Source organism: Pseudonocardia kujensis (assembly GCF_021283305.1).
GTDB classification, from domain to species: Bacteria; Actinomycetota; Actinomycetes; order Mycobacteriales; family Pseudonocardiaceae; genus Pseudonocardia; species Pseudonocardia kujensis.
In genome coordinates this window covers 1-48,107 of record NZ_JAJSOK010000062.1, presented here as the reverse complement: position 1 = coordinate 48,107, position 48,107 = coordinate 1, and the positions used below count along the sequence as shown (strand labels likewise).

Below are 48,107 nucleotides of genomic sequence, written 5' to 3'. Positions count from 1 at the left end.
GGCGCGCCGTTCGAGGTGGAGTACCGGCTGCGGGGCGGCGACGGCCGGTTCCGCTGGGTGCTCGACCGCGGCGCCCCGGTCGGCGCGGCCGCCGGCTCGGACGGCGGGCCGGCCGGGCGCCGGGTCGGCTACGTCGGCGGCTGCCTCGACATCGACGCCCGGCACACCGAGCAGCGCCGCCACCAGCTCTACGCCACGGTCGGCGACGCCCTCGACCGGGAGATCAGCCAGTCCGCGCGGCTCGAGGCGTTCGCCCGGACCGTGGTCGACGAGGGCCTGGGCGACATCGTGCGCGTCTTCACCGACGACGGCGCGGGCCCGGCCCTGCGGATCGTCGCGGCCACCGACCCGGACGTCGAGCGGGGGCTCCGCACGGTCCCCGGCCTGCCGGTGCTGTGGGAGCTCGCCGACCTCGAGGAGCCGGTCCTGCTCCCGCCCGAGAAGCTCGCGGCCGCGTTCGCCGCGACCCCGCCCGAGGCACAGGAGGTGTGGCGGCGGTCGGGGGCACACTCGGCGTTGTTCGTCCCGCTGCGCGCCCGCGGCGGCATGCTGGGCATGTTCGCCGTCGCGCGCACGGGCGCCTCGCCGGTGCTCGACGAGTCCGACGTCGCGCTGTTCACCGAGATTGCGCGGCGGGCGGCGGTCGCGGTGGACAACGCGCGGCTGCTCGAGCAGGAGCGGGCGAGCAGCACCCGCCTGGGTCTGCTGCACCGCGCGACCGCCGAGATGTCGGCGGCCGCGACCCCCGCCGAGGTCGCCCGGACGGCCACCAGCCACCTGGTGGCTCTCCTCGGGTCCGCGGTGGCCGGCGTGTGGCAGAACCGCGGCGAGGACCTGCAGCTCCTGGCGCTGCAGGGCTGGGAGGGCGAACCGCCTGCGGAGCTCACCACCGTCGCCGTCGCGGGCGACCATCCGGCGCGGACGGCGTTGCGTTCCCGCCAGGCCCTGTGGTTCGAGGACGCCGCGGGCCTGCACGACGAGCACGCCCCCGCCGCGGAGTGGCTGGCCGCCTTCGGGATCGAGGCCGCCTTCTGGGTGCCGCTCGTGGCGGGCGACCGGGACCTGGGCATGATCGCCGTCGGGTTCACGGGGCCGCGGGCCCTCACGGCCGACGACCGGGAGGCGACGCTCGCCGTCGCGGAGCTGGCGGCGCAGGCGTTGGACCGTTCCCTGCTGCTGGTCGCCGAGACCGAGGGCCGCCGGCTGGCCGAGCGGCTCGGGGCCGTGGCCACCGCGCTGTCCCGGGCGACCGACCTGGAGTCGGTGGCCGACGTGATCCTCGCCCACGCGCGCTCGGCGATCGGCGCCGAGGCCGTCGTCGTGCTGCTGGTCGACGACGAGGGTCTGCTGCACACCCTCGCCGCCGAGGGCTGGTCGGCCGACGGCCGGATCGTCGAGCACGGCCTGCGCGTGACCTCCGACCACCCGCTCGGCCAGGTGGTCCGCTCCGCCGAGCCGATCTGGGCCGCCGAGGGCCCGCCCGGTCCGTACCCGGTGCGGACCGCCGTCCCGCTGCTGGTCGCGGGCCGGGCGATCGGGGTGATCGGGCTCGGCTTCGGCCGGGACCCGGCGTTCGGGCCGGACGAGCGCGGGCTCGTGCTCACCCTGGCCAGCCAGTGCGCGCAGGCCGTGCAGCGGGCGCGGCTGCACCAGGCCGAGCACGAGGTCGCGGTGACCCTGCAGCGCAGCCTGCTGCCGCAGGAGCTGCCGCAGCTCGACCGGCTCGCCGTCGCCACCCGGTACAACCCCGGGACCGAGGGCACCGAGGCCGGCGGCGACTGGTTCGACGTGCTCGACCTCGCCGACGGGCGGGTGGCGCTGGTGGTCGGCGACGTCGTCGGGCGCGGCCCGTCCGCGGCCGCCGTGATGGGCCAGCTGCGCAGCGCGCTCGCCGCGAACCTGGTCAACGGCCAGCCCCCGGCCACCGCGCTGGAGCAGCTCGACCTCTTCGCCCGTCGGGTCACCGGGGCACGGGCCAGCACCGTCGCCTGCGCGGTCGTGGACACGGCCTCGGGTGTGCTGCGCTACGCGTGTGCGGGGCACCCCGCGCCGCTGGTCGCCGGGCCGGACGGGGTCCGCCTGCTCGGCGGCGGCCGGGGCACGCCGCTCGGCGTCGCGGGTCGCCCGCCGTTCGCGGAGGCCGAGGGCCGGATCGAGCCGGGTGAGACGATCCTGCTCTGCTCGGACGGGCTCTTCGAGCGCCGCACCGAGGTGATCGACGACGGCATGGACCGGCTGGCCGAGACGTTCGGCTCGCTCGCCGCCCACCGGCCGTCGGACATGGTCGACGTGCTCCTCGAGCGGATGCTCGACGCGGAGGGAGCCCCGGACGACACGGTGGTGGTGCTCGCCCGCCGGGTGCCCGAGCCGCTGACCCGGTCGATGCCGGCCGACGCCGAGTGCCTGGCCCCGATGCGCCGGGCGATCGGGGAGTGGGCCGCGTGCTGCGGACTCGGCGAGGACGGCACCACCGACCTGCAGCTCGCCGTCGGGGAGGCGGTGACCAACGCCGTCGAGCACGCCTACACCGACGGCGAGGCGCCGGGTGCCGACGCGGTCGGGCTCACCCTGGAGCTGCAGCCCGAGGGCTCGGTCGCGGTCCGGGTCGTCGACCACGGGCTCTGGCGGCCGCCGCCCGCCGACCCGGGCTACCGGGGGCGGGGGCTCGCGCTGATCCGCGAGCTGGCCGAGGACGTCGAGGTCCTCCCGACCGACGACGGCACCGAGGTCCGGTTCCGGCTGCCGGCGCTGCCCGTGGAGGTGGTCCCCCGGCTGCCCGGCGGCGCGGCCGACCGGCCCGCCGGGCCGGCCCGGGCCGGCGGGGGCCCGTCCGTCACCCGGCTGCGCCGCTGGGCGGACCGGCACACGGTGCGCGTGCACGTGGAGGGCGACCTCGACCTCGCCGGCGTCGCGGCGGTGCGCTCGGACCTGCTGGCCGAGCTGGACCGCGGCGGGCCGCTCACGCTCACCCTGGCCGCGGACTCGTACGTCTCCAGCTCGGGGATCGCGCTGCTGTCCGAGCTCGCCCAGCGTGCGCGGGCCGGCGGTACGGAGTTGAGCGTGGTCACACCCTCGGACAGCCCGGCGCGCCGGATCCTGGTCCTCGCCGGGCTGGACACCCTGATCGGCGTGGTCCCGGACCCCTGAGCAGGGCGTGACCGGACATTCGGTCCGCGGGTCCGGCCGCTGGGAGCGATTTCCGTCCGGGCCCGCGGTGTGCTGGAATCGCGGGCGTGATGCCCGCGTGGAACCTCGGCCCGATCTGGGAGAGCCGCCGCGGGTACGTGTTCGACGAGTGCTGTCAGGGACCTCGCAGCTCGAGCTGACCCACGTCCCCCTCGCGTCGTCCGTCCCTGGAGTGCCCCGTGCTCGCGCACGCCCCTGCCGCTCGTCCCCGTGCCCTGCGTCCCACCGCTCCGACCCCGCTCGACCTGTCCGATCTCACCGCGTTGACCCGCCGGTACGCCGAGGAGGTCCGCCTCGGACGGCACGCGGTGCACGTCGATCCCGTGCACCGCTGGTCGCGCCGCCTGCACTCCGACGACGTCGTGGACGTCTGGCTGATCAGCTGGGCCCAGGAGCAGATCGCGGAGCTGCACGACCACGCCGGCTCGCTCGGCGCGCTCACCGTGGTCTCCGGTGGCCTCGTCGAGCAGCGCTGGGTCGCCGGTGAGGGGCTGCGTGCCCGTACGCTGCGGGCGGGGCGCGGCGCCGCCTTCCCGCTCGGCCACGTGCACGACGTCGCCAACCACCTCGAGACGCCCGCGGTCAGCGTGCACGCCTACTCGCCGCCGCTGACCGCGATGAGCTACTACGAGGTGGCGTCCGGCCCGGGCGGGGAGTTCCTGCGCCGCACCCGCACCGAGCTGACGGACGAACCGGAGAAGGTGGGGGCATGAGCCGCTCGATCGCCGACGTGCTGGCCGAGGCGCGGGCCCGGCTGCACCGCGTGGGGCCGCAGGAGGCCGCCACGCTGCTGGAGCGGGGCGCGCGCCTGGTCGACACCCGCCCGCAGTGGCAGCGCGACGAGGAGGGCTCCTTCGCCGACGCCCTGGTCATCGAGCGCAACCACCTGGAGTGGCGGCTCGACCCGGCCTCCGACGCCCGCATCCCCGAGGCCGTCGACCACGACGTGACCTGGATCGTGGCCTGCTCGGAGGGCTACAGCTCCAGCCTCGCCGCCGCCTCCCTGCAGGACCTGGGCCTGCACAACGCCACCGACCTCGACGGCGGGTTCCGGGCCTGGAAGGCGGCGGGCCTCCCCACCGGCTGACGCCCGAGGGCTGCCGCAGCGGTCAGTCGGCGAGGGCGGCGTAGGTGTCGCGGAGCTCCCGCTTGAGGATCTTGCCGCTGGGGTTCTTGGGCAGCTCGTCGACGACCACCACGTACTTGGGCGCCTTGAACCCCGCAAGGCGCTCGCGGGTGTGCGCGACGATCTCCGCCGGCTCCGCGGAGGCGCCCTCCCGGAGCACGACCGCGGCGGCGACGGCCTCGATCCACTCCGGGTGCTTCACCCCGAACACCGCGACCTCGCTGACCGCCGGGTGCTCGTAGATGGCGTCCTCGACCTCGCGGCTCGCGACGTTCTCGCCGCCGGTGATGATGATGTCCTTCTTGCGGTCGACGATCGTGAGGTAGCCGTCGGCGTCCATCACCCCGAGGTCGCCGCTGTGGAACCAGCCGTTCCGGAAGGCCTCGGCGGTCGCCTCCGGCTTGCCCCAGTACCCGCGCATGGCGTGCGGGGTGCGGTGCACGATCTCGCCCACCTGTCCGACGGGAACGGGGTCGTCCTCGTCGTCGTGCAGCCGGGTCTCGACGTTCAGGCTCGCCCGCCCCGCCGTGCCCGCCTTCGTGATCTGCTCCTCCGGGAACAGCACGGTGGCGTTGGGCGCCAGCTCGGTCTGGCCGTAGTAGTTGAACAGGCGGATCGCGGGCAGCCGTTCGCCCAGCTCCTTGAGTACGGCCACGGGCATGATCGCCGCGCCGTAGTAGCCCTTCCGCAGCGAGCTCAGGTCGTACCGGTCGAAGTCGGGGGAGCGCAGCAGCCGGATCCAGACCGTGGGCGGGCAGAACATCTTGGTGATCTTCTCGGCCTCGACCGTGCGCAGGATCGTCCCCGGGTCCGGCGAGTCGACGACCACACTGGTCGCGCCGAGGTAGACGTCCGGGGTGAGGAAGTCGTGCAGGGCCGCGCAGTGGTAGAGCGGCAGGGCGTGCAGCTCGACGTCGTCGCGATGGTACTCGCCGTCGACGATGTCCGAGACGTACTGGGCGATGAGGTTCCGGCTGGTCATGATCGCGCCCTTGGGTGCGGACGTGGTGCCGCTGGTGTAGAGCAGCTGGACCGGGTCGTCGTCGCCGATCTCGACGTCCGGCTCGGTCGCGTCGGGGTGCGCGAGCAGCTCGTCGAAGGGCACCCAGCCCTCCCGCGCGCCGACCACGACCCGCAGCTCGACCGGGACGCCTGCCTCCTCGAACGTCGGCGCGAGCCGCTCCGAGACGATCGCCGCCCGGGCCCCGCTGTCCTCCAGCGCGTAGCGCACCTCGCCCGGGGTGAAGTTGAAGTTGACCGGGACGGAGATCGCGCCGATCCGGGCCAGCGCGAAGTAGGCGACGACGAAGGCGTACGAGTTGTGCGACAGGATCGCCACCCGGCGGTTCCGCCGCACCCCCTGTGCCACCAGGGCGTTCGCCACCCGGTTGGCGTCGGCGTCGAGCTCGGCGAAGGTGCGCCGGGTGGCGCGGTGGACCACGGCGAGCTTGCTCGGGTATTTCTTCGCCGTACGGGCCAGGAGTGCACCGATGCTCTGCCACCGTGCCCGGGCGATCTCCGCGGTGTACGGCGGCAGATAGCCGTCCAGGTCGTCGGCGCTGTCGTCGTCGGTCATGTGCGGGGGCCTCCTCGTCGAGCCGGTCGGAGATCAGTAGACCGCGGTGCCGGCCCCGCCGTCGAGGCTCCGGAGAAGGATCAGGAGAACGCCCCGATCCCCGTGATCTCCTTGCCGACGATCAGTGTCTGCATGGTCTCGGTGCCCTCGAAGGTGTGCACCGCCTCGATGTCCGCCCAGTGCCGGGCGACGTGGTGCTCGAGCAGGATCCCGTTGCCGCCCAAGAGGTCCCGGGCGGTGCCGAGGATCCGCCGGGCGGCCTGGGTGTTGTTCCGCTTGGCCAGCCCGGCGACCGTCGGGGACAGCCGCCCGACCTCGGCGAGCCGGCCGATCTGCATGCAGTACAGCTGCATGCCGGTGAGGTCGGCGAGCATGCCGACGAGTTTCTCCTGCACGATCTGGAACGCGGCCAGGGGCTTGCCGAACTGGGTGCGCTCCTTCGCGTACCGGAGGGCGGCGTCGTAGCCCGCGGTCGCGTGGCCGAGCGCCATCCAGGCGCAGAGCCCCCGGGTGCTCGCCAGGACCTCGGCGAAGTCGGCGAAGGTCCGCGCCCCGGTCAGCCGGTTCTCCTCGGGCACGCGCACTCCCGTGAGCGTGAGGTCGGCCTGCCAGACGGCGCGCACCGACACCTTGCCGCCGATCACCGTGGCCTCGTAGCCCTCGGCCGGGGTCTCCACGACGAAGCCCTTCACCTCGCCGTCGGCCACGTCCCGGGCCCACACGACGACGAGGTCGGCGATCGTGCCGTTGCCGATCCAGCGCTTGCGGCCGTCGAGCACCCAGTGGTCGCCCTCGCGGCGGGCGGTGGTCTCCAGCGCGACCGAGTCCGAGCCGTGGTCCGGCTCGGTGAGCGCGAAGGCACCCAGCCGCTGCATCGTGGACATCGACGGCAGCCAGCGCTGCTTCTGCTCCTCGCTGCCGCACATCGCGATCGACTGCATCGCCAGCCCGGCGTGCACGCCCAGGAAGGTGCCCAGTGACCCGTCGCCCCGGTGCAGTTCCATGTGCACGAGCCCGCAGGCCAGCGGGCTCATGCCGGCCGCGCCGTAGCCGGTGATCGTCTCGCCCACGATGCCCAGCTCGGGGAGCCTGCGGATCAGGTGCCACGGCAGCTCGCCGCGCTCCCAGTACCCGCCGATCTCCGGCAGCACCTCGGCGTCGACGAACTTGCGGACGGTGGCGAACCGCTCCCACTGCTCGTCCGTGAACTGCTCGCGGACCGAGAAGAAGTCCGTCCCCAGCGCCTCGCCGAGGTGGGCGTACTGCGGCTCCATGGGATCACCTTGCCCTGTGCCGGCCCGGCCGGCACGTCGAACCGTTACAGCTCGTCCAGCGCCTTCTGGATCCGCTTGATCGAGACCGGGTGGCGGGTCCTCATCGGGTGCGCGTAGAGGCTCACCCGCAGCTCCTCGATCATCCAGCGCACCTCGACCAGGCCCGCCGGGGGATCGACGCCGTCGGGCAGCGCGGCGACCTCGTCGGCGTACTCGTCGGCGACGACGCGGATCTGCGCGGTCCACTCGGCGTCCCGGGCCGGGTCGGTGCGGAGCTTGTCGATCCGGATCCCGACGGCCTGGAGGTAGCGCGCGACGTCGGCCAGCCGGTTCGCCCCGGCGGCGGTGGCGAAGCCCGGGCCGACCAGCGCCGCGAGCTGGGCGCGGATGTCCGCCACGCCCTCCCGGGTGGTGGGGGAGCGCAGGTCGGCCAGCGCCGCCTGCACCGGGTGCCAGCGGTCCAGGACCGCACGGACGGCCTGCAGGACCTGCATCGTCGTGCCGCCCAGGTGCTGGGCGAACACGCCCTTGAGCCGCTCGTAGCCGGCGGCGTCCCAGCACGGGCCGCCGGCCCGGGCGAGGAGATGGTCGGCCGCGCACGTCACGCAGTCCTCGAGCAGCGCGTCGACGCTGCCGTGCGGGTTGCGCGAGAGCGTCAGCCTCGCCCTGTTGTCCAGCCCGCGCTGCACCTGCCTGGCCGGCGAGGGCGTGGCGAGCAGCAGCAGCCGCCGGACGCCGCGGCGGTGCGCGGCGTCCCGCTCGGCGGCCGTGGCGAACACCCGGACGTCGACGGAGCTGCCCCGGTCGAGCAGGCCCGGGAACCCGGTCACGACGTGCGTACCGCGCCGGATGGGCAGCTCGCGGGGGAGCTCCTCGAGGTCCCAGGTGGTGAGCCCCGTCCGCTCGACGTCCCGGCCCGCGGCCGCGATCTCCTGCCGGACCTGCGGGGCGAGCTGTTCGCGCAGCGCCTCGAGGTCGGTGCCGCGGGCCAGCTCGTGGCCCTTCTCGTCGAGCACCCGGAAGGTCACGACGAGGTGCTCGGGCAGCCGGTCCAGCTCCCAGTCGTCGCGCCCGATCCGGACGTTGCGCATCCGCCCGAGCTCGCGCTCCAGCGCGTCGAGCAGGGGCTCGTCCCCGGCGCGCACCCGGGCGAGCACGGCCCTGGCGTGGTCGGGGGCGGGCGAGAAGTTGCGGCGCAGGGTCTTCGGCAGCGTCTTGATCAAGGCCGTGACGAGCTCCTCGCGCAGGCCCGGGACCTGCCAGGTGAACGGCGTCGGGTCGACCTGGTGCAGCGCGGCCACCGGCACGTCGACGGTCACGCCGTCCGTGTGGTGCCCGGGCTCGAACGCGTACGACAGCGGCAGGGTCAGCCCGCCGGCGGCGACGTGGTCCGGGTACGCGGCGCGGTCGACCCCGCGCGCGGCCTCGGTCTCCAGCATCTCGAGGGTGAAGTCGAGCAGGTCCGGGCTCCGCCGCGACTCCTTCTTCCACCAGGAGTCGAAGTGCCGTCCGGACACCACGGACGCCGGCACCCGCCGGTCGTAGAAGTCGAAGAGGGTGTCCTCGTCGACCACGAGGTCACGGCGCCGGGCGCGGTGCTCGAGCTCCTCGGCGTCGTCGAGCAGCTCCCGGTTGGCGTGGAAGAACCGGTGCCGGGTCTCCCAGTCGCCCTCCACGAGGGCGTGCCGCAGGAACAGGTCGCGGGACACCTCGGGGTCGATGCGGCCGAACTCCACGGTCCGGTCGGCGATCACGGGGATGCCGTGCAGCGTCACCCGCTCGGTCGCGACCGCGCTCGCGCGCTTGCGGGACCAGTGCGGCTCCGAATACGTCTTCTTGACGAGATGTCCGGCGAGCGGCTCGATCCACTCCGGCTCGATGCGCGCGACGGTCCGCGCCCACAGCCGGGACGTCTCGACGAGCTCGGCCGCCATCACCCAGCGCGGCGGCTTCTTCGCCAGCGCCGAGCCGGGCCAGATCGCGAACCTCGCGTTGCGGGCCCCGAGGTACTCCCGCGCGCCGGGCCGATCCTTCCTGGGGCGCTCCTTCACGTCCTTGCGCTTGTCCGTCTCCTCCAGCAGGCCCACCTGGGACAGCAGCCCGGAGAGCAACGCCTGGTGGATCCGGTCGGGGTCGGCGGGCGCGTCGTTGGCGGTCATCCCGGCCGACCGCGCGGCCTGGCAGAGCTGGCCGTGCAGGTCCCACCACTCGCGGATGCGCAGGTAGTGCAGGAACTCCTCGCGCAGCGTACGGCGGAACCGGTTGCCGGACAGCGCCGCCCGCTGCTCGGCCAGGTACTGCCAGAGCGTGACGAACGCCAGGAAGTCCGAGCCCTCCACGCGGAAGCGGTTGTGCTTCTCGTCGGCGGCCTGGCGCTGTTCGGTCGGGCGCTCGCGCGGGTCCTGCACCGACAGCGCCGCGGCGATCACCAGCACCTCGGTGAGGCAGCCGGTCCGGTTGGCCTCCACCAGCATCCGGCCCAGCCGGGGGTCGACGGGCAGCCGGGCGAGGGCCTGGCCCACCCCGGTCAGCGCGCCGTTGTCGACCGCGCCCAGCTCGTGCAGCAGGGCGAGGCCGTCGGCGACGTCGCGCTTGTCCGGCGGCTCCACGAACGGGAACGCGGAGATCTCGCCCAGGTCCAGCGCGATCATCTGCAGCACGACCGACGCCAGGTTGGTGCGCAGGATCTCCGGGTCGGTGAACTCGGGCCGCGCGTCGAAGTCGTCCTCGGCGTAGAGCCGGATGCAGATGCCGTCCGACGTGCGGCCACAGCGGCCGGCGCGCTGGTTGGCGCTGGCCTGCGACACCTTCTCGATCGGCAGCCGCTGCACCTTGAGCCGCCGGGAGTAGCGCGAGATGCGGGCGGTGCCCGTGTCGATCACGTACTTGATGCCGGGGACCGTCAGCGAGGTCTCGGCCACGTTGGTGGCCAGCACGATCCGGTTGCCGGGGTGCGGGGCGAAGACGCGCTGCTGCTCGGCGGTGGTCAGCCGGGCGTAGAGCGGCAGGATCTCGGTGTTGCGGAGGTTCCGGCGCGTCAACGCGTCCGCCGTGTCGCGGATCTCCCGCTCGCCGGGCAGGAACACGAGGATGTCGCCGGGGCCCTCGCGCTGCAGCTCGGTGACGGCGTCGCCGATCGCGTCGATCTCCTCGCGGTCCGGGTCGGCGTCGGGGTCGTCGGGGTCGACGACGGGCCGGTAGCGCACCTCGACGGGATAGGAGCGGCCGGAGACCTCGACGATCGGGGCGGGCTGCCCGGCCGTGCCGAAGTGCCGCGCGAACCGCTCGGGGTCGATCGTCGCCGAGGTGATGATCACCTTGAGGTCGGGGCGCCGGGGCAGCAGCTGCGTGAGGTAGCCCAGGATGAAGTCGATGTTGAGGCTGCGCTCGTGCGCCTCGTCGATGATGAGCGTGTCGTACTGCAGCAGGTCCCGGTCGCCGGTGAGCTCGGCGAGCAGGATGCCGTCCGTCATCAGCTTGACCATCGTGCGGTCGCCCACCTGGTCGGTGAAGCGGACCTTCCAGCCGACGAGGTCGCCCAGCTCGGTGCCGAGCTCCTCGGCGATACGGGCGGCGACGGTGCGGGCGGCGAGCCGCCGCGGCTGGGTGTGGCCGATCATTCCGGTGACGCCGCGGCCCAGCTCGAGGCAGATCTTGGGCAGCTGCGTGGTCTTCCCGGAGCCCGTCTCACCGGCGACGATCACGACCTGGTTGTCGCGGATCGCGGCGGCGATGTCCTCGCGGCGCGCGCTGACGGGCAGCGCGGCCGGGTAGGCGATCCGGGGCAGCGCGGTGCGCCGGCGCTCGAGGCGGTGCTCGGCCGCGGCGACGGCGTCGGCCACGGCCTGCTGGGCGGTGCCGTCGCCGGAGCGACGCGCGCCGCGGAACCGGCGGGTCAGGCGGGCCGCGTCCTGCGGGCCCAGCCGGGCGATGCGGCGTTCGAGGTCGGCGAGGACCTCCGCGGGCAGCGACGGGGCGGACGGCCCGGCGGGTTCGGTGCGCTCGGGACGCGGGCCACGGCGACGGCCGTTCCCGGACTCACGGCGCTCCTCGGCGGGGCGGCCGTCGGGAGAGGCGCTGGCGGGGCCGGGCGCGTTCCCCCGCCTCTCGGCGGGTGCGCTCCGGCCCCGGGACCCGCGCCGGCGGGGTGGACGGCGGCGGGTCCGGTCGCCGCTCTCCGGGGCCGCAGCGCTGCCGTTCTGGGGCGCTGCCGCGGCCTGCGGGGCGGCGGGTCCGGTCGCGGTGGTGGGATGCGGACCGGACGGGAGGGGAACGTCGGTGCGTGCAGAGGGATCGCCCGTGCGCGCAGCCGTGTTCCCGGTGGTTCGGATGGAGGTCATCGTTCGTCAAGTCTGCCTGTCGGGGGCGAGGACCGCGCCCGGCGGGCACGTCGTCCAACGGCCCGGCCGGAGGATCTGTTCCGGCGGGCGGTGTGGATCACACCGTGGAGCACGCCCGCGCCGGCTCAGTCTGGTCGGCGGAGCGGTGCGGCGCGACGGGTTTGCGGCCCGTCAGGCCGAGCGGAGGGACCGGGTGATCTCCTCGGCCACCGGCTCGTCGGCGGCCGGGTGCTCGACGAGCGCGATCACGCGGCCGGCCAGGAAACGGGCGGTGCGCACGGCCGTGCCCCCGCGGGTGACCTCGCTGACCTCGACGGTCCCGCGGGTCTGCGCGATGTCGACCCGGCGCCCGGCGCGGGTCGCCTCGACCTCGTAGGTCTTGGTGGTGCCGCTGCCGGCGTCGACCACGATCTCGACGCGGTCGCCCTTCATGGCGTGCTCCTCGAGCGAAGTAGGGGTGGGAAGGCCCGGACGGACGGCCGGTCGCCTCTCGGCGCGTGGCCGCTCGCAGCGGCAGGGGGTGAGACCCGGGGACACGGAGTCCGCCCGATCCGGACGCTTCCTTCAACCCACGCGGCCGGGGAGAAATTCCCTGGTCGACGATGGGGTCCGAGCCGGACGCAGGTCGCCTCGCGGCGAGTGGCACACCGCGGCTCCAGCCGTACGGTATTCCGCGGTGGCGTTTATCTGTTGCGGCCCGGGGACACTGCTCGCCCGGCTCGGACATGTGCTCCAACGGGTGGGACCCGCGGATGATTCCCGGTTCGGGAGGGTGTCGTGGGTCACGTTCCGGATCCGCCCGCCTACGGGCTGCTCACAGGGCGTCTCACAGGGCGTCGACGATCCCGTCGTTGTACGGCGTCCAGGCCTCGACGGCCCACTCGCCGAACTTCCGGTCGGTGAGCACCACGCAGGCGGCGCCCGCGTCGGGGTCGACCCACAGGAAGGTCCCGGACTGGCCGAAGTGCCCGAAGGTGCGCGGCGAGTTGCGGGTGCCGGTCCAGTGCGGGCTCTTGCCGCCGCGGATCTCGAAGCCGAGGCCCCAGTCGTTGGGGCGCTGCGAGCCGTAGCCGGGCAGCACGCCGTTGAGGCCCGGGAAGACGACCCCGGTGGCCTCGGCGAAGGTCGCCGGCGCGACGAGCGTGGGCGCCAGCAGCTCGGCGGCGAACCGCGTCATGTCCGCCGCCGTGGAGAACGCACCGGAGCCCGCGGGGCCGCGCAGCTCGGTCGCGTCGAGCCCGAGCGGGGCGAGGACCGCCTCGCGCAGGTACTCCGGGAACGCGATGCCGCTGGCCTTGGCGATCGCGTCGCCGAGCACCGTGAACCCGGCGTTCGAGTAGATCCGCCGGGTGCCCGGCTTCGCCTGGACGTCGTCGGAGTCGAAGGCGAGGCCGGAGGTGTGTGCGGCGAGGTGCCGGATCGTGGAGCCCTCGGGGCCGGCCGGGTCGTCCCACTCGATCGCGCCCTCCTCGACCGCGACGAGCACGGCGTACGCGGAGAGCAGCTTGGTCACCGAGGCGAGGCGGAACTCCCGGTCGAGGTCCCCCGCCGTCGCGCGGACCTCGCCGTCGGTTCCCACCACCGCGGCGGCGACGTGGTCGACGGGCCAGTCCAGGACGGCGCGCGTGGCGCGGGCGAGATCCACGGGTCGAGCGTAGTTGGCGGCGGTGCCCGATGTTCGCTCCGCAGGCCCCGCTCAGTGCCGATGTTCGCTCCACAAGCTTCGCTCAGTGCCGATGTTCGCTCCGCAAGCTTCGCTCAGTGCCGATGTTCGCTCCGCAAGCTCCGCTCAGTCGAAATAGTGCGGCACGTCGACCGCCCCGCCCTGCGCCTCGAACTCGGCGTGCACGGCCTCGCGCAGCGCCGGGTCGGCGAGGTAGTCCAGGGCCGTGAGGGCGAGGCCGAGGGCGCCGTCGCGGACCCCCGCGTCGCCGCCCGGTCCGCCCGCCGCCTCGGCGAACTCGACGGTGTGCAGCGAGTCCGTGGGCCCCGAGATCGCGAGCATCGGGTGGATGGCGGGCATCCGGTAGCTCAGGTTCCCCAGGTCGGTGGAGCCGGTGAGGAACTCGGGGACGACACCGGGGGCGAGCGGCGTCCGGCCGCACTCGCGCTGGTTGACGGCCCACCGCCCGGCCAGCGCCCGGTTGTGCCGGATCGGCAGGTAGGCGGGCTTCTCGTCCCAGGTGAGCTCGACACCGCAACCGTGCATCAGCGCTGCGCCCTCGGCGATCGCCGTGACGCGCGCCGCCAGGTCCCGCAGGGTGTCCGGCTCCGTCGAGCGGACGTAGAACAGCAGCGCCGCCCGGTCCGGGACGACGTTGGGGCGCGACCCGCCGTCGGTGAACACCCCGTGCAGCCGGTCGCCCGGCGGGAGGTGCTGGCGCAGCGCCGCGACCCCGGTGTAGGCGGCCACGGCGGCGTCGAGGGCGTTGCGGCCCATGAACGGCTGTGCCGCGGCGTGCGCCGCCACCCCGCGGAACACCATCTCCACCTGCCGGCGGCCGAGGAACGGGTGCATGGCGACGTCGTGGGAGAAGGGGTGGAGCATCACGACGGCGTCGACGTCGTCGAACACCCCGGCCCGCGCCATCGTCTCCTTGCCGCCCCCGCCCTCCTCGGCGGGCGTGCCGAACAGGGTGACCCGCCCCGGTGCCCGGCCGGCGAGCGCGAGGTACGCGCCGACCGCCGTCGTGCAGATGACGTTGTGGCCGCAGCCGTGCCCGATCCCCGGGAGGGCGTCGTACTCGGCGAGGATGCCGACGTGGGGCCCGTCGTCGCCGACGCCCACGCGCAACGCCGTCTCCAGCCCGGCGATCCCGACCTCCGCCTCGTGCCCGTGCCGCTTCAGCAGGTCGGCCACGGCAGCGACGGAACGGTGCTCGGCGAAGGAGGTCTCGGGGTGGGCGTGCAGGTCGCGGCTCAGCGCCACCAGCTCGTCGCCCAGCTCGACGACGGCGTCGGCGACGGGGTCGCGGAGCTCCGCGGAGGCCCCGGCGTGGTCCGAGCCGAGCGGTTCGGCGTCGGCGACCGCCCGCTCGGTCGCGGCCACCAGGGCGCGGAGGTAGCCGTCGGCGGGCGGGACGGGTTCGCTGCGCACCTGCCGCACCCTAGGCCAGGATGACCACGTGGCCGAGGTGCGGACCGGGACGTCGGGCTGGCGGTACCCGCCGTGGCGGGGCGTGTTCTACCCCAAGGGCCTCGCCCAGCGCCGCGAGCTGGAGTACCTCTCGCGCGCGGTGTCGTCGATCGAGGTCAACGGGTCCTTCTACTCGTTGCACCGGCCCGAGAGCTGGGTGAGCTGGCGGGAGGAGACGCCGCCGGACTTCCTGTTCGCGGTCAAGGGGCCGCGGTTCGTCACCCACCTGAAGCAGCTGCGCGAGGTCCGCACCCCGGTGGCCAACTTCTTCGCCTCCGGCGTGCTGGCGCTCGGCCCCAAGCTCGGTCCGGTGCTGTGGCAGCTGCCGCCGCGGATGCGGTTCGACCCGGCCCGGATGCGGGCCTTCCTCGAGCTGCTGCCGCACACCACCGCCGGCGCGGCCGCGCTCGCGAAGGAGCACGACGAGCGCCTCGAGGGTCGCAACCTGCTGGAGACCGACGCCGACCGCCCGCTGCGGCACGCCGTGGAGGTCCGGCACGAGAGCTTCCGCGACCCGGCCTTCCTCGACCTCCTGCGGGAGCACGACGTCGGCCTGGTGGTCGCGGACACCGCCGGCAAGTGGCCCTTCCTCACCGACGTGACCAGCGACCACGTCTACGTCCGGCTGCACGGCGACCAGGAGCTCTACGTCAGCGGCTACACGCCGGAGGCGCTGGACGTGTGGGCCGACCGGATCCGGGGCTGGCTCGCGGCGGGCCTCGACGTGCTCGTCTACTTCGACAACGACGTCAAGGTGCACGCCCCGTTCGATGCGATCGCCCTGGCCGAACGGCTCGGGGAGTGACTCAGGCCCAGCGCTTGTCGTCGATCCCGAGCGCCCGCATCTTGCGGTAGAGCGTGGAGCGGGCGATGCCCAGCCGCCCGGCCGCGGCGAGCTTGTTGCCGTTCGCGTCGGAGAGCGCCTCGAGGATCGCCTCGCGCTCGCTGCGCTTGAGCGTGGGCAGCGACGGCCCGTTCACGGCGCGACGGTGCTCGGCGGGCAGGTGGGACAGCGCGATGTCGCCGCCCATCGACCGCAGCCGCGCCGAGCCGAGGACCGCGGCGAGCTCGCGGACGTTGCCCCGCCACTCCAGCGCCATCAGCGCCTGCACCGCCTGGGCCTGCAGCCGCGGCGCCGGGCCCTCGCCCCGGGCCAGCAGGACCGGCGCGATGTCGGGGATGTCCTCCGGGCGGTGCCGCAGCGGCGGCAGCTCGACCCGCGCGGGGAAGTGGTCGAGCAACCGGCAGTCGGAGGACCCGTCCGCCGTCGCCACGACCCGTGCGGACCGCGGCCCGTCGAGCAGGGCGGCGATCGTGGGGAGGAGCGGCTCCGGGGTGCGGTCGAGGTGTCGCAGCACCAGCGTCCCGGGCAGGCCGAGGCGGCGCCGCACCTGGTCCGGCCAACCGGGGTCGACGACGGCGAGCGCGGCGTCGAGCACCGTACGGTCCGGGTCGCCGAGCCGCTCCGTCGCGCGCAGCTTGCCGACCCCCGGCTCGCCCGTGACCAGGACGTCGAGGCCCGAGCGGTCGGCCGCGGCCAGCTCGGCCAGCGCCCGCCGCCACGCCGCGCTGCGGCCGGGCAGGAGGTCCGCCTCGTGTGGCCGCGGCGCGTCCCGGCGGCGGTGCGGCGAGCCGTTCGCGGGCCGGCGCAGCTCGACCAACACCCCCGCGGGGCCGTCCCGCACCTCGCCGACGGTTCGCGCCCGCCCGTGCAACACGACGTCCCGGCTCAGCCGGACCTCTCCGGCGAACTCCCCGCGCCGGGGCATCGAGCCCGACGCCCACTCCCACAGCAGGGCGTGGTCGGCCGGGTCGAGCAGCGACGCCGCCGCGGTGTTGGTGATGATGAAGTCCTGGTTCAGGGTGACGACCGCCGCGGACGTCCGGCGGGAGACCTTGAGGAACTCCTCCAGCAGCATCCGCTCGCGCAGCGACGACTCGGCGTACATCCGGGACTCGATCTCCCGCGAGGCCGAGAGCAGCAGCGGGGTCATCAGGCCGTTGGTGTCGTCGTAGCGGCAGCACACGTCGAGCACCCCGACCAGGCGGCGGTGCACCGGGTGCCGCAGCGGCGTGCCGACGCACGTGAAGCCCTGCAGGTTGTCCCGGTAGTGCTCGGCCCCGGCGATCATCACCGGCCCCGGGGACTCCAGGACGCTGCCCACGCCGTTGGTCCCGATGTGCTCCTCGCCGAAGTTGAAGCCGGGGGCGCAGAGCACCCGGTCGAGGTGCCGGGACAGGGTCTGGCCCTCGGCGCGGCGGTCGAGGATCCGGGCGTCGGCGTCGGCGAGGATCACGGCGGTGCCGCCGGTGAGCTGGTCGGCGAGCCAGTCGAGCACCGGGGTGGCCGCCGTGGTGAGCAGCCGGTTGGCGCCGAGCAGCGGTTCGTAGGGGACGGAGTCGGCGTCGGCCTCGACCCCGGAGAGCCGGCAGCGGCGCCACGACGAGGCGATCTCCGGCCGCAGCCGCGCGCTGGGGCGCTCCCCGGACAGGAAGTCCTCGCGGGCCACCCGGACCGTGCGCTCGCGCTCGTCGAGCGTCATCCGCACCACCCCTCCGTCGCGGCAGTCCGTCGAGTGAAACACGGGGGCCGGTGTCCCGGTGTCCGAGAACGCAACACACCTGACGACCGTTCGGGTGATGTCGCGAAGTCGGACACTTTCCGACGAAGCGCCCCCGCATGATCCCCGGCCATGGCGAGCGCGGGGTCCGCGGAGCTGCGGACGATCTGGCTCCGCCCGCGCCTGGGCCTCGAGAAGGAGAACTGATGGACGACGACCTGGACCTGGTGATCGTCGGCGCGGGCTTCGCCGGCCTGGCCATGCTGCACCGCGCCCGCGAGTCCGGCCTGCGCGCCCGGGTGATCGAGGCCGGCAGCGGCGTCGGCGGGACGTGGTTCTGGAACCGCTACCCGGGCGCCCGGACCGACAGCGAGTGCTACTACTACCAGCTCTCCTTCAGCAAGGAGCTGGTCGAGGAGTGGACCTGGTCCGAGCGGTACCCGGGCCAGCCGGAGATGCTGCGCTACCTGGACTTCGTCGCGGACAAGTTCGACCTGCGCCGCGACATCAGCTTCTCCACCCGGGTCACGGCGATGGAGTTCGTGGACGGGGCGGACGGGGCCGGCTGGGACGTCACGACCGACTCCGGCGAGCTGCTCCGGGCGAAGTGGGTGGTCACGGGGCTGGGCTTCCTGACCCACCCGCACGTGCCGGACTTCCCGGGCCTCGACTCCTTCGCCGGCGACCTGTACCTGACCTGCCGGTGGCCGGAGGAGGGCGTCGACCTCACGGGCAAGCGGGTCGGGATCATCGGCACCGGGGCCACCGGGGTGCAGGCGATCCCGATCATCGCGGAGCAGGCGGCCGAGCTGACCGTCTTCCAGCGCACCCCGAACTACGTGGTCCCGGCGCAGAACCGGCCGATGGCGCCCGCGGAGATCGCCGACCTCAAGGCCCGCAACCGCGAGATCCTGGAGAAGGCGCGCAACCACTCGTTCGCCATGCCGTTCGACCCGGGGAACGGGCCCGCGATGGCGGTCGACGAGGAGGAGCGCAGGCGGATCTTCGAGGACGGCTGGTCGCGCGGCGGCTTCCGGTTCCTGTTCGAGACCTTCGACGACCTGATCCTCGATCCCGACGCCAACGAGGCGGCCGCCGAGTTCATCCGGTCCAAGATCCGGGAGACGGTCGACGACCCGGAGGTCGCCGAGCTGCTCTCGCCGCGCGGCTACCCGTACTCGGGCAAGCGCCCGCCTGCCGGGCACGACTACTACGAGGCCTACAACCGCGACAACGTCACCCTCGTCGACGTCTCGGCGAAGGGCGCGCCGATCCGCGGGATCACGCCGACCGGCGTGCGCACCGCCGACCGCGAGTACGAGTTCGACGTCCTGGTCCTCGCCACCGGGTTCGACGCCGTCACGGGCGCGCACACCGCCATCGACATCCGTGGCCGGGACGGGCTGACGCTCAAGGAGAAGTGGCTGGACGCGCCCAAGACCTACCTCGGGCTGACGGTGGCGGGCTTCCCCAACCTGTTCATGATCTCGGGGCCGATGAGCCCGTTCGCCAACCTGCCGGTGTGCATCGAGAAGAACGTCGAGTGGATCGGCGACGCCCTCGACCACGCGCGCGCGGAGGGGCTGCGGACCGTCGAGGCGACCGAGGAGGCGGAGGCGGACTGGGGCCGGCGGGTGCAGGAGGCGGTCGAGCCGACCCTGCTGACCCTCGGCGAGGGCGTCCACTCGTGGTTCACCGGGGCGAACATCCCGGGCAAGGCACACGTGGTGAACGTCTGGTTCGGGGGCGCCAACAACTACTTCGTCGCCTGCGACGAGGTGGCCGCGCGCGGCTACGAGGGCCTGCGCCTCAGCCGGTGACCCGTGGGCGCCGGGCGGGCTCGCGCCCGGCCCCCACGACCCCGGCCGACCTGCGGGTGTGCGCCAGCAACATCCGGCGCCCGAGCAGGACGCCGACGCCGGCCACCACCATCGCGGCCGCGGCCACGACCCAGGCCGTGGTGAACGAGGCGTGCGCGGCCAGGAACCCGAACCCGACGGGCCCGAGGAACCCGCCGGCGTACACGCCGACCTGCACGATCGCCGTCGCCGCCGCGGGGGCCGACGGGTTGAGCCGCACCACCGCGAACTGCAGCAGGCCCGGCCACGACCAGCCGAGCCCGAAACCCAGGACCGTGCCGACGACCAGCGCGACCGGTCCGGGCACGGCGAGCAGCAGGAGCCCGGCCGCGCCCAACAGCAGGCACCCCGCGACCACCGCCACGTGCCCGCCCGCGCGCCGGTCGGCGAGCCAGCCGTGCAGCATCCGCATCAGCAGCCCGACGACGCTCCCGAGGGTCAGGACCAGGCCCGCGAGCCCGGGCTCCACACCCCGGTCCACCGCCGAGGCCACGAGGAAGATGCCCAGCCCGGTCGCGCTCGCCGCGCCCAGACCCGCGGCGGCGCCGACGACCGACAGCGCCGCCGTCGCCCGGTCCTCGGGGACCGTGCGGTCACGGGCGCCGGGGCCGGAGCCCCGCGGCGCGGCGGCCAGGGAGGTCAGCGCCAGTCCTGCCCCGATCACGTAGGCCCAGCGCCACCCGACGGTCAGGGCGACGGCCGGGACGGCGACGCCCGCCAGCAGCGTCGCCAGCGGCACCGACGCCTGCTTGACCCCGAAGGACAGGCCCATGCGCGCGGCCGGCATCGAGCGCGCGAGGGTGAGGTTCGAGGAGAGCTGGCCCATGACGTTGCACCACGCCCCGCACAGCAGGATCGCGACGAGCGAGGCGTAGTTCCGCGCCAGACCGGCCGTGAGCAGCATGAACGCGGCCGCCCCGAGCACGGCGATGCGGCTGGTCCGGCCCGAGCCCAGGCGTTCGACGATCTTCCCGACGGGCAGCGAGACCAGCGCCGAGACGGCGAAGTAGAGCGCCACGACCAGGCCGAGCCCCGCGGGGTCGAAGCCCAGCTCGGCGGAGATCTGCACCGCCAGCGCGCCGGTGAGGAAGATCGGCAGCACCGTCGAGGTGGTGATCGAGACGGCGCCGGCGCCCACGCGGAAGGCGGACTGGTCGCGGCTCACGATGAGCAACGCTAACGGAGCCGCGCCCGGGATTCGCCCGGACGTGACGAACCCGGAAGCCCGGCGGGTGGCCCGGACCTCAGGGCCTCACGAGTTCTCCCGCGCGCGCAGCTCGAACTTCTGGATCTTGCCGGTGGAGGTCTTGGGCAGCTCGTCGACGATCTCGACGTCCCGCGGGGCCTTGTAGCGCGCGATCTTCGCCTTCACGTGCTCGATCAGCTCCTCGGGCGTGGCCTCGCCGCCGGGCGCCAGCACGACGAACGCCTTCGGCCGCTCGCCCCACTGCTCGTCGGGCACACCGATGACCGCGGCCTCCAGGACCGCCGGGTGCGACACGACCGCCTGCTCGACCTCGACCGTGGAGATGTTCTCGCCGCCGGAGATGACGATGTCCTTGGCGCGGTCGCGCAGCTCGATGTAGCCGTCGGGGTGCATCACGCCCAGGTCGCCGGAGTGGAACCAGCCGCCCTCGAATGCCTTCTCGGTGCCGGCCGGGTCCTCGTAGTAGCCGGTCATCACGTTGTTGCCGCGCATGACGATCTCGCCCATCGTCTGCCCGTCCCGCGGCACGTCGCGCATGCCCTTGTCCACCACACGCACCCGGTCGGTCTGCAGCATCCCGACGCCCTGTCGGGCCTGCAGCCGCGCCCGCTCCTCGGGGTCGAGGCCGTCCCAGGCGCGCTGGTACTGGTTCACGGAGTACGGCCCGTACGTCTCGGTGAGGCCGTAGACGTGCACGATCCGGAAGCCCATCCGTTCCATCTGCAGGATGGTGGTCGGGCTGGGCGGGGCGCCGGCGGTGGTGACGACGAGCTGGTAGTCGAGCTTCGTCGCCTGCTCCGCCCGCATGATCGTGGTGACGACGGTCGGGGCGCCGTTGAGGTGCGTGACGCCGTGCTCGAGGATCAGCTGCCAGATCCGGTCACCGCGGACCTCGCGCAGGCAGACGTGGGTGCCGCCGATGCCGGTGAGCGCCCACGGCGTGCACCAGCCGTTGCAGTGGAACATCGGCAGCGTCCAGAGGTAGACGCTGTCCGGCGTGTGCGCCGAGTGCACGATCTCGCCGAAGGAGTTCAGGTATGCCCCGCGGTGCGAGTACTGCACGCCCTTGGGCTTGCCGGTGGTACCCGAGGTGTAGTTGATCGAGATCGTCGCGTCCTCGTCGGCGACCTCCCAGGGGAGCGGCTCGTCCGAGCCGCGGGCGAGCAGGTCGTCGTAGCGCACGCCGGAGCCGATGCCGTCGGCCGGATGTCCCGGGTCGACGACCGTGATGATCTCCTCGACGGTCTCCAGCTCCCGCACGACCGGCTCGACCTGCGAGAACAGCGCCGCGTCGACCACGAGCAGCTTCGAGCCCGAGTGGTCGAGGATGTAGCGGATCTCCTCGGTGGACAGCCGGGTGTTGATCGCGACGAGGATCGCCCCGGCCAGCGGCACGGCGAAGTGCGCGACCAGCATCTCGGGGATGTTGGGCAGCAGGTACGCCACCCGGTCCCCGCGCTCCACGCCGGAGCCGCGCAGGCCGTGCGCCACCCTGGTCGCCTCCGCGGCGAACTCCGCGTAGGTCCAGGTGCGGTCGTCGTGAACGATCGCGGTCTTGTCCGGGTAGACCTCGGCCGAGCGGCCCAGGAAGCTCAGCGGCGTCAGCGGCGTGGTCCAGACCGTGTCCATCCGCAGATCCTCGCCGCTGGCCCCGGGGCCCGGCAACTATCCCTCGAGACTGATGGCGGCCTTCGGGCAGGCCCGGACCGCCTCTTCGACCTTCCCGCGGAGCTCCTCGGGCGGGTTCTCGTCGAGGATGTAGAGGAAGTCGTCGTCGCGCACCTCGAAGACCTCCGGTGCGGCGGCCATGCACAGCGCGTTGCTCTCACACAGGTCGAAGTCCACGTGAACCTTCATGGCGTCAATGGTGGACCCGCCGGGTCGGTGGCGGGTGACTCAGGACACCCTTGCCTGGAACCTGTACCGGGCAGGCGGGGGGCAGCCGCGCGGGTGCTCGGGCAGGGGGTCCGGTCGGCCTCCGTCCGGGCGGCCGCCGCGGCCCGGACGGCGCCGGCGAGGGCCAGCGGGGCGGGCGCCTGCGGGGTCGTGACGGGCGTGCGGGCCGCGTGGGCGGACCGGTGCCGGGCGGTCGGCCCCGCGGTGTCCCCGGTGCCGGGGGCGGGCGGGGTGACGCGGAGCTCGGCGGTCAGCACGGCGCCCGGCGGCGCGGTGTCGACGACGAGCGCGGCGCCGGTCAGGCCGCCGACGGCGACCACGGCCAGGCTCGTCGCCAGCACCGCGGGGAGCCGCGGGCGGAGCGGGTGACGCATCGGAGGCGGGGTCCTCTCCGGTGGGGGTGCGACGGCCGGTGGGGGAGCGTGCCGTCGCTCCCTCATCGGAGGTCCCGGAGCGAGGTGTTACACGATCGGACGAACGGTGGTGCCGCGCCGCCGTACGCCCGCATGATCCACGGCCGGGCAGCGGAACGCCCCGGTTCCGAACGTCCCGCTGCCCGGTCGCGGATCACGGTGCGTCAGGCCGTGCCCGTCAGGCGGGCGTAGACCACGACGTTGTCGGCGTAGGAGCGGGCGGTGTCGTCGAAGGCGCCGCCGCAGGTGATGAGCCGCAGCTCCGCACCCGGGGTGTCGCCGTAGACCTCCTCCGTCGGGAACGCCGACTTCGGGTACTGCGCCACCCGGTAGGCGGTGAACACTGCGGTGGTGCCGTCGGCGCGGGCCACCCGGACCTCGTCGCCCACGGCCACCGCCGACAGGCGCGTGAACGTGCCGGGCACGCCGCCGTAGTCGACGTGCGCCGCGAGGACGGCCGGCCCGGACGCACCCGGCGTGGGGCCGAGCCCGAACCAGCCGACGGTCGTCGCGTCGCCCGGGACCTCGAGAGCCCCGGCGGCCGTGAGGCCCAGCTTCTGCAGCGGACCGGCCGCCACCCCGATCGACGGGACCTCGAGTCGCTCGGGCGCCGACGCGGCCAGGGGTGCCGTGGCGGCGGCCGGTGCCACGGCCGAGGGCACCTGCGCGGCCGGCGGGGCCGCCTGCGTCGACGTGGCCTCGGGGGCGCTGCAGCCGACGAGGACGACCAGGGCGGTGCCGGCGAACAGGCCGGCGGCGAGCCGCCGGAACCGGGCGGCGGGCGACGGGATCCGGGTGCGGCTCATCGCAGGCCGGCCCCGCCCGTCGCGACGCCGCCGACCGGGTACACGGCGACCTGGCGGCCCGCGGTGCCGAAGCCGTCCTCGCAGGCGATCCCGTCCGAGTCGGCGTCGAGCCGCTCCGGGTCCGAGAGGTCGGCCATCAGCACGGCCTGGGCCTCGGCCTGGGTGGCGAAGTCGGCGCAGTCGCGGTCGCCGGTCACGACGGTGTCGTCCGCGGCCTCCTCGACCGTGGTCCCGTCGGCGGTGGAGGCGTCGTCGTGGGCGGCGTCCCCGTTGTCGCCGTGGTTGTCGCCGTGGTCGTCGCGGTCCTTCCACCCGCCGGCGTGGTGGTCGTCCCGTCCGCCGTGGTCGCCCTTGTTGCCGTGGTCGCCGCCGTTGCCGTGGTCGCCGCCGTTGCCGTGCGGCGGGGGCGTGGTGGGCGTGGGCGTCGGCCTCGGGGGCCTGGTGGGCGTCGGCGTGGGCTTCGGGGTGGTGGTCGGCGTCGACGACCCCTGCCTCGGCAGGTCTTCACAGGCCACGCCGTTCTTGTCACGGTCGAGCCCGTTCGGGTCGCTGGAATCCCGGTCCAGGACGGCCTGGGCCTGCTCCTGGTAGGTGAAGTCGTCGCAGTTCAGCGTATCGGCCGCCCTCGCGGGCGCGGTGGCGGCGAACAGCAGTGCGGCGGAGACGGAGGCGAGCAGCGCAGCCGTACGGATCAGGGGGCGTGCGGGGGCACGAGTGGGCATCGGCGTCCTCTCGAAGGGGGCCCGACCGCCGGTTCTCTTCGACGGCCGACCCACCTATCGCGAGGATTACCCCCGTATTACCCTGCCTCATCCATCTTTGGTATGCGCCTTGACTACTCCTTCCGGAGTACGGGCCGGAGGGCGTCGAGGACGTCGATGCTTTCGATGGTGGAGGGCACGGGTTCGTCGGTGCCGTCGGCGATGCCGCGCATGGTCTTGCGCAGGATCTTCCCGGAGCGGGTCTTGGGCAGCGCCGGGACGACCGCGACCTCCTTGAGCGAGGCCACCGCGCCGACCTGGTCGCGCACCATCTGGACCAGCTCGGCGCGCAGCGTGTCCTCATAGCCCTCGGCGGAGGCGTCCACGCCGGCCTTGAGCACGACGAACCCGCGGGGGATCTGGCCCTTCATCTGGTCGGCCACGCCGATGACCGCGCACTCGGCCACGTCCGGGTGCGAAGCGAGGACCTCTTCCATCCCGCCGGTGGACAGCCGGTGCCCGGCCACGTTGATGACGTCGTCGGTGCGGCCCATCACGAACACGTAGCCGTCGTCGTCGATCCGGCCGCCGTCGCCGGTGAGGTAGTAGCCCTCGAACGCCGACATGTAGGACTGCACGAACCGCTCGTCGTCGTTCCACAGCGTCGGGAACGCCCCGGGCGGGAGCGGCAGCTTCGCCACGATCGCCCCGTCCTGCCCGGCCGGCACCGGGCGGCCGTCGGTGTCGAGGACCTGGATGTCCCAGCCCGGCAGCGGGCGGGTCGGCGAACCGGGCTTGATCTCCAGCAGCTCGATCCCGGCCGGGTTGGCCACGATCGGCCAGCCGGTCTCGGTCTGCCACCAGTGGTCGATCACCGGAATCTCCAACAGCTGCGAGGCCCAGCGGTAGGTCTCCGGGTCCAGGCGCTCCCCGGCCAGGAACAGGTACTTCAGCGAGGACAGGTCGTACTTGCGGGCGTACTCGCCGTTCGGGTCCTCCTTCTTCAACGCCCGAAACGCCGTCGGCGCGGTGAACATCGACCGCACCCCGTACTCGGACATGACCCGCCAGAACTGCCCGGCGTCCGGGGTGCCGACCGGCTTGCCCTCGTAGAGCACGGTGGTGGCCCCGGCCAGCAGTGGGGCGTAGACGATGTAGGAGTGCCCGACCACCCAACCCACGTCCGAGGCGGTGAAGATCGTCTGCCCGGCGGAGACGTCGTAGACGTTGGGCATGGACCAGGCCAGCGCGGTGGCGTAGCCGCCGCCGTCACGCACCACGCCCTTGGGTTTGCCGGTCGTGCCCGAGGTGTAGAGGATGTAGAGCGGGTCGGTCGAGGGCACCGGGACCGGGTCGGCCGGGGTCGCGGTGGCCACGGCGTCGGCCCAGTCCACGTCGGTGTCGCCCATGGCGGCCTGGGCCTGCGGGCGCTGCAGGATCACCTGGCGCTCGGGCTTGTGCGCCGAGAGCTCGATCGCGCGGTCCAGCAGTGGCTTGTACGCGATGACCCGGGAGCCCTCGATCCCGCAGGAGGCCGAGACCACGACCTTCGGGGCGGCGTCGTCGATGCGGACCGCGAGCTCCTTGGCGGCGAACCCGCCGAACACCACCGAGTGCACCGCGCCGAGCCGGGCACAGGCCAGCATCGCGACCACGGCCTCGGGGACCATCGGCATGTAGACCACCACCCGGTCCCCACGCCCCACCCCCAGCCCGCGCAGCACCCCGGCGAAGGTGGCGACCTCGTCGCGCAGCTGGGCGTAGGTGTAGGTCCGCTTGGTGTCGGTGACCGGCGAGTCGTAGATCAACGCCGCCTGCTCGCCCCGCCCGGCGGCGACGTGGCGATCCAACGCATTGTGCGCCACGTTGAGCTCCCCGTCGGGGAACCAGCGATAAAACGGCGGGTTCGACTCATCCAGGGCCCGCGTCGGCGCCCGGTGCCAGTCCAACGCCCCCGCCGCCCGCAACCAGAACCCCTCCCGGTCCTCCACACTGGCCCGGAAAACGTCCTCGTACGCGCCCACACCGGCCTCCCGAATCCGAACGTCCTCGCACTTCTCGGCCCCTGACCCTAGGGCGAACCGGCGCGGCATGGGACGCCGAACTGGCCGATCGGTGAGGCGACGGACCGTCATGAGTGGTCGACGTAACGTCACCACTCGGATGGCCGATAGGTCGAGCGGCGAGCGAGATCGTTCGTTCGGGTGAGGAATTCACACGGCCGGGACGCCCCGGTCGGGTGAACCGTGGTCGGCGAAGGGGTGTGGGTGGACGCTCTGCACCGGTTCCGGGGTGGTCGGGGACTCGTGGCGGGCCTGGTGGCGGCCGCGGCCGTGCTCGGCCTGGCCGTCGCGCTGCTCCCGCTCGGGTCGACGGGTGCGTCGGGTGCCGAGGACGGGACGCCCGCGCCCTGCGGTCCGGCGTGGGTGGCGGCGTGGCGGACCAGCCCGCAAGCAGGCCAGGGCTCCGACCTGGGCGGACGCACGCTGCGGATGCTGGTGCGGCCCCAGGCCACCGGTTCGGAGCTGCGGATCCGGGTCTCCAACCGGTTCGGCACGCAGCCCCTGCAGATCGAGGCCGCGTCGGCGGCGGTGGCGGGTTCCGGTGCCGCGCTCGTGCCCGGCACGGCCCGGCCGGTGCTGTTCGCCGGCGCACCGGCCGTCGTCGTGCCGCCCGGGCAGGAGCTCGCCAGCGACCCGTTGGCGTTCGTCGCCCAGCGCGGCACGCCCCTCGCGATCAGCCTCTTCCTGCCGCAGGAGCCGGACCGGGTCGCGGTGCATCCCGTCGCGCTGCAGACCTCGTACGTCTCCGGACCGGGCGACGTCGTCGACACGGCCGACCCGCAGCCGTTCGGCCGGGCGGTCTCGTCGTGGTCGGTGCTCACCGGAGTCGACGTCCTCGCGCCGCGAGCGGAGAACGCCGTGGTCCTGGTCGGCGACTCGATCACCGACGGCGTCGGCAGCGACCCCGACCGGGACGACCGCTGGTCGGACGCGCTGGCCGGGCGGCTCACCGGCGGGCGCACCATGCCCGTGCTCAACGCCGGGATCTCGGCGAACCAGCTTCTCGGCGGCGGCACGGGTGAGGCCCCGGCGGCCCGCTACGGCGCCGACGTCGCCACGGTGCCCGGCGCCGCCGACGTCGTCCTCCACATCGGGACCAACGACCTCGCTGCCGGACGGGACGCCGGGGAGATCGTCGCCGGGCTGGTGGACTACGCCGACCGGGTCCGGGCGGACGGCCGGCGGGTCTTCCTGACCACGATCACGCCCTCGGCCACCGGGGCGCACGGCACCCCCTTCGCCGCGGTGCAGCGCGAGGCGGTCAACCGGTGGATCCGCACGGAGGGACCGGCGCACGCCGACGGCGTGTTCGACTTCGCCGCCGCGGTGGCCGACCCGACCGACCCGGCCCGGCTCGCGCCGGCGTTCGACTCCGGCGACGGTCTGCACCTCTCGGCGGCGGGCTACCGGGCGCTGGCGGCGGCCGTCGATCCCTCCCGGCTCACCGGGAGCCCGTGCCTGGCCGAGGGCGACGCCGCGAAGGTGCTGGTCTCGGCGCCGCGGTGAGGCCGATGTGCCCAGCTACCCCCTGCGGGGCAGGCGCAGCTGGGCCCGCCGGCCCGCCTCGGCGGCGGTGACGGGCATCGGCCCGGTCGGGGCGTCCTCCTGCTCCAGCCGCTCGAGCACCCACTCCGTGGCCAGCGCGCCGGGCGAGGTCCCGCGTTCCTCGGCCACCCGGCGGAGCTGCTCGATGCGCAACGCCGGCAGCCGCAGCTGGAAGACCTGCGCGCTCCCGAACCGGCCGGTCGTCTCGGTGGCGCCGGGCTCGGCGTCCCGGGCCAGCGCGGCCAGGTAGGAGTCGAGCTCCGGATCGTGCTGCTCCAGCTCGGGCCCGGGGGCCCTGCGGGCGGGCGCGCCGTGGCGCGACGGGCGTCGGTCCCGGAAGCCGGCCATGCGGGGAGCGTAGCGGCGCCCCGTCACCCGGACGCACGAACGCACCCCCGGTCGGGGGCGCCGGCCCGCGGCGCGGGATCAGGCGAGGGAGTAGCCGGCCTCGACGACCGCGGCCTCGATCTCCGCGCGGGTGATCTCGCGGTCGGCGGTGACGGTGACGGCACCGCTGGCCAGGTCGACGTCGACCGAGCGGACGCCGGCGACCTCGCCGACCTCCTCCTGCACGGAACTGGTGCAGTGCCCGCAGGTCATGCCGACGACCGTGACGGTGGTGCGGAACGGGGTCTCGACGCTCATGGGTGGGGAGCCTCTCGTGCGGACGGGCAGATCAGGACTTGACGAGCCGGGCGATGGCGTCGGCGGCTTCCTTCACCTTCGCCGCGCCCTCGTCCGGGTCGTTGCGGGCCGCGTCGACGACGCAGCCCGCCATGTGCTCGGAGAGCAGCTCGAGAGCGAACGACTGCAGCGCCCTGGTCGCCGCGGAGACCTGGGTGAGCACGTCGATGCAGTAGACGTCGTCGTCCACCATGCGCTGCAGGCCGCGGATCTGGCCCTCGATGCGGCGCAGCCGCCGGAGATGGGCCTCGCGGGCGTCGGAGTAACCGGGCATCGCGTTCCTCCCTGGGTCGCCCGTGGTGTCGCTCTCGGGAACGAGCATACCCCGAGGGGGTACGGCGGGGCGGGCGGCGTCGAGTGTCGCACCGTGGTGATCGTGTGACGCACCGTCGTCGTCCTCACCCGGGAAGGGGCATGCGGGGAGGGTCTCGGATGGGTAACGTTCCGGCCACGGCCACGGGGGTGGCCGCAGGGTGTTCGCCGGTCACGGGGCGCGACGCCGGTCGGGGGATCGGTGCTCGTGCGCTCCGCCGTGCCCGTCCCCGCCCGCGGGCCACCCCGGGTCGCCAGGGGTCGCGACCGAAGGGGAGACGTCGTTGAGCGGGATCGACAGCGTGCGGGGCAGTGCCAACGGACTCGCGAACGGGGTCGCCGGCGGGGAGGACCGGAGCTCCGGGGCGATCCCCGGTCCGCGCAGCGCGGCGGACGCCTACCGGGTCTCCGACGACGAGGTGCAGCGCGCCCGGCTCGTCGTCGCCGAGAACTCGCAGGACCCGGACGACCTCCGGCTGCTGCTGGACATGCTCGGCCTGGTCTCCGGCAACCCCGATCTGCCGCCTCCGGTCTGTCGCTGAAGGTGTACCGCAGGTCACAACCCCCGCCGACCGGGCCGAACGGTCCCGATCGGGGCTCGTGCACCGGGTGTGACCTGCGGGAACGCCGCAAGAGGGGGGCGATTTGGGGCCGGGTGAGGGCGTGTCATATGCTTTCCTCGCTCCCAACGGACAGCCGTTGGAGGTCGAGGAACACCAGCGGTGATCCGAGCCCCCATCGTCTAGCGGCCTAGGACTCCGCCCTTTCAAGGCGGCAGCGCGGGTTCGAATCCCGTTGGGGGTACGGTAAGTCCATAAGCAAGGCCCAGTGGCGCAGTTGGTTAGCGCGTCGCCCTGTCACGGCGAAGGTCGCGGGTTCGAGTCCCGTCTGGGTCGCTTCACCATCCGGTTCCCCTCGGAGCCAGGGCCAGGTAGCTCAGTTGGTACGAGCGTCCGCCTGAAAAGCGGAAGGTCGGCGGTTCGACCCCGCCCCTGGCCACACCTTCTCACCAGGCTCTTCTCCGTGCCTGGCCCTCCCGAGACCTCAGCTGTGGCAGTCGCTGGAGCAACGGGGTCCTCCGATCCGCTCCTGCAGCAGCGCCAGAGCCTCGCGCCTGTCCAGCAACGACACGCGGACGTGTCCAGGTTCCGAGGAGCGATCCGTCCGCTATCGTGTCAGTGGTGGGTGACAGATCGGGAGGTGCCATGGACGCGAACCTGGCGTTCGATGCCCTGGCCGATCCCGTCCGGCGAGAGATCCTCGGCGTGCTCGCGGCGGAGGACGAGTGCAGCGCGGGCGCGATCGCCGAGCGCATCACCAGCGTGGGGCGCACCGCCGTGTCGACGCATCTCAAGGTGCTGCGCGTCGCCGGCCTGGTGGGCGAGCGTCGCGAGGGCCGCTTCCGCTACTACTCGATCGACCCCGCGGGCTCGGCGCGAGACGTCCTCACCCTGCTCCACCAGGTCTTCCGCACCGGCCTGCAGTCGGTGAGCGACGCCGTGCCGGACGAAGAGCCGCGAAGTCGGCACGCAGTGCACGGTCCGGGCACTGCCTGACGGGCAGAATCTGCCGCTTCCGCACACTCCTGGGGGCCCGATGTCCGTCCTCACGCTGACCGCGCAGGAAGAGGTCTCCGCCCCACCGCGCGTCGTGTTCGGCCTGTTCGGCGCGGGTGCCGGCGCGGGCTGGGTGTTCGACGCCCTGTGCGACCGGGTGGCTCCCGGCGCGGCGGTGACACTGCGCGCGCCGCTCGACCCGGACTCCGCGCCCGTCGAGATCCTCGGCCGGATCGGCGCGGTCGCCCCGGGCCGGCTGATCGAGATCGTCCACGACCAACCGTGGCGAGGCCGCACGGTGTTGCGGTTCTCCGCGCACGGCACCGGGACGCGGGTCCGCCTGCAGTCCGAGCTGGACCAGCTAGGCCTGGAGTGGCTGCTGCGGCGGCGCGGACACGTCGTGCGCAACGCGCCGTGCGAGAACCCGGCGCTTGGCCTGCTGACCTCGAAGTCCGGCCCGGGCAATCTCTTCGCCGCCGCGTCGGACAACATGGCCGCGCTCGCACTGGAGGAGATCAACGCCGACGGCGGGCTGCGTGGCCGCCCCGTCGACCTCCTGATCGGCGACGACGCCACCGATCCCGCCACCGGCGCCCGCGAGGCCCGCAGGCTCGCCGCCGCCGGCTGCCGGACCATCCTGGTCGCGACGACGTCGGCCACCTTCGTCGCCGTGTCGCGGGCCATGGCGGACGCCGACGTCCTGCTCGTCCAGACGCTGATGAACGAGGGCGGCCTCGCCGGGGGCCTGCGGATCCAGCTCGGTGAGCGGCCGGCCGACCAGCTCGCCGCGGCGGCCGGGCCCATGATGCAGGCCGCGGGCGGGCGCCGCTGGTTCCTCGCGGGCAACGACTACTGCTGGCCGCGCGGCACGCACGCGGCCGCCCGCGACGTGCTCCCCCGGCTCGGCGGGCGTCTCGTCGGCGAGCGGCTGACCCCGCTCGGGACCAGCGACTTCGCGGGGATCATCGAGGCCGTCGAGCGGTCCGGCGCCGACCTCCTGCTGTCCACGTTCGTCGGCGCGGACGCCGCCGCGTTCCAGCGTCAGTGCCACGACCGCGGCCTCCATCAGCGGTGCCTCACCCTCGCCCCGGCCATGGACGAGTCCACGCTCGCCCGGATCGGCCCCGAGGCCACGGCGGGCCTGCACACCGTGTCCGGCTACGTCGAGTCCCTCGACACCGAGGGCAACTCCACGCTGCTCAGCCGCTATCGCGCGCGCTTCGGTCGGTGGGCACCGCCGGTGTCGACGTTGAGCGAGTCCGTGTTCGAGGGCGTCCAGATGTGGTTCGCCGCGGCCGTCCGCGCGGGCACGGACGAGCCGCACGCCGTGGCCCGTGCCATGCACGACGTCCGTGTCGAGCTCCCGCGCGGCACGGTCACCCTCGACGGCAACGGTGTCGTCGGTCAGCGGATCCACGTCGCCGAGGCGGTCGGGACCGACCTCCGCGTCGTCACCTCCTCGTAACAGGTCAACATGTCGCGAATCGTTGACACGACTGACGCGCCTCCGTAGATTCGCCGGCATCTTCTCCGCCGATGGAGGCTCCATGGCTGTTCCCCCACCCGATCCCGCGCGGCTGGCCGAGCTGGGCGCCGACCTGGGACTCTCCGATGCCGAGCTCGCCGAGTTCGCCCCCGCCGTCACGGCCACGTTCGTCTCGTCCGACGCCGTGGAGGCGCTCTACCGCCGCACCGCCCCGACCGCCCCCGTGCGGGACTGGCAGGCCGGCGAGCACCCGCTCAACGCCTGGGCCGTGACCACCGAGATCCGCGGTGCCACCGACGGCCCGCTCGCCGGGCGCACGGTGGCGATCAAGGACAACGTCTCGGTCGCAGGTGTGCCGATGACGAACGGGTCGGCCACCGTCGAGGGTTTCGTCCCGGCGCGGGACGCGACCGCGGTCCAGCGTCTGCTCGACGCAGGCGCGGTGATCACCGGCAAGGCGGTCTGCGAGGACCTCTGCTTCTCCGGTGGCAGCTTCACCTCCACGCCGCGCCCCGTGCTCAATCCGTGGGATCCTGCGCGCAACGCCGGTGGCTCGTCGTCGGGCAGTGCGGTGCTGGTCGCGACCGGCGAGGTCGACCTGGCACTCGGCGGTGACCAGGGCGGCTCGGTCCGGATCCCCAGCTCGTTCTGCGGGACCGTCGGGCACAAGCCGACGTTCGGCCTGGTGCCCTACACCGGCGCCTTCCCGATCGAGACCACCATCGACCACCTCGGTCCGATCACCCGCACGGTCGCCGACGCCGCCCTGATGCTCGACGTCCTGGCCGGTCCCGACGGCCAGGACCCCCGCCAGCCGACGTCGGTCGACCCGGTGGACCACTCCGCCGCCCTGGCGGAGTCCGCCGCCGGCCTGCGGATCGGCGTCGTCACGCAGGGGTTCGGGCACCCGAACTCCGATCCGGAGGTCGACGCGGCGGTGCGTGCCGCCGTCGAGGTCCTGCGCTCGGCGGGCCTCACCGCCGAGGAGGTGTCGATCCCCTGGCACCTGGACGCGATGCACGTGTGGAACGTGATCGCCACCGAGGGGGCCGCCCACCAGATGGTGGACGGCAACGCCTACGGGATGAACTGGTCCGGGCTCTACGACCCGGACCTGATCGCGCACTACCGGCGCGGGCGCGCCGAGCGCGGGGCCGAGCTGTCCAGGACGGTCAAGCTCGTCGCGATGTCCGGTAGGCACACGTTCGCCGTGGGAGGCGGCGCGTACTACGCGATGGCACAGAACCTCGTGCCCGAGGTGCGCGCAGCCTACGACGCGGCGCTGACCGACCACGACGTGCTGGTCATGCCGACGCTGCCCTACACCGCCCGCGAGATCCCACCCGCGGACACCGACCTGGGCACCTACCTCGACACCGCACTGTCGATGATCGCCAACACCGCCCCGTTCGACGTCACCGGCCATCCGGCCTGCAGCGTCCCCACCGACCTGGTCGGCGGGCTGCCCGCCGGTCTGATGATCGTCGGCAAGCACTTCGACGACGCGACCGTGCTGCGCGTCGCACACACCTACGAGCAAGCCCGGGGCGGGTTCCCCGCGCCCCGGGCGACGACGGGAGCCTCTGCATGAACGGCGTCTTCGACCTGGGCGGTACCGACGGGATGGGCAAGGTCCAGACCGTGGAGAACGAGCCGGTCTTCCGCGCGGAGTGGGAGAAGGCCGCGTTCGCCATGTTCTCCAACTGCTTCCGGGCGGGGTTCTTCGGTGTGGACGCCTTCCGGCACAGCATCGAGCAGATGGAGCCGGCCGACTACCTGCTGTCCAACTACTACGAGCACTGGGTACACGTGGTGGAGTCGCGCGGTTCGGCGAAGGGTGTGATCGACCTCGCCGAGCTCGAGCAGCGCACCAAGTTCTACCTGGACAACCCCGACGCACCGCTGCCCCGGCGCGAGGACCCGGAGCTGCTCGCGTTCGTCGACGCCGTCGTCAAGAGCGGCGCACCCGCGAACCGGCCGACGGACAAGATCGCCCGGTTCAAGGTCGGCGACCGGGTCACCATCAGTGCGGACAGTCCCCGCGGGCACACCCGCCGCGCCCGGTACATCCGCGGACGCACCGGGGAGATCACCGGCGCCCACGGTGCGGCCATCTACCCGGACAGCGCGGGCAACGACGGACCCGAGGCCCCGGAGCACCTCTACACCGTGCGCTTCACCGCCGAGGAGCTGTGGGGCCCGGAGACCGCCGAACCGAACAACACCGTCTACTTCGACGTGTGGGAGCCCTACCTCACCCTCGCGTCCTGAAAGGACCTCCGATGGCTCAGCCCACCGACACACCCCTGCGCACGCAGGAGGAGATCACCGCTCGGGTCAAGGCCCTCGAGGCCATGCTGATCGAGAAGGGGATCATGACCACCGAGGCGATCGACCGCCTCGCCGAGATCTACGAGAACGAGGTCGGCCCGCAGCTCGGCGCACAGGTCGTCGCCCGTGCCTGGACCGACCCGGAGTTCAAGGAGCGGCTCCTCGCCGACGCCTCCGCGGCCTGCGCCGAGATGGGCATCGGCGGACTGCAGGGCGAGGAGATGGTGGTCGTCGAGAACACCGACACCGTCCACAACGCCATCGTGTGCACGCTGTGCTCCTGCTATCCCTGGCCGGTGCTCGGGCTACCGCCCAACTGGTACAAGGCGCCCGCGTACCGCTCGCGGATCGTCCGTGAGCCGCGGAAGGTGCTCGCCGAGGACTTCGGCTTCCCGATCCCGGACGAGGTCGAGGTGCGGATCTGGGACTCCAGCTCCGAGCTGCGCTACTGGGTGTTGCCGCAGCGCCCGGCCGGGACCGAGGACCTCGGCGCGTTCGAGCTCGCCGCGCTCGTCACCCGGGACTCGATGATCGGCGTCGGACCGGTGGGCACCCCGTGATCCGCCCCGACACGACCGAGCTCGGGGACGCCCGGCGCCGGGTCGAGGCCCTGGTCTGCGACCTGCCGGGCGGCGGGGTGGACGAGCGGATGTTCGCCGAGCCGTGGGAGCTGCGCGCGTTCGCGATGGCCGTCGCGGCGTACCACAACGGCAGGTACGAGTGGAGCGAGTTCCAGCTCTCCCTGATCCAGGCGATCAAGCAGTGGGAGGCGGGCGGCGCCGGTGAGCCGTGGAGCTACTACGAGCACTGGCTGACGGCGCTGGAGACGGTGCTCGCGGACAACGGCGTGCTCTCCGACGCCGACGTCGACGCCCGCACCCGCGAGGTCCTGGCGATCCCGAAGAACGCGAACCACCACGAGGCGCACCGCGAGCCCGTGGCCGTCTCGCCCGCTCGCGGGTGACCGACCCGCCGCGCGGCACCTGTCCTGGTGCCGCGCGGCCCGCGGAGGTGGCGGTGGAACAGCGGGTCCGGGACCTGCCCGGCTGGCAGGACCTGATCCGGGACCGGTTCGTCGCGCTCGACATCCGGCCCGGCGACGGTCTCGGCATCCGCGGACGGGTCCGCTCCCACGCCGTCGGGTCACTGGGGGTGGCGGACGTGCGGTCCGTCGCACAGACCTTCCGGCGGACCTCGGGCCTGATAGCCCGGCACGGCGAGGAGCGGCTGCAGGTCGGGTTCGTGCGGGCCGGGGTGGCCCAGCTCGACCAGGACGGCCGCGAGGCGCGCGTGGCCCCGGGCTCCTTCGTCGTCTACGACACCACCCGCCCCTTCACGTGGACGATGGCCGGCGACTGGCGGATGGACGTCTTCACCTGGCCCCGAAACGCCGTGCCCGTGGATCCGCGCCGGCTCACCGCGCTCACCGCGCTGCCCGTGCGCGAGGGCGCGAGCGCGCTCGTGGCCAAGGCGGCGTTGACGGAGCTGACCCGGACCGGCCCGGTCGCCGGGACCGAAGGCAGACGGCTCGCGGACCGGGTCGCCGAGCTCGTGCTCGCGGCGGTCGATCTCCATGCTCCGTCGGACCTGCTGCGGCAGGTGCTCGACTTCGTCGAGCTGCGGCTCGACGATCCCACGCTCTGTCCCGCGGTGATCGCCCGGGCCTGTCACCTGTCGCTGCGCAGCCTGCACCGGCTCTTCGCCGACCATCCCCGCAGCCTCGCCCGATGGATCCGCTACCGCAGGCTGGAACGGGCGCGGGCAGAGCTCGTCGCGTTCCCGGAGCGGCCCATCGCCGTCGTCGCGGCGCGGTACTGCTTCTCCGAGCCCACGGTGTTCGCCCGTGCCTTCCGCGACGAGTACGGCTGCAGCCCGCGGGACTTCCGACACGGCACGCAGGGTCGGGTTCGTGGCGCGCAGCGCACAGGCGGCGTCTCGCCAGGTGCCTAGCGTTCCGGCTCACCCCGAACCGGCAGGAGCGCACATGACCATCGAGTCCGCCATCGACACCCACCTGCAGTGCCCCCGCAGCCTGTCCCGGCGCGTCGCCGACGACTACCAACCCCCGTTCCCGATGTTCGTCGCCCGCGCCGGGCGGGACCTCACCCAGGTCGTGATGGCCTATCTCGGCGTCCAGTGCACCGAGGAGCACCGGGACGAGGCGCTGCGGACGCTGCGACATCTCGTCGGCTCCTTCGCCGGCGCCGACGCCCCGGCGGAGTACGACGTCACCCACCACGCCGACGCGCAGGGGTACGACAACTACATCGCGGTCGGCTACTGGCGTGATCCTGCCGCCTACGAGCGCTACGCCGCGGGCACCGAGGCCTGGTGGGCCTCCGACGAACGGCTGAGCGGTGACGTCGGCGTGTTCCGCGAGATCGTGCGGCCGCGGGCCGACCAGTTCGAGACGCTCTACGCGTTCACCGAGGACTTCCCGGGCGTCGGCTCGGTGATGGACGGGGTGAGCGGGGAGATCCTGGAACACGGTTACTGGGGCTCGATGCGGGACCGGGTGCCGCTGTCCCAGACGAGCCGGATGAGTGCCGACGGGGCCCTGGCCGCGTCGGGTGCGGGCCGGGTCGTCGTCCGGGCGCACGACAACGTCACCCTGATCCGCTCCGGTCAGGACTGGGCGGATGCGGGCCCCGAGGAGCGGGAGCTCTATCTCACCGAGATCGAGCCGGTGCTGCGCGCGGGCATGGACTTCCTGCGGGACCACGGCGCCGAGGTGGGGTGCTACAGCAACCGCTACGTCCGCTACTGCGACCTCGACGGCAACCCGATCGACAAGAGCTACGACATCGGCCACTGGCGCTCGATGGACCTGCTGGAGCGCTGGTCCGAGTCCCACCCGACGCACCTGCGGATCTTCACGACGTTCTTCAGGGTCGTCGCGAGCCTGGAGAAGCTGCGGCTCTACCACGAGGTCTCGGTCTTCGACGCCCACGACCAGTACTACGAGTACGTCAACTGCCACGCCGCCACCGGGCTGCTGCGCGATGCAGTCGCTCCGACCGAGGGCTGACAGGAAACCCGGCGCCCGCTCGGCGCCACCTCTCACGCCCCGACCGTCCCAGGAGGACACATGAGCAGCAGCCACGAGCGGTACCGTGCCGCGCGCGACGTCCTGCTGGGCGCCCGCGGGAACCACGAGAAGGCGGTCGCCGAGTTCGAGTGGCCCACCTTCGACGCCCCGTTCAACTGGGCCCATGACTGGTTCGACCCGATCGCCGACGGAGTCGACCGGACCGCCCTCGTCATCGCGGAGGAGGACGGCTCGGTCGCGCGCTACACCTTCGACGAGATGCGCCGCCGGTCGAACGGCGTCGCCCGCTTCCTGGCCGGGCTCGGTGTCCGGCGCGGGGAGGGTGTGCTGCTGATGCTGGGCAACCAGGTCGAGCTCTGGGAGGCGATGCTGGCGGTCATGAAGCTGGGGGCGGTCATCATGCCCACGACGCCCGCGCTCGGCCCGGCGGACCTGCGCGACCGCATCGCCAGGGGCGGCGCCCGGCACGTGATCGCGGGCCGGGCCGACGTGGGGAAGTTCGCCGACGTCGAGGGGCTGACACGCGTCGTCGTCGGAGGAGAGGCTCCGGGGTGGGCGTCCTTCGACGCAGCCGCCGACACGTCCGACGCACCGCTGCCCCACCCGGGCACCGAGGCGACCGACCGGCTGCTGCTCTACTTCACCTCGGGGACGACGAGCAGGCCCAAGCTGGTGGAGCACACCCAGCAGTCCTACCCGGTCGGGCATCTGTCGACACTGTTCTGGCTCGGCATCGAGTCCGGTGACGTCCACCTCAACATCAGCTCTCCGGGGTGGGCGAAGCATGCCTGGAGCTGCTTCTTCGCGCCGTGGATCGCCGAGGCGACGATCTTCGTCTTCAACTACACCCGGTTCGACGGGGCCGAGCTGCTCGGCCGGATCCGGGAACACGGGGTGACCACCTTCTGCGCCCCGCCGACGGTGTGGCGCATGTTGATCAAGGCGGATCTCTCCGGTGGCCCCGGTGCCCTGCGGGAGGTGATCGCTGCGGGTGAGCCGTTGAACCCCGAGGTCATCGAGCAGGTCGACCGTGCCTGGGGGATCACCCTCCGCGACGGCTTCGGCCAGACCGAGACCACCGCGTGCATCGGCAACACCCCGGGATCGGTCGTGAAGCCCGGGTCGATGGGGAGGCCGCTGCCGGGTGTCCCGGTTGTCCTGGTGGACCCGGCGACCGGACGGCCGGCCGAGACGGAGGGAGAGATCTGCCTCGATCTCGCCCAGAGCCCCGTCACCCTGATGACCGGCTATCTGGGCGATCCCGAGAAACAGGCGGAGGCGACCGACGGCGGCTACTACCACACCGGGGACGTCGCCTCCCGCGACTTCGAGGGGTACATCTTCTCCATCGGCCGTACCGACGACGTGTTCAAGGCCTCGGACTACAAGGTCTCGCCCTTCGAGCTCGAGAGCGTGCTCATCGAGCACCCGGCCGTGACCGAGGCCGCCGTCGTGCCGGCACCGGACCCGGTGCGGCTCGCGGTGCCGAAGGCCTACGTCGCCCTCGCCCCGGGGTGGGAACCCACCCGGGAGACGGCCCTGGACATCCTGCGGCACGCCCGCGCCCGGCTGGCCCCCTACCTGCGTGTCCGGCGGCTGGAGTTCGCCGAGCTGCCGAAGACGACCTCCGGGAAGATCCGCCGCGTCGAGCTCCGCACCCGCGAGGAGTCCGGGTCCCTCGAGGGGACCGAGTGGCGGGACGACCAGTTCCCCGAGCTCAGGGCCTGAGCAGCCGGCTCCGCTCGGCCGCGCCCATCAGGTGACGGGAGGCGGGCCTTCCCATGGTGCGGGCAGCTCGGCGATGGGGTCCGGGCCGCAGACGTGGTACCCGACGTGACCAGGACCGCCCACCGGTCGCACGGCAGGACCGGTGCGGGCGACCGGAACGCGCGGCGCCGGCGGGGAAGTCCCCGGACGGCCTCCGCAGAGCGTGCACATCCGTCCCACCGCGGATGCAGTCCTGTCCAAGTCACGCGCCCTCCGGACGGCGACCATCTCCGTCGAGGTCCGCACGCGGCGAGGCGTGCGGACAGCGAGCCGGAAGAGGAGACCGATGACTCTCGACTTCACGCTGGACGCGGACCAGATGGCGGTCCGTACGCAGGCCAGGGAGTTCGCGAACACCGTACTGAGCGGCGTGGACGAGGCGATCGCGCCGTACGCGAAGCCGGAGGAGCGGTTCTACGCCCTGCGGCCGTTCTACCAGCAGATGGTCGACGCCGGCTTCGTCAAGGCGCTGATCCCCGCCGAGTACGGCGGGGCGAAGTTCACGTCGCTGCAGTTCGTCCTGGCCGTCGAGGAGATCGCCCGCGTCGACGTCAACGTCGCATCAGCCGTGCTCGGCACCGGTCTGGGGCTCCACGCGATCACCCACTTCGGCACCGAGGAGCAGAAGCGGCGGTTCCTGCCGCCGTTCTGCGGAAGCGAGCCGAAGCTGGCGGCGATCGCCTACACCGAGGTCACGGGCGGCGCCAACTACGACACCCCCGACCCCGAGGTCGGCGTGCAGACGTTCGCCCGGATCGAAGGCGACGAGATCGTGCTGAACGGCGCGAAGCACTACACCACGAACGCCTCCGGTTGGGAGGGCAAGGGCGCCGACCTGATCAGCGTGGTCTGCCGGACCGACCCGGCCAAGCCGCCGCAGGAGTCGCTGGCGATCGTCGTGGTCGAGAAGGGGACACCGGGCGTCGAGGTCACGGGCATGATCGACACGATCGGACACCGTGCCACCAACTCGCCACGAGTCGAGTTCACGGACGTGCGCGTCCCGCTCGGCAACATGATCGGGCAGCCCGGTGACGGCATCAAGATGGTCAAGAGCGCGTTCTCGTGGACCTGCGCCCCGATCGGTGCCGCCTGCGTCGGGCGAATGCGTGCAGCCTTCGAGTACGCCTACGAGTTCGCCAGGACCGACAGCCGGTCGGGCCCGCACCCGGTCATCGAGTACCAGAACGCCGGTTACATGCTGGCGGACATCAAGATGCGCATCGAGGCGGCGCGGTACCTGTCGTGGAAGGCCGCGGACCACTTCGACAAGACCGGCGGGCAGGACCGCGAGCTCGCCAACATCACCAAGGTGTACGCCTCGGAGTTGTCGGTGCAGACCGTCTACGACGCCATGCGTCTCGTCGGAGTCGACGGTTACGGCGACAAGACGCCGATCGCCGCGATCATGCAGGACGTCCTGTGCTTCCCGGTCTACGACGGCGGCAACATGGGCGTGCGGCGGCGGGCACTGCACGAGATGTTCCTGGACCCGAGCTACGACCACCTTGCTGCGGCCGAGAACAGGCTCTCGACCGGGGCCTGACCGGGAGCTCGCCACGGCGTGCGGACGACCTCGTCCGCACGCCGTCGTCGTCGCCGGTGACGGGAGGTCCACGACGACGGACGACCCGGGCGACGGCTCGGTGCCACCCGTCGGCGGCCCGGCCCGGTGAGCCCGCAGACCTCGCCACGGTGCCCGAGCCACGCCGTCAGCTGCGAGAGCCTCCGACCGCGATCGGGGGGAGGCGGAACTCGCGCCCCGTGTTGTCCCGGTACTCCGAGGGAGAGCATCCGTAGTGGGAGCGGAACGCCCGGCTCAGATGCGACTGGTCGGCGAATCCCCATCGACCGGCGAGTTCGGCGAGGGTGCGGCTCTCGGCTCCGGAGGCCAGCTCGCGAGCACATCCCTCGACCCGTAGGGCTGTCACGGTCCTGCCGAAGCTCCGCTCTCCGTTCTGGAAGAGGTGATGGAGTTTGCGGACCGAGATCCCGAACCGGCGTGCGACCTGCTCGGCCGACACGCGCGTCCCGGCGACGGTGGCGGTGAGGTAGCGGATGATCGACGCTCGAAGGGCGGCATCGAGGGTTTCGCGCGACGTGTCACGCAGGGTGTCGCTGCCTCCCGCTGCCGCAGCGAGGACGGAGCTGAAGGCGACGTCCGCAGCGTCCCTGGCGTGCCGGTCAAGCTGGTCGACGTTCCGCCAGATCGACGTCATCGTCGAAGCGACCAGATGGGCGACGCCGGGTGCGCTGGCGTCGTGGGCGACGGCGGCGAAGCCGTGGGGATCCGCCAGGAGGGGGAGCAACTGCGCTCGTGGCACTCGATAGGACAGGACGTGCCATTCCTGTGTCGCCTCGTCAGCGACGAAGTCGAGCCGGTACTCGCTCGTGGTGTCGAAGAGCGCGAAACCTCCCGGAGGGACGACACAGGTCCGGTCGCCCTGAGTGCCCACGCAGTGGCCGCGCAACTGAAGGTTGACGAAGACGTGGTCCGTGCGCGTCCGGCGCACCTCGGCGGCCCCATGGGTGATGACCTGCGTCCTGGAGGTCACCTCGGCGCAGTTGGTGGCGCTCAACATCGAGGAGCGGACCCAGCTCGTGATACCCGGCTCGTCCGGGGCACGTCCGCTGCGGGCCCGTGCGCGTTCGGCCGCGAGCGGCGTGAACGCCTCGCAGATCACCTCACGCCAGTAGCTGAACTGCTCGGTCACGGGCCGGTCGGTGGTCGTCCAGAACGGCACAAGCACAGCCTCCCTCGGCCTCGCGCTCGCCCACCCGTCGTGCGCCGTCGCCAGGCGAGGGTGTGACCTGCGATCATATCGGCGCGGACGCCGTGCGGAGCAACCCCGCCAGCTCCACTTCCCGGCCGCCGCGGTGCCTCTACCGGGCCGGGCGCGGCAGCTCGTCGGCGATCCGGAGCTCCGCTCGCGATACCGGTGGTCGTGCACCTCCGGGAGTACGGCCGGCCGCCGACCTACGACCGCGGCGGTACGGCCCGTGCCTGCCGCAGCCGGATTCGCCGCCGTCGCGGCGCTGCGACCCTCGGGCCATCGGACCGAGGAGGGGTTGTGACCGCCGTGACCGCCGTGACCGCCAGCCCGAGTGCCGGGCGCGATCCGATCCGCCTGCCCGTGCCGCGCCGGGTACGCCTCGGCCTGCTCGTGGTGCACCTCGTCGCGACGGCGGCGTGGATCGGCCTCGACGTCGCCCTCGGGGTCCTGGTGTTCGTCCCGATGCTCGACGCGTCCTGGACCGCGGCCTGCCATCAGGTGCTGCCGCTGCTGTTCTGGCCGCTGCTCACGGTGGCACTGCTGAGCCTGGTCAGCGGGACCGCCCTGGGGGTCGTGACGCGCTGGGGACTGGTCCGGCACCGGTGGGTGGCGATCAAGCTGGTGATGAACCTGCTGCTCGTGACCCTGATCGTGGTGCTGCTCCGGCCGGGGTTGGAGGACGCCGGGCGGCACGGTCGGGCCCTCGCCGCCGGCCTGCCCGACAGCGGCGAGGTCCCGCGGCTGTTCATGCCGCCGACGGTGTCGGTCACCCTGCTCGTGGTGGCGACCGTGCTGTCGGTGTGGAAGCCCCGCGGCCGGGTCCGGAGTACCTGACCGGTACCCCGCGCCGATCGGCGGCGCGGGGTGCCGGCGGTCGCCCGAGCACGCCGCGTCCGCGATCGCCCTCGGTGACGACGTTCCGCCCACCGGCGGCTCCTGCCGCCGGTGGAGGCCCAGGGTTTGGAATCGGGAAGGCGTGCCCGATCGTGGTGCCTTCATCCCCGTGTCGGGAACCGCTCGTCACGAAGCGTGACACGGCCAAAGGATATGCGGCCGAACGGGTCATGATTCACTGCAAGGAGTGACGGCTTTCGGATGGATGAGGTTGACATCTGCCGCTGACCGTGCCCGAAGAGACCAATATCCTCACCGAAAGTAATGCCATACACACGATAGTGGTAGTTGGCTCGGTGGTTCGGTCGGGGTGCGGATAGCTTTTCTGTCATCAGCGGGGCTCCCCAAGTCACACGCTGAAACACGATGGGTCCACGAAGCGGATCCCCGTACGTAACAGGAGAAGCACTGTGCTGAAGAAGGCTGGGATCGTCACCGTTGGCGTCGCTGCGAGCCTCGTTGCGGTGTCCCCGCTCGCGTTCGCCGGTGACAAGGGCCACGGCCACCACGAGGCCGACAAGGACATCAAGAACATCGGCCTGATCAGCGACGGCGGTTCGTCCGCCAACGGCCTGCTGGCCGTGAACGCGCTGAACGACGCCGAGGTCCTCAAGAACGTCAACGTCTGCGGCGTGGACGTCGACGCGGCCCTCAGCGTCCTGGGCATCCTGGGTGGCCAGGCCGCCAACGACGCCGCCCCGCAGAGCACCTCCTGCGACGCCGGTGACGTTCAGGGCATCTGGCAGAAGTGACGCGCTGAGCTCAGCGTCCAACCGGGGATGACGCACCGGACCCGATTCCCGGGTCCGGTGCGTCCCGCGTTCTCGGACCTTTCGCTCGAATTCTCGTCCGGCCCGTGAAAATGCTCAGGAACCGGGCGGGAGCTCCGCGGGCAGGCCGAAGAACTCGAACAACTTGGCGTCGAGGAACGAGCTGATCCCCGCGATCCGGTCGCCCTCGATCCGCAGCACCTGCAGACCCCACGGCCGGTGCACGCCGTCCGGGTGCAGCCGGTACTGGCCGAAGGCCGGAGCGCCGTTCGCCCAGGTGGGCAGCATCCGCGAGCCGCGGCACTCCGCGCCCGGGCCCAGCATCCAGGCGAGGATGTTCTCCCGGCCCTTGAGCCAGAGCTCCAGCGGCGGCATGTTCTGCTCGGCGTCCTCGTGCAGCAGCGCCACCAGCGCCTGCATGTCGTAGCTCTCGAAGGCCGCCACGTACTTGGCGAGGAGCTCCACGTGGTCCTCCGGTGGCGGGGAGGCCGCTGCCTCGTCCGCCCCGCCGATCCCGCGGTCGTCGAGTGTGGCCCGGGCCCGCTGCAGGGCGCTGTTCACCGAGGCCACCGACGTGCCGAGCAGCTCGGCGACCTCGGCCGCCTTCCAGCAGAGCACCTCGCGCAGGATCAGCACGACCCGCTGCTTCGGGGGCAGGTGCTGCAGGGCCGCCACGAACGCCAGCCGGATCGACTCCCGCGCCACCGCCGTGTCCGCGGGGTCCGAGCCCGACGGGGTGACCCGCGCGTCGGGCATCGGCTCGAGCCAGGTGTCGTCCGGCAGGGGCTCGCGCAGGTTCTCCGCCTTCGGCTCGGACGGGCCCCCGAAGTCCATCGGCACCGCGCGGCGCTTGCGCCCGTTGAGCGCGTCGATGCAGACGTTCGTGGCGATCCGGTACACCCACGAGCGCAGCGAGGAGCGCCCGTCGAACTTGTCCAGGGCCCGCCAGGCCCTGATCATCGTCTCCTGCACCGCGTCCTCGGCCTCGAACGAGGAGCCGAGCATGCGGTAGCTGTAGCCGGTCAGCTCGGCCCGGAAGCGCTCGAGCTGCGCCTCCAGCTCCGCGCGGTCCGGCGGCGTCGACACCGCGGCCGACGTGGTCGTCGTCGCGCTCATGACCCGGGTCCCCCCTCGGCTCGGCGGGCCGGAGTGGGAGTGTCCGGCCTCACCCCCGAGAGTGTGCCCGGTCCCACCGACAAAATCAGGTGCGTATCGCCGATCCGCACTTTTCGGGCGGCCGGGCGGTAGGCCGGGCACCATCGGGGCATGGTCATCGACGCTCCGCGTGCTCTCGCGGGGACTCCACGTGACGACGTCCCCGTTCCCGCCGGCGTCCTGCGCGTCGCCGCCGGACGGCCGCTGCGCCCGGTCTGGCACAACGTCCTCGGCGGCCTCACGTACGAGATCCCCGGGCACTGCTACGTGAAGTGGGCCCCGGCCGCGGTCGACCTCGGCCCGGAGGCGGACCGGCTGGCCTGGGCCGCGCCCTTCACCCGGGTGCCCCGCCTGCTCGACCACGGGGCGGACGACGACGGATCCTGGCTGGTCACCGCCCCGCTGCCGGGCACCAGCGCCGTCGCGGACCGGTGGCGCGCCGAGCCCGAGCGCGCGGTCGAGGCCGTGGGGGAGGGCCTGCGCGCGCTGCACGAGGCACTCCCGGTGGACCGCTGCCCCTTCTCCTGGGACGTCGCCACCCGCCGGGCCGGCGCCCACGACCCGGACCCCGAGCTGTGGCACGACGAGCACGGCGGGCTCACCGTCACCGAGGCCCTGCGGGTGCTCGACGACCCGCCCGAGCCCGACCGGCTCGTCGTCTGCCACGGCGACGCGTGCGCGCCCAACACCCTGGTCGGCGACGACGGCCGCTGGGCCGGCCACGTCGACCTGGGCGACCTCGGCGTCGCCGACCGCTGGGCGGACCTCGCGGTGGCGACCTGGAGCACCGTGTGGAACCACGGGCGAGGGCACGAGCGCCCGCTGCTCGACGCCTACGGCGTGGCCCCCGACCCGGAGCGCACCTTCTTCTACCGGCTGCTGTGGGACCTCACTTGACCGTGTAGCCGGCGTCGACCGGCAGCGTCACCCCCGTGACGTAGCGGGCCTCGTCCGAGGCGAGGAAGAGGATGGCGTTGGAGATGTCGATCGGCTCCACCCACGGCACCGGCAGCGCGTTCGTCGACTCGAAGACCGGGGCGGCGGACTCCCGGGTGGGGTGCGGGTTGTCCGGGTCGAACAGGCCCCAGGTCTTCTCGTTCTGGATCATGATCGTGTCGACCCCGGTGGGGTGCACCGTGTTGCAGCGGATCGAGTGCGGGGCGAACTCGTTCGCGATCGTGCGCATGATGCCGACGACGCCGTGCTTGGCCGCCGTGTAGTGCACCGTGTTGGGGGTGCCCTTGAGCCCCGCGGTGGAGCTGGTGATCACGATCGAGCCGCCGCGGCCGCCGGCGACCAGGTGGGGCAGCGCGGCCCGGCAGGTGTTCCACACGCCGGTGAGGTTGATGTCGATCATCTCGCGCCAGGCCGCGTCGGTGAGCTCCAGCGCCGGCTGGATCTCGAACACGCCGGCGTTGGCGCAGACGATGTCCAGCCGGCCGAGCTCGGCGACCCCCGCGTCGACGGCGGCCTGCAGCGCGTCGGCGTCCCGGACGTCCGCCTTGGTGGTGAGGATGCGCCGGTCGAGCTCCTCGACCAGCCGCGCGGTCTCCGCCAGGTCCTCCTCGGTGGCCGGCGGGTACATCTCGATGCTCTTCACCGGCTCGCAGAGGTCGACCGCGATGATGTCCGCGCCCTCCTGGGCCAGCCGCAGGGCGTGGCTGCGGCCCTGGTTGCGGGCGGCGCCGGTGACGAACGCGACCTTCCCCTCGACCCGCCCGCTCATCGGACCGTGAACCCGGCGTCGACGGGCAGGGTCGTCCCGGTGACGTAGCGGCCCTCGTCGGAGACGAGCCAGGCGATGGCGTTGCTCACGTCACGCGCCTCGATCACGGGCACGTCCATGAGGTTGGCCAGCGCGTCGCCGACGTCGGCGGACCCCGCCAGGAAGCTCTCGACGACCGGGTTCACGATCATCGGGGTGTTCACGCCGGTCGGGTGCACGCTGTTGACCCGGATGTCGTGCGGGGCCAGCCAGTGCGCGAACGTCCGCATCAGCCCGACGACGCCGTGCTTGGCCGCGCAGTACCCGTCCATCGAGGCGCTGCCGTCGCCGCCCCGGCCGGTGAGGCCCTGGGTGGAGCTGGTCAGCACGATCGCGCCGCCCCGGCCCTGCTCGATCATGGTCGGCGCGGCCGCGTGCACGGTGTTCCAGACGCCGGTCAGGTTGATGTCGATCAACGTGCGGAAGACCGCGGCCTCGTTGCCGTCCTCGGCGACGCCGATCGACGCGATGCCGGCGTTGGCCAGCACGATGTCGACCCCGCCGAGTGCGGCGACACCGTCGGCCACGGCCGCGTTGAGGGCCTTCTCGTCGCGGACGTCGGCCACGTGGGCCACGATCCGGCGGTCCAGCTTCTCGACCTCCGCGACCGTCTCGTCCAGGTCCGCCCGGGACGACATGGGGTAGGCGACCGTGTCCACCTGCGCACAGATGTCCACGGCGATGATGTCCGCGCCCTCCTCGGCGAGCCGCAGTGCATGGCTGCGTCCCTGCCCGCGCGCGGCTCCGGTCACCAGGGCGACCTTGCCCTCCAACTTGCCCACGTGTTGCTCCTCCCGGCTGCGTCGCCGTCGGCTGTCGACCGGTTGGTAGACGACCGGCCGCACTGCACCGGGCAGGTGACGCAGTGCCCGGTCGTACGATGACCTCGACGACGGGGTGGCGCGTGAGCCCGGTCTCACCGACGTTAGCCCGGCATCCCCGGGCGGAGGAAGGGTCGATGTCCGCTGTTGCTGACGATCCCGGGGCGGGCACCCGCCGAGCCGGGCGCCGGCCGGTGACGAGCCGCTCGGAGATCGAGCACATCGCCCTGGACCTGTTCACCGAGCGCGGCTTCGACACCACCACCGTCGACGACGTCGCGCACGCCGCCGGGATCGGCCGGCGGACCTTCTTCCGTTACTACGCCTCGAAGAACGACGTCCCGTGGGGCGCGTTCGACGAGATGCTCGAGCGCATGCGGGAGCGTTTCGCCGCCCTGCCGACCGACGTGCCGGTCATGGAGGGCATCCGCGCCACCGTGCTCGACTTCAACGACGTCCCGGCCGCCGAGCAGCCGTGGCACCGGCAGCGGCTGCGGCTGATCCTCGAGACGCCCACGCTGCAGGCCCACTCCACGCTGCGGTACGCCGCATGGCGGCGGGTGGTCGCGGACTACGCGGGGGCGCGGCTGGGGCAGCCCGCCACCGCCCTGCTGCCACGCACGCTGGGGCACGTCTGCCTCGGCGCCGCCCTCGCCGCCTACGAACAGTGGCTCCGCGCCGACGACGTCGAGCTCCGGGACCTCCTCGACGAGGTCATGGTCGCGCTGGAGAACGGCTTCGCCGACACCCGCGCAGACGAGCTCGCGCGCCCCGCGGGCCGCGAGGCATAACCCCCGCGAGACCCCCGCGAGTCGGGCGTTCCGGCACCGCGAGTCGGGCGTTCCGGCACCGCGAGTCGGGCGTTCCGGCCCCGCGAGTCGGGCGTTCCGGCCCCGCGAGTCGGGCCGTGGGCTCCTGCGAGTCGGGCTGTGGGCTCCCCGAGTTGCTCGGCCTGCGCCCGGCCGGGGCAGCTCCTGACCGTTGCGACCGCGAGGTGGAGGCCGCCCCGGGCGTGCCGCGGCCCGGTCGCCGAGGAGCCAGGCCACCCGGCCCC

General features: G+C 73.1%; 42 protein-coding genes and 3 tRNA genes. 24 read left to right on the top strand and 21 right to left on the bottom strand.

What is annotated here, in order from left to right:
- The 3 genes from LWC35_RS30525 to LWC35_RS30515 form a co-directional block, all read left to right on the top strand.
- Nucleotides 1-3,147, top strand: a 3,147-nt coding sequence (locus LWC35_RS30525) for a SpoIIE family protein phosphatase (RefSeq protein ID WP_232873748.1), incomplete at its 5' end; no start/stop codon positions are given.
- 218 nt (nt 3,148-3,365) lie between these two features.
- Nucleotides 3,366-3,899, top strand: a complete 534-nt coding sequence (locus LWC35_RS30520) for a cysteine dioxygenase (protein ID WP_232873747.1) — start codon at nt 3,366-3,368, stop codon at nt 3,897-3,899.
- The gene (locus LWC35_RS30515) at nt 3,896-4,273 is read left to right on the top strand and encodes a rhodanese-like domain-containing protein (RefSeq protein WP_232873746.1); all 378 of its coding nucleotides are present in this window, start codon (nt 3,896-3,898) and stop codon (nt 4,271-4,273) included. The genes LWC35_RS30520 and LWC35_RS30515 overlap by 4 nt, the downstream gene beginning before the upstream one ends.
- A gap of 22 nt (nt 4,274-4,295) precedes the next feature.
- Here LWC35_RS30515 and LWC35_RS30510 read toward each other — a convergent pair whose 3' ends face one another.
- From LWC35_RS30510 to LWC35_RS30485, 6 genes are all read right to left on the bottom strand, one after another.
- Nucleotides 4,296-5,888, bottom strand: a complete 1,593-nt coding sequence (locus LWC35_RS30510) for a fatty acyl-CoA synthetase (RefSeq protein ID WP_232873745.1) — start codon at nt 5,886-5,888, stop codon at nt 4,296-4,298.
- A gap of 80 nt (nt 5,889-5,968) precedes the next feature.
- Complete coding sequence (locus LWC35_RS30505) at nt 5,969-7,162, bottom strand: acyl-CoA dehydrogenase family protein (RefSeq protein ID WP_232873744.1); 1,194 nt, start codon at nt 7,160-7,162, stop codon at nt 5,969-5,971.
- Nucleotides 7,163-7,206: 44 nt separating this feature from the next.
- Nucleotides 7,207-11,502, bottom strand: coding sequence for an ATP-dependent RNA helicase HrpA (gene hrpA / locus LWC35_RS30500; protein WP_232873743.1), 4,296 nt, complete (start codon nt 11,500-11,502; stop codon nt 7,207-7,209).
- Between the two features lie 171 nt (nt 11,503-11,673).
- Nucleotides 11,674-11,934, bottom strand: coding sequence for a DUF8836 family protein (locus LWC35_RS30495; protein WP_232873742.1), 261 nt, complete (start codon nt 11,932-11,934; stop codon nt 11,674-11,676).
- A gap of 394 nt (nt 11,935-12,328) precedes the next feature.
- A complete protein-coding gene (locus LWC35_RS30490) occupies nt 12,329-13,147 on the bottom strand; it encodes a serine hydrolase domain-containing protein (RefSeq protein ID WP_232873741.1) in 819 nt (272 codons plus the stop codon).
- 144 nt (nt 13,148-13,291) lie between these two features.
- Nucleotides 13,292-14,599 carry a M20 family metallopeptidase gene (locus LWC35_RS30485; RefSeq protein WP_232873740.1) on the bottom strand — a complete coding sequence of 436 codons (1,308 nt, stop codon included), beginning with the start codon at nt 14,597-14,599 and terminating at the stop codon, nt 13,292-13,294.
- A 28-nt stretch (nt 14,600-14,627) separates the two neighbouring features.
- Between LWC35_RS30485 and LWC35_RS30480 the strand changes: the two genes are divergently transcribed.
- A complete protein-coding gene (locus tag LWC35_RS30480) occupies nt 14,628-15,443 on the top strand; it encodes a DUF72 domain-containing protein (RefSeq protein ID WP_232873739.1) in 816 nt (271 codons plus the stop codon).
- Between the two features lies 1 nt (nt 15,444).
- Here the strand turns inward: LWC35_RS30480 and LWC35_RS30475 are convergent, their stop codons facing one another.
- Nucleotides 15,445-17,181, bottom strand: coding sequence for a sigma-54-dependent Fis family transcriptional regulator (locus LWC35_RS30475; protein ID WP_232873738.1), 1,737 nt, complete (start codon nt 17,179-17,181; stop codon nt 15,445-15,447).
- Between the two features lie 224 nt (nt 17,182-17,405).
- Here LWC35_RS30475 and LWC35_RS30470 point away from each other — a divergent pair, with 224 nt between their 5' ends.
- Nucleotides 17,406-19,019, top strand: coding sequence for a flavin-containing monooxygenase (locus tag LWC35_RS30470; protein WP_232873737.1), 1,614 nt, complete (start codon nt 17,406-17,408; stop codon nt 19,017-19,019).
- Here LWC35_RS30470 and LWC35_RS30465 read toward each other — a convergent pair.
- From LWC35_RS30465 to LWC35_RS30435, 7 genes are all read right to left on the bottom strand, one after another.
- The gene (locus LWC35_RS30465; protein ID WP_232873736.1) at nt 19,009-20,223 is read right to left on the bottom strand and encodes an MFS transporter; all 1,215 of its coding nucleotides are present in this window, start codon (nt 20,221-20,223) and stop codon (nt 19,009-19,011) included. The genes LWC35_RS30470 and LWC35_RS30465 overlap by 11 nt on opposite strands.
- 87 nt (nt 20,224-20,310) lie before the next feature.
- A complete protein-coding gene (locus tag LWC35_RS30460; RefSeq protein WP_232873735.1) occupies nt 20,311-21,894 on the bottom strand; it encodes an acyl--CoA ligase family protein in 1,584 nt (527 codons plus the stop codon).
- Between the two features lie 36 nt (nt 21,895-21,930).
- Nucleotides 21,931-22,122 carry a ferredoxin gene (locus LWC35_RS30455; protein ID WP_232873734.1) on the bottom strand — a complete coding sequence of 64 codons (192 nt, stop codon included), beginning with the start codon at nt 22,120-22,122 and terminating at the stop codon, nt 21,931-21,933.
- Nucleotides 22,119-22,535, bottom strand: a complete 417-nt coding sequence (locus tag LWC35_RS30450) for a hypothetical protein (RefSeq protein WP_232873733.1) — start codon at nt 22,533-22,535, stop codon at nt 22,119-22,121. Before LWC35_RS30450 ends, LWC35_RS30455 begins: the two co-directional genes overlap by 4 nt.
- A gap of 203 nt (nt 22,536-22,738) precedes the next feature.
- Entirely contained in the window at nt 22,739-23,380 is a 642-nt protein-coding gene (locus tag LWC35_RS30445) for a class F sortase (protein ID WP_232873732.1), read from the bottom strand.
- A complete protein-coding gene (locus LWC35_RS30440; RefSeq protein WP_232873731.1) occupies nt 23,377-24,102 on the bottom strand; it encodes an excalibur calcium-binding domain-containing protein in 726 nt (241 codons plus the stop codon). Before LWC35_RS30440 ends, LWC35_RS30445 begins: the two co-directional genes overlap by 4 nt.
- Before the next feature lie 113 nt (nt 24,103-24,215).
- Entirely contained in the window at nt 24,216-26,105 is a 1,890-nt protein-coding gene (locus LWC35_RS30435; protein WP_232873730.1) for a propionyl-CoA synthetase, read from the bottom strand.
- A gap of 243 nt (nt 26,106-26,348) precedes the next feature.
- On the opposite strand from LWC35_RS30435, the gene LWC35_RS30430 reads away from it, so the two are divergent.
- Entirely contained in the window at nt 26,349-27,650 is a 1,302-nt protein-coding gene (locus LWC35_RS30430) for a GDSL-type esterase/lipase family protein (protein ID WP_232873729.1), read from the top strand.
- 15 nt (nt 27,651-27,665) lie between these two features.
- Here the strand turns inward: LWC35_RS30430 and LWC35_RS30425 are convergent, their stop codons facing one another.
- The 3 genes from LWC35_RS30425 to LWC35_RS30415 all read right to left on the bottom strand — a co-directional run bounded on the left by LWC35_RS30425 (nt 27,666) and on the right by LWC35_RS30415 (nt 28,647).
- Complete coding sequence (locus LWC35_RS30425; protein ID WP_232873728.1) at nt 27,666-28,037, bottom strand: hypothetical protein; 372 nt, start codon at nt 28,035-28,037, stop codon at nt 27,666-27,668.
- Nucleotides 28,038-28,115: 78 nt separating this feature from the next.
- Nucleotides 28,116-28,334 (bottom strand): heavy-metal-associated domain-containing protein, encoded by a 219-nt coding sequence (locus tag LWC35_RS30420; protein WP_232873727.1) that lies wholly within the window; start codon nt 28,332-28,334, stop codon nt 28,116-28,118.
- Nucleotides 28,335-28,365: 31 nt separating this feature from the next.
- Nucleotides 28,366-28,647, bottom strand: a complete 282-nt coding sequence (locus LWC35_RS30415) for a metal-sensitive transcriptional regulator (protein WP_232873726.1) — start codon at nt 28,645-28,647, stop codon at nt 28,366-28,368.
- A 322-nt stretch (nt 28,648-28,969) separates the two neighbouring features.
- Here LWC35_RS30415 and LWC35_RS30410 point away from each other — a divergent pair, with 322 nt between their 5' ends.
- The 14 genes from LWC35_RS30410 to LWC35_RS30345 all read left to right on the top strand — a co-directional run bounded on the left by LWC35_RS30410 (nt 28,970) and on the right by LWC35_RS30345 (nt 40,420).
- Complete coding sequence (locus LWC35_RS30410; protein ID WP_232873725.1) at nt 28,970-29,227, top strand: hypothetical protein; 258 nt, start codon at nt 28,970-28,972, stop codon at nt 29,225-29,227.
- 189 nt (nt 29,228-29,416) lie between these two features.
- A tRNA-Glu gene (locus tag LWC35_RS30405) sits at nt 29,417-29,489 on the top strand.
- Nucleotides 29,490-29,507: 18 nt separating this feature from the next.
- Nucleotides 29,508-29,581 (top strand) — tRNA-Asp (locus tag LWC35_RS30400).
- 29 nt (nt 29,582-29,610) lie between these two features.
- Nucleotides 29,611-29,684: transfer RNA gene (locus LWC35_RS30395), tRNA-Phe, on the top strand.
- 206 nt (nt 29,685-29,890) lie between these two features.
- Nucleotides 29,891-30,241 carry an ArsR/SmtB family transcription factor gene (locus tag LWC35_RS30390; protein ID WP_232873724.1) on the top strand — a complete coding sequence of 117 codons (351 nt, stop codon included), beginning with the start codon at nt 29,891-29,893 and terminating at the stop codon, nt 30,239-30,241.
- A gap of 40 nt (nt 30,242-30,281) precedes the next feature.
- Complete coding sequence (locus LWC35_RS30385; protein WP_232873723.1) at nt 30,282-31,706, top strand: substrate-binding protein; 1,425 nt, start codon at nt 30,282-30,284, stop codon at nt 31,704-31,706.
- Nucleotides 31,707-31,788: 82 nt separating this feature from the next.
- Nucleotides 31,789-33,318 (top strand): amidase, encoded by a 1,530-nt coding sequence (locus LWC35_RS30380; protein WP_232873722.1) that lies wholly within the window; start codon nt 31,789-31,791, stop codon nt 33,316-33,318.
- Complete coding sequence (gene nthB / locus LWC35_RS30375; protein ID WP_232873721.1) at nt 33,315-33,998, top strand: nitrile hydratase subunit beta; 684 nt, start codon at nt 33,315-33,317, stop codon at nt 33,996-33,998. The genes LWC35_RS30380 and nthB overlap by 4 nt, the downstream gene beginning before the upstream one ends.
- An 11-nt stretch (nt 33,999-34,009) precedes the next feature.
- Complete coding sequence (gene nthA, locus LWC35_RS30370) at nt 34,010-34,618, top strand: nitrile hydratase subunit alpha (RefSeq protein WP_232873720.1); 609 nt, start codon at nt 34,010-34,012, stop codon at nt 34,616-34,618.
- Complete coding sequence (locus tag LWC35_RS30365) at nt 34,615-35,022, top strand: nitrile hydratase accessory protein (RefSeq protein WP_232873719.1); 408 nt, start codon at nt 34,615-34,617, stop codon at nt 35,020-35,022. The genes nthA and LWC35_RS30365 overlap by 4 nt, the downstream gene beginning before the upstream one ends.
- Before the next feature lie 53 nt (nt 35,023-35,075).
- Nucleotides 35,076-36,008, top strand: coding sequence for a helix-turn-helix domain-containing protein (locus LWC35_RS30360; RefSeq protein WP_232873718.1), 933 nt, complete (start codon nt 35,076-35,078; stop codon nt 36,006-36,008).
- A 34-nt stretch (nt 36,009-36,042) separates the two neighbouring features.
- Nucleotides 36,043-37,086, top strand: a complete 1,044-nt coding sequence (oxdA, locus tag LWC35_RS30355; RefSeq protein ID WP_232873717.1) for an aliphatic aldoxime dehydratase — start codon at nt 36,043-36,045, stop codon at nt 37,084-37,086.
- 60 nt (nt 37,087-37,146) lie between these two features.
- Nucleotides 37,147-38,835 carry an AMP-binding protein gene (locus LWC35_RS30350; RefSeq protein WP_232873716.1) on the top strand — a complete coding sequence of 563 codons (1,689 nt, stop codon included), beginning with the start codon at nt 37,147-37,149 and terminating at the stop codon, nt 38,833-38,835.
- A gap of 325 nt (nt 38,836-39,160) precedes the next feature.
- Nucleotides 39,161-40,420 (top strand): acyl-CoA dehydrogenase family protein, encoded by a 1,260-nt coding sequence (locus tag LWC35_RS30345; RefSeq protein WP_232873715.1) that lies wholly within the window; start codon nt 39,161-39,163, stop codon nt 40,418-40,420.
- 166 nt (nt 40,421-40,586) lie between these two features.
- Here LWC35_RS30345 and LWC35_RS40560 read toward each other — a convergent pair whose 3' ends face one another.
- Nucleotides 40,587-41,588, bottom strand: a complete 1,002-nt coding sequence (locus LWC35_RS40560; RefSeq protein WP_232873714.1) for a helix-turn-helix domain-containing protein — start codon at nt 41,586-41,588, stop codon at nt 40,587-40,589.
- A gap of 357 nt (nt 41,589-41,945) precedes the next feature.
- On the opposite strand from LWC35_RS40560, the gene LWC35_RS30335 reads away from it, so the two are divergent.
- Together LWC35_RS30335 and LWC35_RS30330 are read left to right on the top strand one after the other, a co-directional pair.
- The gene (locus tag LWC35_RS30335) at nt 41,946-42,482 is read left to right on the top strand and encodes a hypothetical protein (protein ID WP_232873713.1); all 537 of its coding nucleotides are present in this window, start codon (nt 41,946-41,948) and stop codon (nt 42,480-42,482) included.
- A 524-nt stretch (nt 42,483-43,006) separates the two neighbouring features.
- On the top strand, nt 43,007-43,294 hold the full coding sequence (locus LWC35_RS30330) for a hypothetical protein (protein WP_232873712.1): 288 nt from the start codon (nt 43,007-43,009) through the stop codon (nt 43,292-43,294).
- Nucleotides 43,295-43,408: 114 nt separating this feature from the next.
- Here LWC35_RS30330 and LWC35_RS30325 read toward each other — a convergent pair whose 3' ends face one another.
- Nucleotides 43,409-44,428 (bottom strand): sigma-70 family RNA polymerase sigma factor, encoded by a 1,020-nt coding sequence (locus LWC35_RS30325; protein ID WP_232873711.1) that lies wholly within the window; start codon nt 44,426-44,428, stop codon nt 43,409-43,411.
- A 150-nt stretch (nt 44,429-44,578) separates the two neighbouring features.
- Here LWC35_RS30325 and LWC35_RS30320 point away from each other — a divergent pair, with 150 nt between their 5' ends.
- A complete protein-coding gene (locus LWC35_RS30320; RefSeq protein WP_232873710.1) occupies nt 44,579-45,364 on the top strand; it encodes an aminoglycoside 3'-phosphotransferase in 786 nt (261 codons plus the stop codon).
- Here LWC35_RS30320 and LWC35_RS30315 read toward each other — a convergent pair.
- Both LWC35_RS30315 and LWC35_RS30310 read right to left on the bottom strand, forming a co-directional pair.
- Nucleotides 45,357-46,193 (bottom strand): mycofactocin-coupled SDR family oxidoreductase, encoded by an 837-nt coding sequence (locus LWC35_RS30315; protein ID WP_232873709.1) that lies wholly within the window; start codon nt 46,191-46,193, stop codon nt 45,357-45,359. The genes LWC35_RS30320 and LWC35_RS30315 overlap by 8 nt on opposite strands.
- Nucleotides 46,190-47,014, bottom strand: a complete 825-nt coding sequence (locus tag LWC35_RS30310; RefSeq protein WP_232873708.1) for a mycofactocin-coupled SDR family oxidoreductase — start codon at nt 47,012-47,014, stop codon at nt 46,190-46,192. The genes LWC35_RS30315 and LWC35_RS30310 overlap by 4 nt, the downstream gene beginning before the upstream one ends.
- A 176-nt stretch (nt 47,015-47,190) precedes the next feature.
- Here LWC35_RS30310 and mftR point away from each other — a divergent pair, with 176 nt between their 5' ends.
- Entirely contained in the window at nt 47,191-47,844 is a 654-nt protein-coding gene (gene mftR / locus LWC35_RS30305; protein ID WP_232873707.1) for a mycofactocin system transcriptional regulator MftR, read from the top strand.
- The last annotated feature ends 263 nt before the right edge of the window (nt 47,845-48,107 follow it).

Excerpts from the sequence above, each read along its gene's own strand:
- LWC35_RS30515 (WP_232873746.1), top strand. The coding sequence starts at position 3,896 with ATGAGCCGCTCGATCGCCGACGTGCTGGCCGAGGCGCGGGCCCGGCTG.
- LWC35_RS30510 (WP_232873745.1), bottom strand. The coding sequence starts at position 5,888 with ATGACCGACGACGACAGCGCCGACGACCTGGACGGCTATCTGCCGCCG.
- LWC35_RS30505 (WP_232873744.1), bottom strand. The coding sequence starts at position 7,162 with ATGGAGCCGCAGTACGCCCACCTCGGCGAGGCGCTGGGGACGGACTTC.
- hrpA (WP_232873743.1), bottom strand. The coding sequence starts at position 11,502 with ATGACCTCCATCCGAACCACCGGGAACACGGCTGCGCGCACGGGCGAT.
- LWC35_RS30495 (WP_232873742.1), bottom strand. The coding sequence starts at position 11,934 with ATGAAGGGCGACCGCGTCGAGATCGTGGTCGACGCCGGCAGCGGCACC.
- LWC35_RS30475 (WP_232873738.1), bottom strand. The coding sequence starts at position 17,181 with ATGACGCTCGACGAGCGCGAGCGCACGGTCCGGGTGGCCCGCGAGGAC.
- LWC35_RS30470 (WP_232873737.1), top strand. The coding sequence starts at position 17,406 with ATGGACGACGACCTGGACCTGGTGATCGTCGGCGCGGGCTTCGCCGGC.
- LWC35_RS30460 (WP_232873735.1), bottom strand. The coding sequence starts at position 21,894 with ATGGACACGGTCTGGACCACGCCGCTGACGCCGCTGAGCTTCCTGGGC.
- LWC35_RS30455 (WP_232873734.1), bottom strand. The coding sequence starts at position 22,122 with ATGAAGGTTCACGTGGACTTCGACCTGTGTGAGAGCAACGCGCTGTGC.
- LWC35_RS30450 (WP_232873733.1), bottom strand. The coding sequence starts at position 22,535 with ATGCGTCACCCGCTCCGCCCGCGGCTCCCCGCGGTGCTGGCGACGAGC.
- LWC35_RS30445 (WP_232873732.1), bottom strand. The coding sequence starts at position 23,380 with ATGAGCCGCACCCGGATCCCGTCGCCCGCCGCCCGGTTCCGGCGGCTC.
- LWC35_RS30440 (WP_232873731.1), bottom strand. The coding sequence starts at position 24,102 with ATGCCCACTCGTGCCCCCGCACGCCCCCTGATCCGTACGGCTGCGCTG.
- LWC35_RS30425 (WP_232873728.1), bottom strand. The coding sequence starts at position 28,037 with ATGGCCGGCTTCCGGGACCGACGCCCGTCGCGCCACGGCGCGCCCGCC.
- LWC35_RS30420 (WP_232873727.1), bottom strand. The coding sequence starts at position 28,334 with ATGAGCGTCGAGACCCCGTTCCGCACCACCGTCACGGTCGTCGGCATG.
- LWC35_RS30415 (WP_232873726.1), bottom strand. The coding sequence starts at position 28,647 with ATGCCCGGTTACTCCGACGCCCGCGAGGCCCATCTCCGGCGGCTGCGC.
- LWC35_RS30390 (WP_232873724.1), top strand. The coding sequence starts at position 29,891 with ATGGACGCGAACCTGGCGTTCGATGCCCTGGCCGATCCCGTCCGGCGA.
- LWC35_RS30385 (WP_232873723.1), top strand. The coding sequence starts at position 30,282 with ATGTCCGTCCTCACGCTGACCGCGCAGGAAGAGGTCTCCGCCCCACCG.
- LWC35_RS30380 (WP_232873722.1), top strand. The coding sequence starts at position 31,789 with ATGGCTGTTCCCCCACCCGATCCCGCGCGGCTGGCCGAGCTGGGCGCC.
- nthB (WP_232873721.1), top strand. The coding sequence starts at position 33,315 with ATGAACGGCGTCTTCGACCTGGGCGGTACCGACGGGATGGGCAAGGTC.
- nthA (WP_232873720.1), top strand. The coding sequence starts at position 34,010 with ATGGCTCAGCCCACCGACACACCCCTGCGCACGCAGGAGGAGATCACC.
- oxdA (WP_232873717.1), top strand. The coding sequence starts at position 36,043 with ATGACCATCGAGTCCGCCATCGACACCCACCTGCAGTGCCCCCGCAGC.
- LWC35_RS30350 (WP_232873716.1), top strand. The coding sequence starts at position 37,147 with ATGAGCAGCAGCCACGAGCGGTACCGTGCCGCGCGCGACGTCCTGCTG.
- LWC35_RS30345 (WP_232873715.1), top strand. The coding sequence starts at position 39,161 with ATGACTCTCGACTTCACGCTGGACGCGGACCAGATGGCGGTCCGTACG.
- LWC35_RS30325 (WP_232873711.1), bottom strand. The coding sequence starts at position 44,428 with ATGAGCGCGACGACGACCACGTCGGCCGCGGTGTCGACGCCGCCGGAC.
- LWC35_RS30320 (WP_232873710.1), top strand. The coding sequence starts at position 44,579 with ATGGTCATCGACGCTCCGCGTGCTCTCGCGGGGACTCCACGTGACGAC.
- LWC35_RS30315 (WP_232873709.1), bottom strand. The coding sequence starts at position 46,193 with ATGAGCGGGCGGGTCGAGGGGAAGGTCGCGTTCGTCACCGGCGCCGCC.
- mftR (WP_232873707.1), top strand. The coding sequence starts at position 47,191 with ATGTCCGCTGTTGCTGACGATCCCGGGGCGGGCACCCGCCGAGCCGGG.